General features: G+C 63.4%; 50 protein-coding genes, 2 pseudogenes and 2 riboswitches (1 of these 54 cut by a window edge). Of the genes and pseudogenes, 26 read left to right on the top strand and 26 right to left on the bottom strand.

Translation table 11 applies throughout. The features are described from left to right. Window positions 1-827: the 3' portion of a carbohydrate ABC transporter permease gene (locus tag LFT49_RS21665; protein WP_237430645.1), read on the top strand. The gene continues 85 nt to the left of window position 1, outside the view; only the last 827 of its 912 coding nucleotides appear in the window; its start codon lies beyond the left edge, outside the window; it ends in the stop codon at window positions 825-827. 847 nt (window positions 828-1,674) lie between these two features. On the opposite strand, the pseudogene LFT49_RS22770 reads toward LFT49_RS21665, so the two are convergent. The 13 genes and pseudogenes from LFT49_RS22770 to LFT49_RS21605 form a co-directional block, all read right to left on the bottom strand. Next, window positions 1,675-1,908 (bottom strand): annotated as a pseudogene (locus LFT49_RS22770) (hypothetical protein); the annotation flags it as partial. A 29-nt stretch (window positions 1,909-1,937) separates the two neighbouring features. Beyond that, a complete protein-coding gene (locus LFT49_RS21660) occupies window positions 1,938-4,649 on the bottom strand; it encodes a tyrosine-type recombinase/integrase (protein ID WP_237430644.1) in 2,712 nt (903 codons plus the stop codon). Next, entirely contained in the window at window positions 4,646-5,839 is a 1,194-nt protein-coding gene (locus tag LFT49_RS21655) for a tyrosine-type recombinase/integrase (protein WP_237430643.1), read from the bottom strand. The genes LFT49_RS21660 and LFT49_RS21655 overlap by 4 nt, the downstream gene beginning before the upstream one ends. A 49-nt stretch (window positions 5,840-5,888) precedes the next feature. After that, window positions 5,889-6,158 carry a hypothetical protein gene (locus LFT49_RS21650; protein WP_237430642.1) on the bottom strand — a complete coding sequence of 90 codons (270 nt, stop codon included), beginning with the start codon at window positions 6,156-6,158 and terminating at the stop codon, window positions 5,889-5,891. A 39-nt stretch (window positions 6,159-6,197) separates the two neighbouring features. Continuing rightward, window positions 6,198-7,496 (bottom strand): annotated as a pseudogene (locus LFT49_RS21645) (Y-family DNA polymerase). 8 nt (window positions 7,497-7,504) lie between these two features. Then, window positions 7,505-7,936 (bottom strand): LexA family protein, encoded by a 432-nt coding sequence (locus LFT49_RS21640; protein ID WP_237430641.1) that lies wholly within the window; start codon window positions 7,934-7,936, stop codon window positions 7,505-7,507. A gap of 411 nt (window positions 7,937-8,347) precedes the next feature. After that, window positions 8,348-8,698 carry a hypothetical protein gene (locus LFT49_RS21635; RefSeq protein ID WP_237430640.1) on the bottom strand — a complete coding sequence of 117 codons (351 nt, stop codon included), beginning with the start codon at window positions 8,696-8,698 and terminating at the stop codon, window positions 8,348-8,350. A gap of 15 nt (window positions 8,699-8,713) precedes the next feature. Beyond that, complete coding sequence (locus tag LFT49_RS21630; RefSeq protein WP_237430639.1) at window positions 8,714-9,208, bottom strand: hypothetical protein; 495 nt, start codon at window positions 9,206-9,208, stop codon at window positions 8,714-8,716. 660 nt (window positions 9,209-9,868) lie between these two features. Continuing rightward, the gene (locus tag LFT49_RS21625; protein ID WP_237430638.1) at window positions 9,869-11,047 is read right to left on the bottom strand and encodes an IS30 family transposase; all 1,179 of its coding nucleotides are present in this window, start codon (window positions 11,045-11,047) and stop codon (window positions 9,869-9,871) included. Window positions 11,048-11,319: 272 nt separating this feature from the next. Further along, a complete protein-coding gene (locus LFT49_RS21620) occupies window positions 11,320-11,463 on the bottom strand; it encodes a hypothetical protein (RefSeq protein WP_237430637.1) in 144 nt (47 codons plus the stop codon). Window positions 11,464-11,542: 79 nt separating this feature from the next. Then, window positions 11,543-12,211 (bottom strand): helicase associated domain-containing protein, encoded by a 669-nt coding sequence (locus LFT49_RS21615; RefSeq protein WP_237430636.1) that lies wholly within the window; start codon window positions 12,209-12,211, stop codon window positions 11,543-11,545. Further along, window positions 12,208-12,378, bottom strand: coding sequence for a hypothetical protein (locus tag LFT49_RS21610; RefSeq protein ID WP_237430635.1), 171 nt, complete (start codon window positions 12,376-12,378; stop codon window positions 12,208-12,210). Before LFT49_RS21610 ends, LFT49_RS21615 begins: the two co-directional genes overlap by 4 nt. Window positions 12,379-13,379: 1,001 nt before the next feature. Next, the gene (locus tag LFT49_RS21605) at window positions 13,380-14,594 is read right to left on the bottom strand and encodes an IS110 family transposase (RefSeq protein WP_237430669.1); all 1,215 of its coding nucleotides are present in this window, start codon (window positions 14,592-14,594) and stop codon (window positions 13,380-13,382) included. Window positions 14,595-14,960: 366 nt separating this feature from the next. Between LFT49_RS21605 and LFT49_RS21600 the strand changes: the two genes are divergently transcribed. From LFT49_RS21600 to LFT49_RS21585, 4 genes are all read left to right on the top strand, one after another. After that, on the top strand, window positions 14,961-15,995 hold the full coding sequence (locus LFT49_RS21600) for an IS110 family transposase (protein WP_237430634.1): 1,035 nt from the start codon (window positions 14,961-14,963) through the stop codon (window positions 15,993-15,995). Between the two features lie 436 nt (window positions 15,996-16,431). Continuing rightward, complete coding sequence (locus tag LFT49_RS21595; protein ID WP_237430633.1) at window positions 16,432-17,781, top strand: ParB/RepB/Spo0J family partition protein; 1,350 nt, start codon at window positions 16,432-16,434, stop codon at window positions 17,779-17,781. A gap of 305 nt (window positions 17,782-18,086) precedes the next feature. Further along, on the top strand, window positions 18,087-19,331 hold the full coding sequence (locus LFT49_RS21590; RefSeq protein WP_237430632.1) for a relaxase/mobilization nuclease domain-containing protein: 1,245 nt from the start codon (window positions 18,087-18,089) through the stop codon (window positions 19,329-19,331). Window positions 19,332-19,349: 18 nt separating this feature from the next. Continuing rightward, complete coding sequence (locus LFT49_RS21585; protein ID WP_237430631.1) at window positions 19,350-20,138, top strand: hypothetical protein; 789 nt, start codon at window positions 19,350-19,352, stop codon at window positions 20,136-20,138. A 70-nt stretch (window positions 20,139-20,208) separates the two neighbouring features. Here LFT49_RS21585 and LFT49_RS21580 read toward each other — a convergent pair whose 3' ends face one another. The 3 genes from LFT49_RS21580 to LFT49_RS21570 form a co-directional block, all read right to left on the bottom strand. After that, on the bottom strand, window positions 20,209-21,099 hold the full coding sequence (locus tag LFT49_RS21580) for a restriction endonuclease (protein ID WP_237430630.1): 891 nt from the start codon (window positions 21,097-21,099) through the stop codon (window positions 20,209-20,211). Between the two features lie 108 nt (window positions 21,100-21,207). Continuing rightward, window positions 21,208-22,341 (bottom strand): hypothetical protein, encoded by a 1,134-nt coding sequence (locus LFT49_RS21575; protein ID WP_237430629.1) that lies wholly within the window; start codon window positions 22,339-22,341, stop codon window positions 21,208-21,210. A 155-nt stretch (window positions 22,342-22,496) separates the two neighbouring features. Further along, window positions 22,497-22,982, bottom strand: a complete 486-nt coding sequence (locus LFT49_RS21570; protein ID WP_237430628.1) for a hypothetical protein — start codon at window positions 22,980-22,982, stop codon at window positions 22,497-22,499. A gap of 142 nt (window positions 22,983-23,124) precedes the next feature. Between LFT49_RS21570 and LFT49_RS21565 the strand changes: the two genes are divergently transcribed. Then, window positions 23,125-24,291 carry an ATP-binding protein gene (locus tag LFT49_RS21565; RefSeq protein ID WP_272912571.1) on the top strand — a complete coding sequence of 389 codons (1,167 nt, stop codon included), beginning with the start codon at window positions 23,125-23,127 and terminating at the stop codon, window positions 24,289-24,291. 67 nt (window positions 24,292-24,358) lie between these two features. Here the strand turns inward: LFT49_RS21565 and LFT49_RS21560 are convergent, their stop codons facing one another. The 4 genes from LFT49_RS21560 to LFT49_RS21545 all read right to left on the bottom strand — a co-directional run bounded on the left by LFT49_RS21560 (window position 24,359) and on the right by LFT49_RS21545 (window position 28,807). Then, window positions 24,359-25,297, bottom strand: coding sequence for a hypothetical protein (locus tag LFT49_RS21560; protein ID WP_237430626.1), 939 nt, complete (start codon window positions 25,295-25,297; stop codon window positions 24,359-24,361). A 127-nt stretch (window positions 25,298-25,424) separates the two neighbouring features. Continuing rightward, on the bottom strand, window positions 25,425-26,213 hold the full coding sequence (istB, locus tag LFT49_RS21555) for an IS21-like element helper ATPase IstB (protein WP_237428195.1): 789 nt from the start codon (window positions 26,211-26,213) through the stop codon (window positions 25,425-25,427). Continuing rightward, entirely contained in the window at window positions 26,210-27,739 is a 1,530-nt protein-coding gene (istA, locus tag LFT49_RS21550; protein ID WP_237428196.1) for an IS21 family transposase, read from the bottom strand. The genes istB and istA overlap by 4 nt, the downstream gene beginning before the upstream one ends. A gap of 474 nt (window positions 27,740-28,213) precedes the next feature. Further along, complete coding sequence (locus LFT49_RS21545; protein WP_237430625.1) at window positions 28,214-28,807, bottom strand: hypothetical protein; 594 nt, start codon at window positions 28,805-28,807, stop codon at window positions 28,214-28,216. A gap of 337 nt (window positions 28,808-29,144) precedes the next feature. Here LFT49_RS21545 and LFT49_RS21540 point away from each other — a divergent pair, with 337 nt between their 5' ends. Genes LFT49_RS21540 through LFT49_RS21530 form a run of 3 tightly spaced genes read left to right on the top strand, consistent with a single transcriptional unit; the run spans window position 29,145 to window position 32,047 of the window. Next, on the top strand, window positions 29,145-30,239 hold the full coding sequence (locus LFT49_RS21540) for a tyrosine-type recombinase/integrase (protein WP_237430624.1): 1,095 nt from the start codon (window positions 29,145-29,147) through the stop codon (window positions 30,237-30,239). After that, a complete protein-coding gene (locus LFT49_RS21535; protein WP_237430623.1) occupies window positions 30,232-30,585 on the top strand; it encodes a helix-turn-helix domain-containing protein in 354 nt (117 codons plus the stop codon). Before LFT49_RS21540 ends, LFT49_RS21535 begins: the two co-directional genes overlap by 8 nt. Next, complete coding sequence (locus tag LFT49_RS21530) at window positions 30,578-32,047, top strand: Fis family transcriptional regulator (protein WP_237430622.1); 1,470 nt, start codon at window positions 30,578-30,580, stop codon at window positions 32,045-32,047. The genes LFT49_RS21535 and LFT49_RS21530 overlap by 8 nt, the downstream gene beginning before the upstream one ends. Here the strand turns inward: LFT49_RS21530 and LFT49_RS21525 are convergent. Both LFT49_RS21525 and LFT49_RS21520 read right to left on the bottom strand, forming a co-directional pair. Then, window positions 32,031-32,444 (bottom strand): DUF6924 domain-containing protein, encoded by a 414-nt coding sequence (locus LFT49_RS21525; RefSeq protein WP_237430621.1) that lies wholly within the window; start codon window positions 32,442-32,444, stop codon window positions 32,031-32,033. The genes LFT49_RS21530 and LFT49_RS21525 overlap by 17 nt on opposite strands. Window positions 32,445-33,060: 616 nt before the next feature. Beyond that, window positions 33,061-35,658 (bottom strand): heavy metal translocating P-type ATPase, encoded by a 2,598-nt coding sequence (locus tag LFT49_RS21520; protein WP_237430620.1) that lies wholly within the window; start codon window positions 35,656-35,658, stop codon window positions 33,061-33,063. 268 nt (window positions 35,659-35,926) lie between these two features. Between LFT49_RS21520 and LFT49_RS21515 the strand changes: the two genes are divergently transcribed. The 3 genes from LFT49_RS21515 to LFT49_RS21505 are packed head-to-tail and all read left to right on the top strand — an operon-like array spanning window position 35,927 to window position 38,779. Then, complete coding sequence (locus LFT49_RS21515) at window positions 35,927-36,247, top strand: metal-sensitive transcriptional regulator (protein ID WP_237430619.1); 321 nt, start codon at window positions 35,927-35,929, stop codon at window positions 36,245-36,247. Next, window positions 36,186-36,494: a heavy-metal-associated domain-containing protein gene (locus tag LFT49_RS21510; protein ID WP_336886866.1), complete on the top strand. Its 309-nt coding sequence runs from the start codon at window positions 36,186-36,188 to the stop codon at window positions 36,492-36,494. Before LFT49_RS21515 ends, LFT49_RS21510 begins: the two co-directional genes overlap by 62 nt. Before the next feature lie 59 nt (window positions 36,495-36,553). After that, complete coding sequence (locus LFT49_RS21505) at window positions 36,554-38,779, top strand: heavy metal translocating P-type ATPase (RefSeq protein ID WP_237430668.1); 2,226 nt, start codon at window positions 36,554-36,556, stop codon at window positions 38,777-38,779. A 205-nt stretch (window positions 38,780-38,984) separates the two neighbouring features. Here LFT49_RS21505 and LFT49_RS22655 read toward each other — a convergent pair whose 3' ends face one another. Then, a complete protein-coding gene (locus LFT49_RS22655) occupies window positions 38,985-39,632 on the bottom strand; it encodes a M23 family metallopeptidase (protein WP_272912569.1) in 648 nt (215 codons plus the stop codon). Window positions 39,633-39,766: 134 nt separating this feature from the next. Next, window positions 39,767-39,931, bottom strand: a riboswitch (cyclic di-AMP (ydaO/yuaA leader). 502 nt (window positions 39,932-40,433) lie between these two features. Next, window positions 40,434-41,207 (bottom strand): NlpC/P60 family protein, encoded by a 774-nt coding sequence (locus tag LFT49_RS21495; RefSeq protein ID WP_237430617.1) that lies wholly within the window; start codon window positions 41,205-41,207, stop codon window positions 40,434-40,436. A 7-nt stretch (window positions 41,208-41,214) separates the two neighbouring features. Continuing rightward, a riboswitch (cyclic di-AMP (ydaO/yuaA leader) is annotated at window positions 41,215-41,396 on the bottom strand. 240 nt (window positions 41,397-41,636) lie between these two features. Between LFT49_RS21495 and LFT49_RS21490 the strand changes: the two genes are divergently transcribed. The 13 genes from LFT49_RS21490 (at window position 41,637) to LFT49_RS21430 (ending at window position 51,587) form a co-directional block, all read left to right on the top strand. Continuing rightward, on the top strand, window positions 41,637-41,966 hold the full coding sequence (locus LFT49_RS21490; protein ID WP_336886865.1) for a heavy-metal-associated domain-containing protein: 330 nt from the start codon (window positions 41,637-41,639) through the stop codon (window positions 41,964-41,966). Window positions 41,967-42,211: 245 nt separating this feature from the next. Then, complete coding sequence (locus LFT49_RS21485) at window positions 42,212-42,688, top strand: hypothetical protein (RefSeq protein WP_237430615.1); 477 nt, start codon at window positions 42,212-42,214, stop codon at window positions 42,686-42,688. 146 nt (window positions 42,689-42,834) lie between these two features. Beyond that, window positions 42,835-43,467, top strand: a complete 633-nt coding sequence (locus tag LFT49_RS21480; RefSeq protein WP_237430614.1) for a DUF305 domain-containing protein — start codon at window positions 42,835-42,837, stop codon at window positions 43,465-43,467. A 116-nt stretch (window positions 43,468-43,583) separates the two neighbouring features. Further along, window positions 43,584-44,462 (top strand): F510_1955 family glycosylhydrolase, encoded by an 879-nt coding sequence (locus LFT49_RS21475; RefSeq protein ID WP_237430613.1) that lies wholly within the window; start codon window positions 43,584-43,586, stop codon window positions 44,460-44,462. 5 nt (window positions 44,463-44,467) lie between these two features. After that, complete coding sequence (locus LFT49_RS21470; RefSeq protein WP_237430612.1) at window positions 44,468-45,217, top strand: cytochrome c biogenesis CcdA family protein; 750 nt, start codon at window positions 44,468-44,470, stop codon at window positions 45,215-45,217. 41 nt (window positions 45,218-45,258) lie between these two features. Further along, the gene (locus LFT49_RS21465) at window positions 45,259-46,818 is read left to right on the top strand and encodes a multicopper oxidase family protein (RefSeq protein ID WP_237430611.1); all 1,560 of its coding nucleotides are present in this window, start codon (window positions 45,259-45,261) and stop codon (window positions 46,816-46,818) included. Window positions 46,819-46,831: 13 nt separating this feature from the next. Further along, window positions 46,832-47,743: a prolipoprotein diacylglyceryl transferase gene (lgt, locus tag LFT49_RS21460; protein WP_237430610.1), complete on the top strand. Its 912-nt coding sequence runs from the start codon at window positions 46,832-46,834 to the stop codon at window positions 47,741-47,743. Next, window positions 47,740-48,375 carry a DUF3105 domain-containing protein gene (locus tag LFT49_RS21455; RefSeq protein ID WP_237430609.1) on the top strand — a complete coding sequence of 212 codons (636 nt, stop codon included), beginning with the start codon at window positions 47,740-47,742 and terminating at the stop codon, window positions 48,373-48,375. The genes lgt and LFT49_RS21455 overlap by 4 nt, the downstream gene beginning before the upstream one ends. 21 nt (window positions 48,376-48,396) lie before the next feature. Continuing rightward, on the top strand, window positions 48,397-48,648 hold the full coding sequence (locus tag LFT49_RS21450) for a hypothetical protein (protein ID WP_141160708.1): 252 nt from the start codon (window positions 48,397-48,399) through the stop codon (window positions 48,646-48,648). A 64-nt stretch (window positions 48,649-48,712) separates the two neighbouring features. Further along, complete coding sequence (locus LFT49_RS21445) at window positions 48,713-49,558, top strand: cytochrome c oxidase assembly protein (protein ID WP_237430608.1); 846 nt, start codon at window positions 48,713-48,715, stop codon at window positions 49,556-49,558. 214 nt (window positions 49,559-49,772) lie between these two features. Further along, window positions 49,773-50,417, top strand: a complete 645-nt coding sequence (locus tag LFT49_RS21440; protein WP_434738958.1) for a TlpA family protein disulfide reductase — start codon at window positions 49,773-49,775, stop codon at window positions 50,415-50,417. A gap of 153 nt (window positions 50,418-50,570) precedes the next feature. Beyond that, window positions 50,571-51,038, top strand: a complete 468-nt coding sequence (locus tag LFT49_RS21435; protein WP_237430607.1) for a hypothetical protein — start codon at window positions 50,571-50,573, stop codon at window positions 51,036-51,038. Window positions 51,039-51,173: 135 nt separating this feature from the next. Beyond that, complete coding sequence (locus tag LFT49_RS21430) at window positions 51,174-51,587, top strand: four-helix bundle copper-binding protein (RefSeq protein WP_237430606.1); 414 nt, start codon at window positions 51,174-51,176, stop codon at window positions 51,585-51,587. Window positions 51,588-51,679: 92 nt separating this feature from the next. Here the strand turns inward: LFT49_RS21430 and LFT49_RS21425 are convergent, their stop codons facing one another. After that, on the bottom strand, window positions 51,680-52,945 hold the full coding sequence (locus LFT49_RS21425) for a YibE/F family protein (RefSeq protein ID WP_434738957.1): 1,266 nt from the start codon (window positions 52,943-52,945) through the stop codon (window positions 51,680-51,682). Between the two features lie 1,235 nt (window positions 52,946-54,180). Between LFT49_RS21425 and LFT49_RS21420 the strand changes: the two genes are divergently transcribed. Next, the gene (locus LFT49_RS21420) at window positions 54,181-55,044 is read left to right on the top strand and encodes an SURF1 family cytochrome oxidase biogenesis protein (protein WP_237430604.1); all 864 of its coding nucleotides are present in this window, start codon (window positions 54,181-54,183) and stop codon (window positions 55,042-55,044) included. Between the two features lie 1,037 nt (window positions 55,045-56,081). Here the strand turns inward: LFT49_RS21420 and LFT49_RS21415 are convergent. Continuing rightward, window positions 56,082-56,573, bottom strand: a complete 492-nt coding sequence (locus tag LFT49_RS21415; RefSeq protein ID WP_237430603.1) for a DUF3515 domain-containing protein — start codon at window positions 56,571-56,573, stop codon at window positions 56,082-56,084. Between the last annotated feature and the right edge of the window lie 1,098 nt (window positions 56,574-57,671).

Genomic DNA, 57,671 nt, shown 5'->3' with positions numbered 1-57,671 from the left:
CACGGCACCGCCTGCCAGACTGGGTTGCCTGGTCCGTCGTCCCCAGCCACACTCTGTTGATCGTGCTGGCCCTGGCGTCGATCCTCCCGGTCTACTGGATGTTCGTCACCGCCTTCCGGCCCGCATCCGAAGCGCTCTCCACCAACCCGTTCCCCGGGCCGCTCAGCCTGGAGAACTTCCAGTACGTCCTGGGCACCATCCCCATTGCCGGCATGTTGGCGAACACCTTCGGTATGTCGCTGGCACTGGCAGTATCCCAGTTGCTGGTGGCCATCCTGGCCTCCTATGGCTTCGCGCGGTGGGACTTCATGGGCAAGAAGGTCCTGTACCTGTTGTTCGTCGGTTCATGGCTGGTGCCCTTCCAAGTCACCATGATCCCTAACTACCTGCTGGTCTCCCAGATGGGCCTGCTCAACACCGTCACCGGCGTGGTGCTGCCACAGCTTTGCTCGGCCTTTGCCGTGATGATGCTCCGGCAACACCTCGAGGCCTTCCCTAAAGACCTACTCGATGCCAGCCAAATGGACGGACGTTCCTCATGGCGGACCTTATGGGAAGTGGTGGTTCCCAACCTGCGGCCCGCACTGGCGGCCCTCGGTATCATGCTCTTCATCAGCGCCTGGAACGAGTACCTCTGGCCATCCCTCATCATGCAAAAATCGGACGCCCTCATCCAGGTGGGCATCCGTGGCTTCCTCGGCGCCGAAGGCAATAACTGGGGAGCGATCATGGCCGCATCCGCTTTGGCATGCCTGCCGATTTTCCTGATCTACATCTTCCTGCAGCGATATGTGGTGGACGCCTTTGTCCGATCCGGGCTCAAATAGGGCGACGCCGAGCATCAGGCTCCCCTGCCAGCCAGCTCTCGCCGACGATGTGAGTCTGCTGGGCGCCGGGGCCCGTTTTCGCTCGCGCAGCCGTCCTGGAACGGCACCTCGTCTGCGCGTTTGTGGACCCGGCAAGTTGGCTGCCGGAATGGGAGCCGGACCGCCAACGGACAGCTCTTTCGCTGGACCCGGCCATCAATAAAGAGGCCGACTTTCCGCCCATCCTTCTGCAACGAAGTTTGGAGATCCTGCTCGGGAAGCCCGGAGAGAGGTGATCCTTTCGCGCGCTGAACGCCGACGTTGCCAAGGCCCTCAGCCGCTTGGTGGACAACACGTGTGTATCGTTGCTCGTTGTGGGCGCTGACCGGACAGGATCCCTGGTATGGGCGGTCAGACTCCTTGAAGGGATTCGTTCCGCATCCCTGGCCCGCACTCAGCAGCGCCCCGTCCTCGTCGTCCCCGGCAACTGCCCGCCCGGCTCAAGGAGATCTGCGATCCCGAAGACCTGAGGGGCGGGGCGCTATGCAGGTCAGCCTGCTGGGCCCGGTTTAGCAGTGCGGTTGAGTTGAGCGATGAGCGATCGGTTGACACTGTGGGCGGCTTCAAGATCTGATGTCAGGCCCGCGAGCTCTTGTTGGAACCGATGGGTTTCCTGAGTCGCGTCGCTCGCTAGCCGGGAGAGCGCGGCGTTCTGGTCCGTCAATTCGTCAACACGGCGAGTTTGGGAGTGGGCATCCGTGCCATCGATCTGGTCCCCGAGCAGTTCAGAGATGCGCTGCTGACTTCTTCTGAGCTCGTGGCGGAGCCGCTGGTTCTCCTGGCGCAGGAGGTCACGTTCGACCTGTAGTGAAGTGGAGGAGGTGTTCCTCTCTCCTGGTGCGGAGCTCTGCCTGGCACCGCCGGTCTGGGCTTTCCTAACCGCTGTCATCAGGGGCTCCTGCCGCACAAGCCAAGTGCTGACACGGGCGCGGCGGGCAACCTCCGCGACTGTGATGGGCCTGCGCGCGCGTTCCATCGCCTCAATCGCGGCCAGCACTGCCTGTCTCTTAGCTTTGCTGTCCTTCCTTCGTTGTTGCACCATGGCCGCTGACTTGGGCGCTGACGCTGCGATCATGCGTCGTCCTCGTTCCGCTCCGGTCGGATCCGCAGGCTTCCGACCGGAATGAAGGGCTTTTCAATGGCAGTCGGTAGGGCTGTGCGGAGCCGGCGCAGCACGGCGGAGGCTTCCACAAGCGACTCGCGTTCGCTGTCGGGCAGGCCGGCCAGGCGCGATTCCTGTCCCCGGAGGAGGGTTGTGAAGGCTGCGATCTCGTTCTTGGTGTCCGTGATCAGTGACGGCCGTAGGTTTTGGGCGATCTGCCAAGCGAGGTCCTCTTTCATCCGTTCCAAATGTGCAATCAGGTCGGGCAGATGGGAGGGGTCAGACCGGAAGAACGTGCAGCTGCCGCACTGGAAGCGGGCAGGGCATGCCTTGCCAGCGGCTTTGATGTTGGTTGGTTCAGTGCAGTTGCCGAACGGCACGGCGACGGCGGCCATGGAGTACAGCTCTTCCGCGACTGGGGCGTGGGCGCCGTGAGTATCGAAGGAGAGCCTCTTTACGGACTCGATGGCTTTGCGCTTTCGTGCGTTGGTCACCGTGTAGTACTGCGCAGTTGTGTCGGCGGATCTGTGGTCCATGAGGCGGCGGAGGGTTTCCTGCGGGACTCCGGCGTCGGCCAGGCGTTGGCAGTAGGAGTGCCGGAACGCGTAGGCGAATACATCTGTTTTCCGGAAGGGGATGCCGGCTCCGGTTCCGTTCTTCGGGCCAGGCAGCTCGGGGAGCTGTTGATCGACCCAGTCGCGGAGCCGTTTGTTGAACCAGGCTGTCTTCAGGTGTTTGTCCCGGGCTCGGGGCCGGAACGTTGGAAAGAGCCATTCCTGCTGTCCGGCCGGTGCCCCCGCGGCGTGATGGTCCCGGATGGTGAACCAGGATTCCAGGGCCTGGGCGGTTTCCTCCCAGATGGGCAACCGCCGACCTCTGCGTCTTCCTTTGTCGTTGTGCCATAGCAGGGTGGCTTGGCCGGTGTTGTCGTAGCTGAGGCATTCACGGCGGAGGCCGGCCGTTTCGCCGGGCCGGCGTCCGGCATCACGAAGGAGGGTCATATAGCAGGTGAACGCTGCTTTGTATACTTCGTTGGGGGCAGCGGCTGATGCCGGGTTAGAGACCTGTGCTGTGGGCAACTGCTCGAAGAGGTACTCGATGACGGGTTCGGGAACTGCTCGGCCGGTCTCATCGTCGGAGTCTGCCCCTGGGCTGTCCCCGATGGGGATCCGCAGGTCGTAGTCGAGGGCGAAGGAGAGGCTGGTGTGTTCGAACAGGTCCGAGTTTTTTCGGGCGTAGTCGATCATGCCGGTCAGCGTCGATCCAAGGAACCGTTTGTAGCTGCTGGACAGGGGCTGCCCGTCGAGCCGGGTCATGCCCGCCAGGGCCTGTGCCAGCACTTTGCCGTGGTCCCGGGTCAGTTCGGAGGCGTTAGTTGGCGGGGGGAGGTTCCGCACCGTACATTGGACGACGAAATCGGTGCAGAGCCGTGCGACGTGAGTGATCAGGGTCGTCGGGGAGGTTTCCGTGGTGGATCGTTCCAGGATCCACAGCTTGGCCATTTGCCGCGCCCACTCCAGTCTGATGGGCCGGAAATCCAGGGCCGCCATGGAACGTGTGGATGCACGCCGGTTGGACGAGGTCGTCAGCAGCCCGAACGGGACGAGGTCGGATTGAAGAAGATCACCGTTGGTCGACCAGGGGACGTAGCGTTCCAGCAGCCTGGCACGCACGACCCTGAACATGGACCAGGCGTTGACGGAACGCAGGAGGCGGCCCTCTGTGAGGGCTCGGCTGTCGGCGTTCAGGAAGGATGTCGTGGCAGGCGGGAACTCCAGCGCCGAGGCCATGAGGGCCCTGGTCGTGACGATATTGATTGGGAAACCAAGGCCGTCCTGATGCTGCAGGGACCACAGCAGCTCCGTGGCCAGTCCCGCGTGCCGCCGTTGCAGCGGGCCAAGGTCGAGCCTGTACCCGCCAGGCCTGGGTACAGGGGCGTGGATTTCCCGGTAGCCGTCAGGTTCCAGGGAAACGACGGCTTCCCGTTCGAGGTGCAGGGCCAGTTCGCCCTGGTCTTTGATCAGTTGTGCGTGCAGCCTGCAGATGCCCAGCTGGTTGGCCGGGTGACGTTTGTACCCGCACCAAGGAACTGCGCAGTATTCCGGCGGTGCAACCGGCCTCGTGGCTTGTGATGCGATCCATGCCTCAATGTCCTCGACTGTCCCGTGGGGCTGGTGGCCCAGGCACAGCGGAGGAAGCCGGTCCTTCTGCTGGTGCCATCGCTTGGGATTCCCCTCCGTCGCGGCCATCAGAGGCACTCCGAGGCCCTTACTGCGGTTGGTGCAGTTCGTGACCGAGCACAGGATCGGGACGACACGGGATGCCCAATTCGTGGCCTGCAGCTCAACCGCCCCGTTGATCCAGGCCTCGGCACTCATGGCACCCATGCGTTTGGTGTGCCGACTGTGCCGGCCGGTGCAGACATTGCACAGCTCGCTGCGGCGTGTGAATGAGGGGCCATGGCAGCCGGGGAACCTGCAGCGGTTCACGAGTGTGCCCAGGTGGCCCGGGGTACCGGTGAAGACCCAGGCCGCACCGTCCCATTCACCGGGCCGCCAATCAGCCGGGATTTCCCGGGCAAGGATGTTCTGGAAAGCCGAAAGGTCCACGGCCGGGTCAACAGGCTCCGCCGGAGCCGGGACCGGATCAAGTTTGGAGGCGGTCGATGGTCCAATACTCATGAGGGCCTCGGCGTACCGAACCTGACGCCTTCGATGGCGTCGCGGAGGTCCTGGTCGGTGGCGTGCTCGTACATGAACTGGGAGGTGGCGCTGCGGTGCCCGAGCAGTTCCTGAACGTCCCGCGCCGGAACGCCGGCACGCTTCCAGCGGGTGGCCGCCGTGTGTCTTGTCATGTGCGGGTTCACACGGAGCCCCGTACGGCCCGAAGTCCGGTAGAACATTTTTACGGCGTTGGAGTACTTCAGCGCCTCCCCGGCGTAGGCCCGGGAATACAGATTAACGAAGACCATCGGGCTGGGATCATGGGTTAATCGGTCGATGCGGTCCTCCAAGTATAGGTAGTACAGAGTGCACACAGCCTCGGTGACCGGGACGGTGCGAGGCTTCGAGGATTTGGACAGGGCGGCATTGGGGTTCTGCCGCCGCCGAATGTGGATGTGCGGCCCGGCTGACGAGCACTTGAGGGCGCGGGAGTCATGAAACAGATGCAGATCCTCTGTCCTCAACCCCAACGCTTCACCGATTCGGACTCCTGTCTCGAGCATCAGCGCCACCAGGAAATGGTCACGACGGTTCGCGATGGACCCCAGCAATGACTCCACAGCGGGCTCATCGATCAGCTTCGGTGCTTCTTCGACTTCCTTCACCCGTACCGCTCGGGCCTTGGAAATCTGGCCAGGCAGGAGCCGGTCACCGGAAAAGCCGTAGGCGATCCTGGTCTCGTAGAAACCTCCGGCCGTCTTTTCGCTGATCAGATCACTGCGGGCCGCCCACATGTAGAACTGCGTTATTGCCGCGGCGTACTGGTTCACAGTCTTCCCGCTCCGGTAGCGCGGCTCACGGTACTCCCCGCTCCCGCTCGGAGCGGACAACGCTGAGACGGCGAGCTCCCGGATGAACCGGGAGACCACCGGAATCCCGTCCGTCCAGTCCAATCGGGCGGGGCCAAGCCAGGTGAAGAACGCGGCAAGACGCTGCGCGTACGCACGAATGGTATTGGTCGAGCGGGCAGAACCCAGCAGGTAATGCAGGTAGGGGCTGGCCTCAGGATGCAGCTCGTAGGTGGAGGAATCCACCACTGTCCACGACGGGCCACCAGTCTTGTGGATGACCCTGAAGGCAATCCAGTGCCGTGAAATCGGGAAGTTCGGGTGGTTAGTCGACGGAAGCGGAATCGGGGACTGGGCCATGCGAACGTACCTCGTCAAGGGTAGATAATCCGTGCGTTCCGAGACGACCCTAGTTCAGAACACACGTGGCTGGGAACCCCACCAGAGGGTAGATAAGGCGGACCTGTACGCGCCAGTGTTCAATGTCCACGACGTTGCCGACGCCCACGGACACGCTCCGGCGGGTTTCCCACCATGAGTCCCGAGTAAACCAGTGCATCGGCTCGGCCGCCACAGCCCAAATCTGGCCGTCGTAGCGGACGGCCAGTGGTGTGCCGGCGGTGGTGAACCGGACGTCCACCGGGGCGTTGAAGGTGGGAGCTTCTGGGGTGATGGTCATGTGCTTGTTGTCTTTCTGGGTGGTGCAGAGAGCAGCCGGTTAGGCGGCTTTGACGAGGGGGAGTTCGTCCCAGTGGGTGGTGTATCTGGGGGAGAGCATGTCGCGTTTCATGGTCCAGTCAGGCCCGCCCCGGATCCCGCCGTGACCAAGGCCAATGGACCCGCGGCCATACCGGCGCGTGACGTCTTCAAGCAGGGTTCCGATGTGGCGTTCCTCGTGAGGGTTCTCAAACAGTGACAGCGGTGCCTGGTTCCCGGTAGGACGCAGGTCGGTGACCATAATCCCGGCCCTGGCGTAGCGGACGCCCTCGACAATCCGGGGCAGGAGCGCGTGACCGGCTTTAGTCAGGATCACCGGGTCAGCGGTCGGCATCGGCATCGGCACACACACGGAGGGGTAGGAAGTGTCGTTGGGGTTGAAGTGCGAGGTACCGGCGAACGCGGTGAGGACCTTGGCTTGAAGCCCGTGCTTGGCCAGCCGCGCCGATGCCTGTTGCCCGTACACGCTCATGACCTGCCGGATCCCGGCGGCCGTGGTGATGGGTTTGGCGAAGGAGCGGGAAAAGATCAGCTGGTCCCGCCCAATCCGTTCCTCCTCCATGGGGATGCAGGGCGTGCCTTGCAGTTCCAGGACGGTGCGCATCATCACCACGTTGAACTTGTCCCGGATAGCGACCGGGTCGGCCCGGACCAGGTCGGCGATGGTGAAGATGCCCATCACGTTCAGCCGCCTGGTCAGCCGCCCGGCGATGCCCCATACTTCCTCCACGGACAGCCGGCCCAACAACGCCTCCCGCTCCGCGGCAGGCACGGAGTCCCAGTGGCACACCCCGGCGAAGGCCTTGTTGTTCTTCGCCCACTTGTTGGCCAGCTTCGCCAGGGTCTTCGTCGGCGCGATCCCGACACAGACCGGCACTCCGACGTTCCGCCGGACCGCCGCCTTCATGGACCTGCCCAATGCCAGCAGCTCGGCGGGGGTGCCTTTGACACCGAGGAAGGCCTCGTCGATGCTGTAGACCTCCAGCCAGGCCGAGTACCGGCCCAGCAGCTCCATCACCCGGGCGCTGATGTCCCCGTACAGCTCGTAGTTGCTGGACAACGCGACCAGGCCTCATTCCTTCGCCCGTGGGGCGAGCTTGAACCAGGGCTCACCCATGCCGATGCCCAAGGCTTTGGCTTCGGGGGAGCGGGTCACCGCGCACCCGTCATTGTTGGACAGCACGATCACCGGCCTGTCCTCCAGGGAAGGGTCGAACGCCCGCTCCGCGGAGGCGTAGAAGCAGTTCACGTCCACGTGCGCGATCTGCGGCATCCGCCGCATCAACGCCGGCTTAGACATCACCGGGCCTAAACGTGATGGAGGCATCGGATAGTAACGCCCCAGATCGTCAGGTCGGACAGGGCCGGCACTTCGATGTCAGGGTAGGCAGGGTTCTCTGCCTGCAGGACCACGCCCGTGGGAGTGATGCGCAGCCGCTTGATGGTCAGCTCCCCGTCCAAGACCGCGACGACCACACACCCGTCGTGCGGTTCCAGCGCCCGGTTGACGATCAGTTCGTCCCCGTCGCTGATGCCCGCACCTTCCATCGATTCCCCGGACACCCGCACGACGTAGGTGCTGGTGATGTCCTTGATCAGGTGTGCGTTCAGGTCAATCCGGCCGTCAAAGTAGTCCTGCGCCGGCGACGGAAAGCCCGCCGCCACCGACACCAGAGAGACCAGCACCGACAACAAAGAAACGCCCGCGTCTATCACACGGGGACCGACGATAACGCCCACGACACACCTTTTTTCGAATATATGTTCGAGTAGTTACTGAGTGTACTCCGGGGGCCGGACATTCGTGCATGAGCGGGTTTCGGGAGGCTAAGCCGGGGCGGGTTGTACACAATGGGGACAGGGCGGTTTCTCATGGACGTTGCAACAGGGGGTTGCCTTGAACATACCTGCTGATTCGGGGATCGAATACCAGTACTACTCTCGGGTGTGAGGGTGGCCCTTCGGGCGCCGTCACCGGGTAATTTTGCAGGCGAGTCTTGTGGGATGAGTAAGACTCATTGGCCTTCTCCAGGAATCCCTGCTCTGAAACGGCCCGTGGGGGACCGGCTTACGGGCTGGGTGGAGCGAACGAGGACAGCGCTCTGATGCAGGTACTAGCCTCTCGAAATCTCGGACATTAGGAATCGGAAGCTAGCTGGACTCATTGTTCCTCAGGATTTGCAAGACCTCGCTCGGAGGCTCAGGGATCCGGCGGTCCTTGGGAACGCCCACCCAGACAACCCCGTGTTGATCAGGACGGCTGGCGGCACGACCAATTGGCTCGGCCATGTTTATGGCCACATCACGTGCAAAGCCCTCAACGGTGCCATCCGCCGCCTCTGAGTGAAATGCGAGCCGACGTCCCAGCACCACCGTGGGGTCAATAGTGCGGCGATACACACCCCAGACCGTAGCCGGCCCGTCCTGCCAGTAACCGAGAATATTCACCTCATCCGCCCAGTAGCGATCAATTTCCCTAACGATGTGTCCAGCTAAATCCATAGATCCTCGTCCTAGTCAGACTTCAGCGCAAGCACCCCTAGGTACCGAGGGGTGTCCGAACAGGACGAAATTGGTGCCATCATCCTCAAGAACCGACACGTAGCTCGGACCGAAGAGAGAGACTACTGATTCGCAGATGGCGATCGCGCTCTTGGCCTCCTCGCCACCGTCAGCGCCGCGAGGATCCACGAGGCTGGTTTCGATGCGAATCCTGCCCGCTTCGGTTTCGGTTACGGATTTGATTTTGCCCAACCATGGCGCGTTCTTCTTTGCTGTCTTGAAGTCGGCAGTCTTGTCCCGGCCATTTGCGCTGGGAATGGAGTCAGGTGGTGCAGCAGCCTGACTGGCTCCCGTCCGAGCCGGCGAAGCAGCATTTGATGCCTTCTGCGGATCGGAAGTCGAGCAGCCACAGAGTAGTGTAATAACAGCAACTCCAACCAAACCGGAAACCGGGAGAAAAGTTCTCTTGGCATATGATGGCGCTGCATTCTTCGGATTGTTCCGTTGCATGTTTTTGTCCCCCAATTTTTGCAACCGCTATAAGCGGTGCTCGCGCCTTTAGCATCGCACCTGGACACCAGTCCGGGAAGGTTTCCAACACGCGGAAGCCACTTCTGCCCTCAACACACCGAAGATCTCACTTGCCCGACTCCCAGTGGCGGATCCTTTAGCCGACGTCCTCAGTTAAAGGTGACCTGAACGGGCTTGAACCTGAAAGGCCCCCCACATCCAACTCCGAAGGGATGTTCTCCGGTGGATTCAGTTTCTACTGGCAGTTCAACCGCGGTTTGGCCGCCAACCGCAGCTGCGGCCTCAACGTGGATCGAAGTCACGCTTACAGGCGCGATCAGGTAAGGCGCGGATTGGGGCACTAGCCACTTCCGCTCATCATTCTGTGCCACCGGCTCAGGCACGCACCCTTCCCCAAAACAAGCCGCAACCGACGCCGGCGCGGAGGAAAACACTAACTCCACGGGACCCGTATAGGCATAACCAATGGCTGGGCACACACGGGGAACACGGGACACGCCGCCAATCACAGCAATGACTGCCAAGACTGCGACAACGCTGTCGACTGCAAGGAGTAGTGCCCACCGACGCTTCATGGAGTGAGACTAGCGCTCGACGGGACAAGCTTCGAGCAGCGGGGCGTTTGGGTAAAGGATCTCCTTACGAGACGGAGGAACCGGATCCTGCCAACTTGGCCGCCGCGGCGTGATAAGTCGCGAACTTGGCGGATGCGCTGGACCAATTCAGCACAGATCTGGGGCGGCTGTTGATCTCCGCCGCGGCGAAGAGTACATCCGCCGGTTTGATGGTGCTTAGGTCATCTCCCTTCCGAAAGTACTGACGAAGTAGGCCGTTGGCGTTCTCGTTTGATGCGCGCTGCCAGGGACTGGCCGGATCGCAGAAGTAGACCAGCGTCCCCAGCGCAGCTGTGACCTCGGCGTGCTTGGCCATCTCTGATCCCCGGTCCCACGTCAACGTCCTCCGCAAGGTAGCCGGCATGACACCGAGCACTTCGATGAGCTGGTCCCGCATGTTGTCGGATCTGCTCCCTGGACGGAGAACGAAAGCGACGAGGAGTCGAGAAGAGCGTTCAACCAGCGTCACTATCGCTGATTTGTTTCCCTTCCCCATGATGAGGTCACCCTCCCAATGGCCAGCTTCCTCTCTGGTGGCAATGTGGGCTGGGCGGTCTCCGATCTTCAAAGCATCAGTAATGTACTGGCGTGGCTTCACCTTGGTCCTGGACCTGGGTCGCCTGCTGAACTTACCCGAACGCAGCAGGCGAGCAGACCCCGCCGGAACGGGGCGGATGCTCAGTTGGTAGAGCGCACGGTAGATCGTTTCATGAGCCAGGTGCCGGTGCTTTTCTCCAGGAAACCGTTCCCTCAGGGCCTGGGAGACCTGCTGAGGGCTCCACCGCTTCGATAGACAGGCCACGACGTAGTCCCTGAGCTCATCATCCCCAGCAAGCTTTGCCAGCCTGGGTCGTGGCCTTCTCTTCTGTGCCATTTGCTGGGCGCGGAACGGATGATAGCGACGAGAGTCCGGTCGGTTTCTGGCCAGCTCTCTGCTGATTGTGGAGGGTGGCCGGCCGAGATCGCGGGCGATAGATCGAAGGCTCGCTTTAGCCAGCAACCGGTCGGCAATGAAGATGCGTTCGTTCTCTGACAAATAGCGGCTGGAGACGGTTGAGGCCGGAACCGCTTTATCAGGTCTCGGGTCCAAGCCCTGCTGCACCAGACCCTCGACCCCGTTGCGTCCATGCAACCAACGCCTGCCCGTGTTTTTGTGGATTCCAAGAATCCTGCATGCTGCCGAGTTGGAGTGGCCTTCTTTCATGAGCTGAACGTACAAGGGCTTCTTCTCAACCAAGCCCTCTGGGCCCATTTTCCGCGATCGGCGCGTCGAACTGCGCATGATCCAACACCTCTTTCAGATTGGTGTTGCGACGTTCGTGAGAAGCTGCCCAGCTTTGAGGTGTGCGAAGGGCTCCACCTGCCCGCCAGTATGCACAACCCGCCGCACCGGACATGGAGTCTGGTCACCTGGGTGCCCGGTCTTATCCCCGAAGGGGGATTGCCTGCTGGTGTGCTCAGCAGCCGCGGGTGATGTCAGGAGAGGCGGCGGAATTCGCCGGGGCGGATCTGTACGAGGATGGGCAGGGCCATCTGGAGGGGTTCAGCTCCGATCGGCTCGTCGAGCAGGTCGTTGACCGATGTTTGCCCTTCCAGCTCTCCGGACGAATCCCGCTCCATGGTCATGACCCTAGGCGGATCTCACCGCCGGCATCCCGTTCGACACGCGCCCGGTCCCTGTCGCCGCGCCCTCGGGCATCTACGGCGAGGAATGGGTCTTGCGTCGGCCGCCGCGGTGGCCCCTGCCTTCCCGCCAGCCGGGCAGGAGGGTGTTCAGCTGCTGTTCTTTGGCCGGGTCCATCCTTCCGGCGCGGTAGTCGATCCGTTGCCCGTGCAGCCACACCCCAAGGGTCCGCTCTGCCTGATCGTCTGTTTTTTGATGCCGGGGCCAGTCACCGCCGGCGGCCCTTATCCTGTGGAGTTCTTTCAGCCGCTGGTGCCACCGTTTCTCGTCCTCGGCCTTGCGGGTTGAAGGCTTATCCCATCCAGGAATCACCGCGAGTGCATACCGGTAGGTGGGGGAGAGGGTCCCCTCGGCCGCGTCCCGGCGGCGGTTTGCCAGCCAAGAGGCCAAGGCACGCTCCCGTGCGGCCTTCGCGTGGCTGACCGGCAGCCGGCCATGCGATTCGAGGAAGGCAAGGACGTCGGCTAGGTTCCACAGGCCCGCCTCGGATTTCCGCCTGGCAGGGGGCTGGGCGGCTTTGTGTTCGTCCCTGATGCCCGGGTCTGCCTTCACGGCGATCTGCAGGTGGTACCGGACGGTGGTTTCGGCGACGCCGGCCGCGGCGGCGATCGTCGATGTCGGCGTACCTTGTCGGTACTGCCGGACAAAGTCGGGGTGGGGCGATGGGCGCCGGGCCTCGGTCATGGTCGTCCCGAGGGTCCCTTCGGCGGGACGGTCCGCTTCAATTCAGCGATCCGTAGCCGGAGAAAAGTGATCACCAGGATCAGGACGTAGATCGCCAGACCGATCAGTACTGCCATCACGACGATGTAGAGCACTGCGAGGATGCCGAAGCTTGGACCGACGTTCATTGATTCCCCCAAAATTTGTTTAGGCCGTAGCCTACGCCCGACCCCAACATTGCTGCGCAGGACACAGGGCCGGCTCGCGGGGCTCGCCCTGGTTTGCGCTGCGCTTCAACCAGTTGATGGGCGTCCGCTGGCGCGGCCGGCTGTTGGGTCCAGGGGGCGCCGTCGCAGAGCTCCGGACCCCCTGGCCCTGGTGTGTCTACGACGATGCTCCTATAGCCGTCAAATCGCCTCTTGGTGCGGCTGGTGGCGCTTGTTTTTGGCAGTGGATCCAGTGGAACCTCGACGTTTCCGGGGGCTGCTGGCAGGGGTGGCTGGGGGACGGCTGCAGAGGGTTGGCCGCGATGCCTACTCCGGGTCGTCAGTCTTGGTTTTCCAGCCTATGGCTGGTGTGTAGGCTGCCACGATGTATCCCGTACCAAAGGACGGTTCGGATTCGGTGGTTCGGCGTAAGGTCGCGCTGCTGCAGCGCAAATCGTGTATAGCGCCCTTGACCTTGGTGATGGCGTCGCTGATATCCGTGGCTTGGACCGTAAAGTACCCTGCCCCGCGCTCGGTTACGTATGTGAGGAAGAACGCCATAGAGGGAAGCTTGGCAGGACCTAGAAATTTTGCATACGGCCCAAAGACCCCTCATGGGCATGGGTTTTGGGACTCGGATGAGACGTTTAGTGGCCTCGTCCTCGGTGTCGCTTGGCCATTTCTTCCAGTGTCACTCTCAGAATTTCTACCTCTAGGCCATGCAGGAGGGGGATGTCATGAACGAAGGCGTCCAGTTCCAAGACGTCAGCGCTTCCTCCTCGTGATATGTACTGAAGCCAGAGGTCCTCAATGGAGAACTCACCTGTTTCGAGGAGACGCAGGGCTGCTGGGCGAGGATCGTATCTTGTCATCTCGACCTTCTAGATGCAGTTGGGCCGTGTGATGTCTTTGCTGGAACGGCATCATGATAGACGATGGACAGCCACTGCTTGACGTCCTTTAAGGCTACGCTCTGACCGGATCTAAGGCCCGGTTCGGTACCCCCCTCCTTTATCCTGGTTGGTCAGCCATTGCCGGTAGTCCGCGGCGAGGGCGTCGTTGCGAATGAGTCCGCGTTCCAGACGAGAAATGATGGATACCCATTGGCCCAGTTCGCCGGCTACGGTCGTGATGGTCATGCCGAGTTCGGTTCGCATGCGGCGGAGGTCGGAGATGTCCGGTGCAGGCCGGGGGTTGGTGATCTGCCGGTAGATTTCCCTGGCTGCGTAGCGTTTGAGGCAGCGCATGATTTCGCGTTTGCCCTTGCCCTCGGCCGTCCGTTTGACCACGTAATCCTTGGTCCGCTGACACGATCCCATGCGAACCAGCACCACCTGATGCAAAGCGTTATTGGCATTGCGGTCGCCGCCTCTACTGAGCCGGTGGCGCGTTGTCTTGCCGGACGATGCCGGTACCGGCGCGACCCCGACAAGCGAGGCGAATTGGGCTTCGTTGCCCATCCGTTCCGGGTTGTCCCCGAAGGTGATCAACAGCTGACTGGCTACCTCGGTCCCGACTCCTGGGAGATCACAAAGCATCGGAGCGTAGCTGTCGAGGATTTCCTTGAGCGCCGCGTCAGCAGCCTCAATTTCCGCTCCCAGTGCTTGGCAGCGTGCTGCCAACGCCTTGAGCGTCATAAGGGTCACGTACTCGGGGTCCGCCAGATGCCCCGAAGGTCTCGTGCGCTGCAGGGCAGGAATCAGCGCTGAGGTAGCCAGCGCCCGGTATTTGTCCCGGATCTTGTCCGGGGCCGAAACGAGGAGCGCCTTGATCTGGTTAATGGCCGCGGTCCGGGCCTTGATGGCTGACGCGCGCCCGGATCGTATGATCCGCAGGCATTCCACCGGGCCGTCCTTGGCCTTCGGGATCGCCTTCGTCCGCCCCTCAAGCACGGACTTGGCGGCCTGGTAGGCATCGAGCGGGTCGGACTTTCCGTTGAGTCGGCGGGCGGCGCGGTTCGGGCGGTTTACCTCCAGCACAGTAAGCCCGGCGGCCCGGAGAGTTCGGGCGAGTTCGGCGCCGTAGGAGCCTGTTCCTTCGACACCGACGGCGGTGACAGTGCCGTAATTGGTGATGAAGTCCACGATTTTCCTGTATCCGGATCCTACGGCCAGGAATTCCTTGTCCGCGAGGGGTTTGCCGTGTTCGTTGATGACGGCCACGTGGTGTGTGTCGGCGTGGGTGTCTATGCCCGCGATGACTTTTGTTGGTTTGCTCGTTTGCCAAGATGGAAATTGCCCCTCAGTCGCGTCGAATGCTGATTGATCGGGCGCGGGCCAGGTGGGCAGACAAAACGGTACTGGGACTGGTCGTATCAGGCTCCTGACTTGTTCCATTAGGGGTGGGACGCCGCAGGATCTGCAGTCTTGTAGCGTCCAGGGTGTCAGCCGGCACAGGTCCGCAAGCTCCTTGCCGCCCGTATCGTTCGGGTTGGCTCACTCATAGCGTGCCGCGCCGCTGACGCCCGCCCGGGGCGTGGCTCGACAGAGGCATGCAAACACTTCAAGTCAGGGTGCCCGCCACGGGTGATCCATCACCGAAATCGGCGAAAGGAAACCCTGGACATGATTGTTATCGGCATCGATCCACATAAATCCTCCGTTACTGCCTCAGCCATCGATTCCTTAGGTTGCCAACTCGCGGTGCGGCGCTTCGTGGTCAATGCCGGCACTGCCAAGCAACTGTTGGGTTGGGCCGAGCAATGGCCTGAACGGAGATTCGCGATTGAGGGCGCTAACGGGCTCGGACGCGGACTTGCCCAGATCCTTGTGGCCCGCGGGGAGTCCGTGGTCGATGTCCCCTCGACGTTGGCCATGAAGGTCAGAGTTCTTTCCACTGGCGGTGGCCGAAAGAGTGACCCGGCCGATGCCTTCGCCGTTGCCGTCACTGCACTTCGGCAGGAAAATCTGCGGACGGTTACGGCCGAAAACCAGAGCACGATTCTGCGATTGTTGGCCGAGCGCCGCGAAGACCTTGGCCACGAGCGCGCCCGGATACTGAACCGCCTGCACCGGCTCCTGCGTGAACTGGTACCCGGCGGCGTCGAGACCGGCCTCAATGCCGAGAAGGCGGCCGCCGCGCTGCGTACTGTCCGGCCGGCAACCGCCACCGATGCCGTCCGACGCGAACTCGCCCGGGACCTGCTGGCTGATCTGCGGCGCATCGACGCAGCCATCAAAGGCAACGAAGCACAAACCCGTGAAGCCCTGGCAGCATCCGCCACGACCTTGCAGGAGATCCCGGGAGTTGGCGTCGTTCTCGCGGCAAAGCTTCTCGGCCATGTCGGCGACATCACCAGGTTCCCGAGCGCCTCACACTTCGCCAGCTACACAGGAACGGCGCCCCTGCAAGCTTCAAGCGGCAATCAGAACCGCCACAGACTGAACACCGGCGGCAACCGGCAGCTCAACTCAGTGCTGCACACCATGGCAATCTGTCAAAGCCGCGACCCGGGACCAGGGCGGGATTACTACCTGAAGAAAACCGGCGAAGGAAAAACACCCCGCGAAGCCCGCAGGGCACTCAAACGACGCCTCTCCAACGTCCTCTACCGGCGAATTCTGCACGACCACCAGCAGGCCCTAAACACTGCTGCTTGACACACAGAGGCGCTATGAGGTCATGTCCGCCTGGCTCGACACCCCTTTTAACGGACCTTGAGCCGGCGGACAGATCGTCGGGAAGACAGTGCCGCCTGGTACGTCAGTTTTTGGCTGGGTCACGCCGGCTCAAGGACTGTTCCAGTATTACCGTTTTGGCTGCTGTCCTGACGGATTGTACGTGCCCGCTCCGGCCCGTCCAGCCCCTGTCGTTCCTCCCGGGGCCTGCGGTGCGCAATTCTTCGACGGCGCTCCTTCGTCGCTGATTTCCTTACGAAGATTTCCGCACCTTGCCCTCACGGGTGGACGGGCCTGCGTCGGGCACAGCTCCGCAAGCTTCGCCAGCAGCCAAAACAACGCGGGGGAGAAGGGGAGCTGGCCGGTCACCACGCACCGCCCCACCCACCCACTTCTCGGACAAGAAGGACAGATATTTATGAGCGCAACACCCGTACTGGAAATGCTCGACCCGGCCACTCTGACCGTGGACGTCAATGTCCGCAAGGATACCGCCCTGACCGCTGACTTCATCGCCAGCATCAAGGAACACGGCGTGATGGAACCGGTCATCGCCCACCGCAAGGACGACGGCACCGTGCACGTGCTGATGGGTCAGCGACGGACCCGCGCGGCCGTCGAAGCGGAGCGTCCGGTGATTCCGGTGATGATCATCGAGTCCCCGGAAGAGGCCGAGCGGATCGTGACGCAGGTGGTGGAGAACATTCAGCGCGCTGAACTGACCGAGGCGGATGAGGCCGAGGCTTATCACCAGCTGTCCTTGATCGGGGTTTCGGCGGCAGCGATTGCGAAGAAGACCGGACGGACCAGGACAACGGTCGAGTCCGCGTTGAAGGCCAAGTCCTCGGACGCGGGAGACTCCGCCCTGGGCAAAGGATGGACCCTTGAGGCGGCACTGATCATGGCCGAGTTTGAAGGGGACGTATCGGCGTCTGAGGAGCTCGAGTCGGTCATGGTGGACGAACCCGATCAGCTCTTGCACGTCGCCCAGCTCCTGCGCGATAAGCGTGAGAGCGCCGCCGCTCTCGCCGCCCTGCAGGGGGAACTCGTTGCCCAGGGCAAGACCATCGTGGAGGACGCCGGGCATTACGCCGACGACGAGAACCTCTACGTCACCGCCGCTAAAAGGGAGGACGGGGAACCTGCCACGGAGGAGGACGCCAACGCCGTCCTGATCACCACGGACTACCGGGGCCAGCACCGCACCCACCCGGTGATCGCGTCGTGGAAGGACACGGGCTTCGCCCCGAAGTACGAACGCTACGACGGCGGCCAGCAACAGAAGAAGGGCCCCATGACGGAGGAGGCGAAGGCCGAGCGTAAAACCCTGATCGAACGCAACAAGGCGATGTTGTCCGCGCAGGTGGTCCGCCGTGATTTTGTGACCGGCCTGTTGGCGAAGAAGCAGGCACCGAAGGGATGGCAGTACTTCACCGTCCGCGCGATCACCCACCACCCCGAGACGGCCAGCGGCTACGACGGGGCAGTGGCCGCAGGGATGATCGGGGTCAAGGTGGACGAGGAGAAGACTTGGGCGTGGAACCCGCTCCGCACTCACGTGGCGAAGTCCACGGTACGGCCGGAGTTTTCCCTGATCGCCCTGATCTGTGCCGGGTATGAGAAGACGATCGCGAAGGACTCATGGCGGTCGCCAAGCCAGACCCACAGGGACTATTTGAACCAGCTGGTGACGTGGGGATACACCGCAAGTGAGGTCGAGAAAATCATCCTCGACAGCGGTACCCCAACGAAGGACGAAGAAGCCTAAAACTCCCGTGCCGGGCGGACCTGAACATCCGCCCGGCACGGACCCCACGGGCTCATCGCCCGAGGGCCTGGAACCTTTCAAAAGTGGGGCGGTCCGCCGCCCGGTGCGAACCACGACAGCGACTCACCAGCGGCGGACCGCCGTTCGCGCACGAATCGCAACCCCTGCCACCGTGGCGCGCTGGACCTGCAGCGGCTGGTAACGTTGTCACCAGATTTCCTTTGTCCGAGGAGAACAAAAAGGGCCGGCTATGCCGACCCTTTTTGTGTGTTCATGAGCGCCCTACCAGGCGAAGGGATACCGAGATGGGGTTCACCGAGACAAGTGGACGGGCGCCGGCGCAGTGGGTGGCGATCCGTCACGGCCACAGCAAAGCCGGGAACGACCACATCCACATTGCCGCGTCCATGGTCCGTGAGGACGGCACGAAGTGGAGCAGCTGGCGGGACTTCCCCCGGGCACAACAAGCCGCCCGAGAGCTTGAGAAAAAGTACGGTCTGGAAGAACTTTCACCCACGCATTCCACCCGTGGCCTGCGGCCCGGTGAACGTGAAGCATCCGAGCGGCGGGGAGCGCCGGAGCCGGAACGCCGGTCTCTGGAACGCAAGGTCCGTGCCTGCGCGACGTCGGCCCAGGATGAGGCCGAATTCATTCGACGGCTCCGCCGTACCGGCGCCTTGGTTCGGCCGCGGTACGCGTCCGGGCGTGATGATGTGGTGGTGGGTTACAGCGTGGCAGAACGTCCCCCCAGAGGTGGCCGGCCTGTGTGGTTCGGCGGCGGTCACCTCGCCAAAGACCTTGCCCTGCCCAAGCTCTGCACCTCGTGGCCTGACAGCCCACGCGGTGCCGCCGAGGCGGTCGCGGAATGGCAGGCAGCGGCACGGGGACGGCGCCCGGTCACGACCGGCCGCGAGACCTGTGAACCGGACCCACAACTGTGGGAGCAGTACAGCGACGAAGTCGCCCGGCTCCGCGAAACGCTGCGCTCTGTCCCGTTGGATGATCACCCGACGTGGGCGCACGTTGCGCGCGAGACCTCCGGCGCCTTCGCGGCCTGGTCCACGGCGACCGAGGCAACGCCGGGACCACTCGCAGCAGCAGCCGATGAGCTGTCCAAGACAGCGCAGCTGCGCCGCTACCCGGTCCGCCCCCTCCGCAGCGCAGGGCCATCTGCCCGCGGAGCTTCGCTCATGCTCATGGCAGCGTCGATGGGCGGCACCGGAACCGCCGCGCAGGCAATTATGCTGCGCCAGTTACTCAACGTCGCAAAGGCCGTCCACGACATGCACAAGGCATCAAATGATCTGCGCCGCGCACGCCAGATCAGCCACATGGTCAAGCACCACCTGAGCCAGGTCGCGGCGGCACTGCCCAGCGTCCCAGCGACAACGCCGACAGTGGAGAGCGAAGCTGCCGCCGCGGTACGCGCCAGTGCAGCCGGGCAGGTTCCGGGTCGGTCCGCCGGTTCGGTGCTGCCGCCGAAATACGTGCAGGCACGCACCCACGTGAACACCCGAAGCGGGACAACCGGTCCGGACATCGAGAGATAACACCAACGAGGGGGAACCATGAGTGAATCTGACGGCATCGAGGAAGCAATCGAGGGAATGTCGCGCGTTGGGCTGACCGTCGCAGGCCGGCTCGGTGAACAACTGGCTAGGGCCCGCGAGCAAGAGCTGCGCCGCGCCCAAGCAGCAGAGGAACAACAGGCCCGTGCGTTGCAGGCACGCTTCGACGCGGAGCGGGCAGCGGCCCGCGCCCAGCTCGCCCCCGTCATGGACAACCGGTGGTGGGACACCGCCAGCGGCTGCGACGTCGAAAGGGTGCATGAGACGGCCACCGCGTGGAAGGACCAGGACCCGGCGGCGCGCGACGCGGCCGAGGTCATCCGTGACCAGGTACAGCGCCGCTACGGGTTGGACGTGGACAACCTCGGTGCCGATGAAGCGTCCGTGGCGGAAGCCCTGGCTAAAGCTGGACGTGACCGCGAACAGGCAGAACAGGAACGCCGCACGGGCCGTGAAGAGAACGCCCAGGCTGGGCAGCTGCTGGCCGAAGCTGACCGGGAGGACCGGGACCGTGAACGAGACGTCACCGAAGAGAACCAGCGCCCCGGGTCACTGGCAGGAGAGGCCGGCCTCAAGTTCGACTCGGCCGAGCGCCGGCAGGACTTAGCCGCCAGCCTGGAAGACGTTGCCGACCGTGAGGCCGTGCAGGCACGACTCAGCGCGGACCAGGACCAGGCAACCCCGCCCAGCGCCGCCGTCGCCAAGGCGCCAGAACGGAACCCGAAGACCCGCAAAACGCGCGGGGCAAACAGTCAGGCCAGGCTCCTGCGGAAAGGCATGAGCCGGTAGTTACTGGACCTTATATTGGTTGCTCAGGTAGGCGTCCAAGGAAACTCTGCGGCGCCTGGTTGGCCGGCTTTTAGATGGTGGCAAGGCGTAGATGAGGTTCGCCGTCAACGGAGGCAGCGTGTGTTTTTGCTCGAAGTGCGTCTGGGAGTTCTACCCGTCCCTCGAAGATGAGGGCGAGGTCCTCTCCATCTATGAGAATTAGTCGGGACTCGTGGGCAAGTCGGTATTGCGCGACGACCTCCGGTCGGAATCCAGCCATCGATATGAATATGGCGCGGGTCGCGTGGATGCGTCGGCTCGCTTTGTTGGAGAGCCCAGCCAGGTCAGCTTCCACTGCTGGTTGCTGGCGCCAGCGGGCTTCGACCAAGTATGTGAACCCGTCCAAAACCAAAGCACCGTCAACTTGGTCAATCTCGGTTTTATATGACCCTGTGAAATCGAATTCGTACGTTCTGAAAAGTTCTGCCAGTTGCTTTTCAAAGGCGTACCCGCGGGTCTGGGTGTTGGCTTCTTGATGGAGTGCCTGGAATTGATTTCGGAGGGTTGCGAGCTTCTGTGACCGGAAGGTTCTGGCTTCGACAGCGGCGGCAGCTTGTTCCTTGCGCTGACGCTGCTTGAGTTGTTCAGGATCGACTAGCAGCTGGGAGCGTTGGGCAAGACGGCGCAATTCCTCAATTGCTTTCATCCCAGAGGCCTGATCAGCCTTGGGGTCCGGTTTTTCGAGGTTGGCCAGGGCCTGAACTATATTTTTCTGGACGATTCGACCTTTGGAACCAACCCGCTCCAAGTCATCCCAAGCAGTTCTCATGGCTTGGTACTTGGACAGCTGCTCGTAGCGTGTGGCGGCGTTCTCACTCACACCAGACGTACGGAAAATGTGTCTAAGGGAGGATTTCCAATAGAGTGCATCACCAGCAACACGCACTGCGGCTTCAAAAACGTCCAGAGGGATCGAAGTCATTTTCTGATCATGCCACTTTTGCCCTGAAGTTCCGCCCGGAGGACGAGAAGCTTCGTCCCTCAATGCGAGGCTGGAACCGGGCTTCGACCTTCGAATTGCTTAGGACGTCTATACGCCCCCGGAAGCGCCCGCTGGGCAGGCCTCGGGTATCCGACGACCGGCGTCGGCCGCGCGACGCCGGCGAAGCTTTGTTTCGGCCAGTTTTGTCATTGCCTGGGATGTGGACGCGTTGACACGGCGTGCCACATGGATGCGGGTGACATTGCCTGGAAGCCAGCGTGTAAGCAACCAGGCACTCCGGTTCCTGGTGGTGCCCAGTGACGCCAAGGAGAGCCCCGCAGGGAGGACGATCAGTACGAGGATGTGCTGAATGCTTCGTGGCTGGTCTGCCTGGAAGATGGTTAATGCAGCGATAAGGAGCAGCAGCGCGGTTCCCAGTGTGGAATGCCAGCGGGCTGCGGTGTCCTGCATGAACCAAGTGGCAGCAGTGCGGCTTACAACCGTGAGGATCAACGCGGTCCACAGGGCGGAAAAAATGTAAGAGGCGAGCCAGGCTTGCCAGCGATACTGCCCGATGATGATCACTTCGACGGTGCCGATGATGACCATGATGGTTAGGGCATCGAGAAGGGCGGCCATGGCGGGATGGTTGGCTGGGAGTCCGGTAAGCAGTGGAAGCCGCTTTCTGCGGAAGTGCGAAACGCTATGGCGGGCGGCGAGCACCTTGATATCAACGTTGTTGCTTTCCGTCCGCTCAATCCGTCCGGCTGCATCTGATGCTATAAAACAGTTCATCGCTGCCAGTGTCGTAACGACGAGAAGATTTTCAAGACTTCCGAAGGATCCGACACCCACGCCGAGCCAGGAGGTGGCTGCCAGGATGAAGCTGACTGTTGATGCCATGAGAGCAAGGAGCATAACCATCTTCCGGTGGCTGTATTCCTCAAGGGTTGTCGATTTTCTTGAATAGGCGGTTTGGGCCATGACTTGCAGCGCGATGGTTGCTGTTGAAACGGCTGCAAGGGCACCTAGAATTTCCCCTGGTCCAAGCGGGGTCACGTCTTCAGGTAACAGACTCCAGCGCCCCGTTTGGGAAATATGCCTCGCGTACATTATCGCAATGATGTAGAGAGTCGTGCCTAGACTCAGGCGCAGTACCCGCCAGAACGTCAGGGATGCGGCCATATCCAAGCGCACTGCGACTCTCAGTCGGATCGGAATCGGCAGGTAACGGCGGCCCATAGATAGTCCTCATTCAGGCTTTAGTGCAGCGAAAGGTGATCAGGTTGCGAAAAAACTATTTGGACGCCGCACTCATCCAGCCGTCTTCGTTCAGCTTGAGCGGGAGGGTCCGGTAAGGCCTCGTGGGAATACTTAGTTCCTTCCAGTTCCCGTGTTCACCACCTGTAGTAGGACATTCCATTCTTCACTACCGGTTCCTTGACCGTTCCAGTATCAAGATCTCTAATTTCCCCTCCGGCAAGGTGAACACTTCCGCCGCGGACCCCTCGGTTCTCGACCTGCCCTGCCACGTGGAGCGACCCGGCGAGCTTGCCGCCTTTCTCGACCTTGAGGAAGCCACCGGAATCTATGTGCACCGACCCGCTTTGATCGCCGGCGACTTCGACTGTGGCCGTGGGCGCTACGTGCAGGGAACCGGAATGCTTGCCCAGGATGTAGCCCGCGCTTCCGGGACGAAATGTAAGCGAACCCGAGTGGCCAGCCCCGGCTGCGAGCGTGAACTCAGCCCCTTCGTGGACACAGATACTGCCGTCATAATGAGTGGTTAGCTCCTCATGCCCTTCGATGATCCGTGGCTCTCGAAGCTCTTCCACGCCATTGGTGATGAAAGTGTCTTGCCGGTGTTCATGATCTGCGTTCACGGTGCCCCTTTGCTGTCGGATCTGGTTGCTTGCGTGGCTGGCGTCGGCATAGGTGCTCAGGCCGACTGAACTAACCATATCTACTAATGTCTATTTTTTTGCTATATATTTATACACTTCCCTAGACTTTAGTAGAGGCTAAATGGATCCCGTAGCTAACCCGTACTCGCCCGGAGCTGGACGGAAACCGGCTGCCCTCGTTGGGCGGGACCAGCCGCGGCAGGACTGGCAGGTGGCCATCCAGCGAGTTGAGGCAGGACGTTCGGCGCAACCGTTCGTCCTCTATGGTTTGAGGGGCGTTGGGAAGACAGTCCTCCTTTCAGATTTTCGCCGTTCGGCCGCCGAACGGGACTGGCTCGTTGCCCAAGTCGAAGCCGGTGCCGGTAAGACGTTGCGCGAGACGTTGGGTGAAGCACTTCATGGTCCCCTCGCTGATCTGGCACGCCCCTCGGCTGGGAAACGGCTGCTTAAAGCATTGAAGACAGCGGTCAGTTTTAAGGCGTCCTACGACCAAAGCGGAACGTGGAACTTTGGGATGAACTTGGATGGTGCATCCGGTGGGGGAGCGGACACGGGTGTCCTTGAAACCGATCTTCGGAAACTCATTCACGATCTGGCCTTGGCGGCTGAAGAAGAGAATGTGGGCCTCGCGATTCTTATCGACGAAGCCCAGGACCTTGCCTCGGCCGAAGTCGTGGCTCTCTGCGCAATAGCCCACGCCGCTGCCCAAGATGACTGGCGGGTACTGTTCGCATTCGCCGGACTGCCGAGCCTCCCACGGGTCCTCGCTGAGGCAAAGTCTTACGCTGAACGGTTCAACTACGAGAAAATTGAAGAACTTCGGGGAAAAGTTGCTTCTGAAGCCTTGACCAAGCCAGCGGCAGAGGACGGCGTCGACTGGGACGAGTCTGCTGTCGCATTGATTGTTGACGAGAGTGCAGGATATCCGTACTTCTTGCAGCAGTTTGGACAGGACACTTGGAACGCAGCCATGGGCGACGTGATTACCTACGACGATGCTCGTGTGGGGGCCGCCAACGGTCGGGCAGCATTGGACAGTGGATTTTTCCGGGCGCGTTGGGATCGCGCGACAAGAGCCGAGCAAACCTACCTTAGAGCCATGGCAGAAGATGGCGACAACGGCAGTTCGTCCGGAGAGATAGCGGCGCGCTTGGGACGTGGGCCGGCAAGTTTTGGCCCCATCCGGGCAAACCTGATCGCCAAGGGACTCGTCTACGCTCCCGAACACGGTGTTATTGCCTTTACCGTCCCCGGGATGGCCGCCTTTATAAAGCGACAAGCCAGGTGAGTGTTACCTGTGGGTGGGTCTTCGCCTTAGCACCGACATGGCAAAGTCCCCGGCCCACGGGATGTTGTCAGTATTGATCCTTCGTCCAGTAGATGTACTGGCCTTGATCAGTGATCCTGAAGTCGACTCCGTTCGCGCGCAACCAGGCGTCCGCTAGGATGCACAAATTCGAGAGGACATCCGCTAGCTCGTCAGGCTCCATTGGTTCGTCGGCCGGTTTTAGGCGATGGAGTTCCAGTCCCCAGTCGCTCCAGTTTGCATCGATGTACTCCTCCCAGCCGTCAGGTAGAACTTCCGGCCGGACGGCTTTGCCATTCTCGATACCCAGCTCCGCGGAAAGGTAAAACATCACGCGGATAAGGCTATTAGCGGCGTCAAGGGCTCGGAAGCACGCGGTTTGGATATCGGTTTTCCAACTGCTCCGCGATTCGTTGAGCTCTCTGCGGAAGTGGGCAAGCGCATCCTGAAAATGATCAACCTGAGAAAGGGGAGATGGGGCCCGGCGTTTTGCGAGCTGTTCGATCCGGTGGTCCTCCATGTGGGCCGCCAAGTGTTTCCGCCAGGCGTGCGGCGTATGCGGGAGCTGCGGCAGGTCTTGGTAATCATCACTTCCCTCTCCGCGGTTATGGAGAACGGCATGCCCCGCTTCGTGGAGAGCTATGTGGGCGGCCGCCGCACGCGCGTATTTGATCAGCTGGGGGGCATCCATATCCTGTGATGACGCGAAGAAGGCGAAGTCGGAAATGACAATGTCCGCCGTACCGTCCTCGTGCATGATTGTGCGGGCGCCGACGTGCCCCGCGCCTCGGTCGGTTGTGTAGGTATTTTCGTGATCCCTCGCTTCAATCTCGTTAACTGCCCTGACCATGTCGCCGGTGATAGTAAGACGCCATGTTTGAGGGTCGGGCAACAGCGACAGGATTTGAGCGGCCAGGATGTCCCCGAGGCGCTCCTGCTCAATTAGATACATCAGCGCAGGTCGGTTCTCATCATGGATGTGTGTCAATGGCCATTACGTTCTGCCCATGGGCGGCCAGTTGATGTGCCCGCTGGTGGCCAGTAAAACTGCCCGGTTATGGCCAACAGATCTGCCCACTGATTCGTTTCGGCGGGGTCGGCCATCGTTGGGTTGGTCAGTTCAAGCGGGTCACTCCTTTTCCGGCGAGGGCCTGGGTAAGACGGACGGAATCGCCGCTGGTCTGGCAGACGTGGGCGTGGTGCAGCAGTCGGTCAACGGTGGCGGTGGCGAGGGTTTTGGGCATGAGCTCATCGAACCCGGCGGGGTGGAGGTTGGAGCTGATCGCGACGGAGCGTTTTTCGTAGGCTGCGTCCACGACCCGGTAGAGGCCTTCGGCGGCGTCCGTGGCCACGGGCAACAGACCAATATCATCGATGACCACGAGCTCGGCGCGCAGGATCCGGGCAACGGCCCGGGTGACGCTGTCATCGGTTCGGTGGGCGCGGATGAGGACGCCGAGGTCCTCGAGCCTGAACCAAGCGACCCGCATTCCGGCTTCGACGGCCTGCTGGCCGAGGGCTTCGAGGAAGAACGTCTTCCCCGTCCCCGAGGGCCCGCAGACGACCAAGTTTTCCCTGCGGGTGATCCATTCCAGGGTCCGCAGTGCCTGCTGGGTCGGGCCCGGGATGGAGGACGCTGCAGGGTCCCACGCCTCGAAGGTCTTCCCGGTCGGGAACCCGGCTGCTTTGCGGCGGGAAGCGAGCATGGACCGGGCCCGGCCGGCGGCTTCCTCCGTGAAGAGGGCCTTGATGACCTCGGCCGGTTCCCACCGCTGGGCGCGGGCGGTCGCGATCAGGTCCGGGGCCAGCGCCCGGGCGTGGGGCATTTTCAGGGACCGCATCAGGGCCTCCAGGTCCGCCGGTAGCGGCGGAGCCACGGTATTGGTCGTGGTGACGGGGCTCATCGGGCCTCCTCCGGCGTGGTGATGGTTGCGGGGTTGCCGATCGCGGCCCACGCCCCTGTTCCTTGGGTGAGGGAGGTGGCTTCGTTGGCGGCGTGGGTGGTAGTGCGGCGGATGTTGGCGTTCAAGATCGAGGCGAGGTCCGGGTGCGCGAACCGGCCGTGCAGGGCGGCGTCGCCCAGGGCCCGGTCGACCTGATCAGTGCCGGCGATTTTGGCCAGCGTAACGGCTTCGGCCATTTTCACGTTCATCCTTGCGGTCCCGGCCGCGGCGGCCTCGACGAGCCAGGTTCTGGCGCCTTCGCCGATGGCCAGGAACGCGGCCTCGTCCGCGCTGCGGGCCCTCACCTCGTAGTCGCCGGGGAGCTTCGCCCGGGTTCCGGGGAAGTGTTCGTCGTTGATGGCGGGGCTGCCGGGCCGTGCCCGTTCGTGGCGGGCGACTTCGACGGGCCCGGTCGTGCCGTGGTGGACGATGATGACCTGCTCGCCGGGCCCGGTGCCGTGGGTGCGGACGAACACCCGGGCTCCGAGCAGGTGGGCCGGGACGGAGTACTGGGCGTTTTCGAAGGTGACCATTGGGGTGTTCTCCGGAACGCCGCGGGCCAGGCCGAACGCGACCGTGTGGGCGGTGTCCGGGATCCGGTGCAGCCGCGGGGCTTCCTCGGCGAGCATGGCCGCGGGTTTCCGCCGCGTCGTCCGGTGCTCACGGTGATTGACCTCGTCCATGAACGCCGTGCAGGCGGCCTCGAGCTCGGCGAAGGTGCGGTAGTCATCGCGGAGGTTGGTGTCTTTGGGCACGAGGTCGGCCTTGGCGAGTTTCACGGACGCTTCGACTCCGCCTTTGGTGGCCGGGTCCGCCGGTTGGCAGGTCAGCACGGTCACCCCGTAGTGCCGGGCGAAGTCCAGGGTCTGCTGGTTGCGCACCGGGACCCCGGCGACGTGGGCGGTGGTGACGGTCTTCTCGTTGTCCGTGAGGACATAGGTCGGCGCCCCTCCGAGGATCCGGAAGCACCGGTCCAGGGCCGCGAACACGCTCGGCGCGGTCCTGTCCCTGAGCGGGATCACGATGCGGAAGCGTGAGAACGCCAGCCAGGCCACGAAAAGGATGGTCTTCACCCCGCCGATCCGGGGCCCGTCGCCGAAGTCGTACTGCAACCACATCCCCGGTTCTGTGATCCACGGCCGGTGGACGCGGGTGTGGCCCAGCCGCCACGCGGCTTTGACCTGCGCGATCGCCCGGCGGGTAGACCGTTCCGAACCGGTGTAGCCCAGAGCGAGGAGCTTTTCGTGGGCCTTGTCGGCCCGGATCCGGCCCTTGGAGGCTTCGATCCATTCCTCGATCTTGGGCAGGAACGCGTCGGTGACCCGGCCGCGGGCCGCGGGTTCCCCGATCGGCCGGCCCGCGTCACGGGCGGTGACGTGTTTAGCAACGGTGTGGTGCGAGCAGCCCGTGAGCTCCGCGGTGGCGCGCAACGATCCGGTCAGATCGTAGGCAGCAAGAATTTCCATGATTTCTCCGTCAGACTTCATACAGGGCCTCTTCCTGGTTCGCTTTTGGTGCGCTTAGACACCGTCATCAAACCGCAGGGAGAGGCCCCCACCGCTTAAAGACGCGGCAGGAACAAGTAAGGAAGTGGGCAGATCTCATGGCCACCGGCGGGCAGTTCTGCTGGCCGCCAGCGGGCACTTTCGTGGCCGCCTATGGGCAGTTTTTCATGGCCGCTAACAGATGTGCGTAAGCGACAGGGTTATCCGAGTTTGCGCGGGGTCGGTCATGAGGCGAGCATAACTGGCGTAACAGACAGCCTGAAGCGCCTTAGTTTGGTCGCCTTAGGAAGACCGTTTGCCTTCTGAGAAACCAGTGAACGCCTTTTGACGATCGAGAGCTTGCTCCGGAATTTCTATCTCAAGGGTGGAAAATCGCCAGAGACGGGCTGGCAGCCGCGAAACGCAGGGGAGGTGACCTCACCAGATAGACCCGCGCCGGGCGGCGGTCCGTGGCGCTTAGTTGTCTTTGGAGCCGATGGCCCTAGCGGCGGCCAATGTTTCCCAGCGCTTCTGCGCTCCCTGGCGGCTGATCCCGAACGCTCGTCCAATTTTGTCCCAGGAGACGCCCGCCGCCCTGGCGGTGGCTACGGCGTCGTCGAGCTGGGCTTCGAGGTCCTTCAGGCTCTGGCTCAAGGTCTGGATGGTGTGCAGCGACAGGTGCGGGGCGATATGTCGGTGCCAGACGTCCAGGAACACCGGCTCCAAATCCTCCCGGTCGTCGATGTCAGCGGCGTCCGCGCTGGCCGGCGGTCCGGCGTAAATGCGCCCCGCGGCGACGTCCTCGTCGGAAGGGTCCCAAACCCGCGTCCACAAGGGATCCAGGATGACGTGTTCCCTGAACGGAACACAGCTGCAGGCAACCCGCCAGCCGACCACCTGCGACGGCGGCCGCCACACCTCGCGGGTCGGATCCTCCTCATGCGCGACCGGCCGGCCGTCAGGCGTCATCAGGTTGATCTCCATATACCTGCCGCCGGACCCGAACATACCGTCCGCGAAGACGCAGACCACATAGCCTTCATGCTCGCTGCCTTCGGTAAACCAGCCCATCGCGCTTCCCTTCGCCGCCCGCCAATTGCTACAGTGACAGTATGAGCGCTAGCAACTATCGTTGACAAGCGGATTAGCTATAGCAACTTTAGTTGACATAATCACCATTATCGGCGTTTAAACCACGGGAGTGGAAGTAGCTGCGAGAACTCCCGTTCCATGACTAATTTGGCGTTTTCGCAGGTCAGGCTGCCGTTGCGGCAATGAGTGCGTTCGGACGTTTGAACCTGAATTTTGCCCCTGGATCGCCGACCGCTGTAGGTTTCCTGCATCTAATGCATGTTTCCATGGTTTAGGGGTTGCAGTGAGTGGTGCCGTTCCGGGTTTCGTCCCGCGGATGCTGGTGGATCCGGATGTTGGGCTGTTCAGGGCCGACGAGCGTGTTTTCACGGCCATGCTGGATGGCTGGCGTGCACAGATGCTGGCCCGTGGGCTCACGACGGGCACCATCAAGCAGCGCTGCCAGCTCCTGGAGCGGTTCCAGGCGTTCACCGGTGAGTTTCCGTGGCAATGGCGGCCGGCAGACGTCGATGATTTCCTGGCCGGCCTGCGTTCCGGTGAGAAGCCGATCAGCCTGAAGACGCTGCGCTCGTACAGCAATGCGGTGGCGATGTTCTGCTCTTACCTGACGCATCCTGGCTATGGATGGGGTGAGTTCTGCGAACGCACTTTCGGCGTTATTCCCAGCCAGATCTGCTTTGAATGGAACACGCCCAGGCACACGACCGATGACGCCGTCCCGGCACAGCGGCGGGCCTTCGCCAAGGCGGAACTGCAACGGATTTTCGACCACATCGACGACCTGGTCGACCGTGAATACGCGGCCGGCAGCAAGCGCTGGCTGCCCCTGTTCCGCGATTCGGTGGCGTTCAAGGTCTGTTATGCCTACGGGCTTCGCCGCCGCGAGATGACCATGCTGGATCTGGTGGACTTTGGCCCCAATCCACACGTGAGTGAGTACGGCCACTTCGGCGCCGTCCAGGTGCGGTTTGCCAAAGGCACCGCCGGTTCCGGGCCCAGGCGGCGCACTGTGCTGACCGTGCCGGAATTCGACTGGGTCGTTGATCAACTGAGGACGTGGACATCATCCGGAGGGATGCGGGCCCGGTTTCCAACCGCGGACCGGTCATTGGCTCTCTGGCCAAGCGAGCGGGGCGCCCGGATGTCGCTAGGTGCTTTCGGGGATGCCTTCGCAGCTGCACGGGACGCCGTTGGATTGCCCAAGGAACTGGGGCTGCACTGCCTTAGGCATTCCTATGTGACCCATTTGATCGAAGCCGGCTACGACCCTGCGTTCGTGCAGACGCAGGTGGGTCACTCGTACGCCTCGACCACCGGCCTCTACACATCGGTATCGTCGGACTTCAAACAGAAAACCGTGCAGCAGATGATCGCACGCCGCATCACGACTTTGGAGGACTCAGATGCCTGAACAGCGCCGGATCGGCTACCGCTGGAACTTGCGTGCCCTCATGGCCAAGCGCAACCTCTGGAAGACCACCGAGTTGATGCCCCTTCTGAGATCCCGCGGAATCAACCGCTCCGAGAGCCAGGTCTACCGGCTGGTCACAGCCACGCCGGAACGCATCCCGGCCAGGACGTTCGCCGCGCTCTGCGACATCCTGGACTGCACGCCGAACGACCTGTTCGAACCGTTCGTTGAGATGCGCGCCGCGGCAACAGCCAACGCACCGCAGCGCAGCGAAGACCTCGGAATCCAACCAGGTAACCCGATCGCCAAGCGCATCCGACTGGTCACACCCGAGGACGGTGAGTAGGCCACGTAAAGCAGAGGACCCGATCCGCTGGCCGGTCCCCTGCAACCGCTGCGGCCAGCACCACCAAACCGTCGCACGGTGGCCCGACGGCGGAGTCTGCGGCTACTGCTACCAACAGGCAAAACGCACCCGCGGCATCTGCGCCTGCGGGCACGAAGGGGTGCTCCCAGGCCTTATCAATGAACAGCCGGCATGCCGCCAGTGCTCGGGCGTTCGGCTCAACGTTGACTGCCGGACCTGCGGGGCCGAAGACGAACTCCACAGCGGTGGTCGCTGCTGGAGCTGCGTCCTCGGCAGTGTCGTAGATGACCTGTTCACAGACCCGGCCACGGGATCCATCGCCAACGATCTGGTCCCGCTGGCGGCAGCGCTGAAGTCGATGAAACGGGCCAACAGCGGCCTGACCTGGATCCGCCAAAAGCACGTGACCGCGTTCCTCCGCAACCTCGCGGTCGCACCCGAAATCACCCACGAAAGCCTCGACGAACTGCCCGACTCACGCACCCGCGAATACGTCCGCGGGCTCCTCACCGAACACGGGGTGCTCCCTCAACGCGACGAACTCCGGACGCGCTACGACACATGGGCCGCCCAAGCCCTCGAACGCATGAGGGATCCTCAGAACGTTGACGTGATCCGCCGCTACATCCGCTGGCACCACCAACGACGAATGAACCACATGGACGAAGTCACCCGCGGCACCTTCCTCCGCGCCAAACAGGAAGTCACCGTGGCCATCGACTTCCTCAGCTGGCTCGCAGGCCATGGCATCCAACTGACCGAGCTGCAGCAATCCCACCTCGACGTATGGCAAGCCGAAGGACCCACAACCCGGCGCATTGCCGAGCGCTTCCTCAAATGGGCCATCAAGACCAAAGCAGCCCCATCCGGGCTCACCATCGTTCCGCACCGCCGCGGCACCAGCCGAAGACTCGCTAAACCCGGACAGGACGAAGCACTCAAACAAGTCATCCACGACGACGGAATCGAAGCACGTGACAGGGGCGCCGCGATCCTCATCCTCGTCTTCGGACAAACGGCTGAAAACATCGCACGACTAACCTGGAACGACGTGACCATCACCGAAGAACTGGTCACCATCCAGCTCGGGACAATCCAGATCGCCCTGCCGGATCCACTGGACAATCCTTGGCGCGAACTCGCCGCAAACCCAAGGCACGACCTGACCGCCTCACACCCCAATACCGCCTGGGTATTCCGCGGAGCCTCTCCCGGACGACACATCCACCCCGGACACCTCACAACGCGGCTCAGCAAGCTGTTCAGCACCCGGGCCGCGCGACTTGGAACTCTCCACGAACTCACCAAACTCGCACCCGTTGCCATCATCGCCGAGACCTTGGGCTACTCCCCCACCACCATCGAACGCCACGCCACCGATTCGGCCGCCGCTTACGCCCAGTACGTAGCTGCAGCAAAAGCTGTCAGGCAAAACCCCTAAAAACCCCGTCGCTCTCGGCCATGTCGGCGAACTCCTCCCAGTCCATGTTGGCGATGTTCAAGTTGTTATCGACTCCCCAAAGTTCACTGGCGACGCAACGGAACGGTTCATGTGACAAGTCGCCCAAATCAACTACCAACACTGGATAGTCAGGTTCTAGAGCGGCGCTGTCCACAATGAAGAGGACGACTGCATGTCCTCCGGTTGCCAGAGCCGCACGACGGACCTGCTCCCAATCAGCGTCTTCCCAAGCATTATCGTCAACGACTTCCACGTAGGCGCGAAAACCGTCTTCATTTTCAGTCAGGACAACGGAAAGCGCATCGGCCCAAGCGTTGGCATCGACGAAGCTCGTGCGGACCAAAAGTGAATTCTCTGTGCTTGGAAGAACCGGCATGCGGCTATCCAACCATGCGAATCAGGGCGGGTCCGAGACACGACTCGATGTTGTTGGCTCCCGGAGTGCTACTCCCGTGCCACGAATACCCGCGCATGCCAGTTCACAACAGGTAGGGAAGTGCCCCCGAAAGGGCGGTTTTTAACATTTTTTCCCGCGTTTTCCCGGGACCGGATGATCGGACTTCCCCGTCCTTCCCGGGAAACGGGAACAGCCGGGGTCAGCACCCGAGCCGCTGGCCGCGCAGCAACAGCCCGAGGTCCGCTCCAGAGGACCAACAGCTTTTGGTGGGTATGGACTTATCCCTGGTCCAGCAACAGCTTTCGCCATGTCTCCGCTTCCGCGCCCGTGCCGGACGGACCGCGCTGGCAGCCGGGCCGAGGGTGGCCAGGGCTTGAGTCCTGGGCTCCACGCAGTCATCCGCCCGAACCCGACCAAAGCGTTGTCGGCGCGGGCGGATGACCAGGTTTGTGTCACGTGCCCCGAGACTCAGGGCTGCCCATCTCACCGAATGAGGCAACACCACTGAGGCAGGGGCGGTAACACCCTGAAGGCTTGAGCTTCGCCCGAACGGACAGAATGCGGGTGATCAGCCGAAGATCCATGGTGTGAGCCTCTAGCGGTTTCCTGCCGGTGCCAGCGGGCGGGTGCCGCGGGCGGTGGTGGCCTCGGGGGTTTCGGGCCGGGGCAGCCGGAGACGTTTGAGCAGCAAGGCATTGACGGCGACCAGGAAGCTGGAGCCGGACATCGACAGGGCGGCGATTTCGGGGCTGAGGACGATCCCGGCGAAGGCGAAGACCCCTGCCGCGATTGGCAGTGCGATCGCGTTGTACCCGACGGCCCAGCCCAGGTTCTGGCGCATTTTCCGCAGCGTGCCTTTACCGATCCGCAGGGCGATGGGCACGTCCAGCGGGTCGGAGCGCATCAGCACGACATCGGCGGTTTCGATGGCTACGTCGGTGCCGGCGCCGATCGCCATGCCGAGGTCGGCCTGGGCCAGGGCGGGGGCGTCGTTGACCCCGTCGCCGACCATCGCGACCTTCCCGCGGTGCTGCAGTTCGGCGATTTTCGCTGACTTCTCGCCCGGCAGGACTTCGGCGATGACGGTGTCGATGCCCAGCTGCCCGGCGATCCGCTGGGCCGTGGCCTCGTTGTCGCCGGTGAGCATGACCACTTCGATCCCCGCCTCATGCAGGGCCGCGACGGCCGGGGCGGCGGTTTCCCGGGCCGCGTCGGCCATGGCGATCACGGCGGCGCCGCGGCCGTCCACGGCGACGAGAACGGCGGTGCGTCCGCTGGCGGCCAGCTCGTCCCGGGCTTTGGCGAGCGTGCCCAGGTCGATGCCTTCGTCGGCCATGAGCTTGCGGTTGCCGACCAGGACCCGGCGCCCGTCCACGGTTGCCCCGGCCCCGTGGCCGGGGACGTTCAGGAATCCGGTTGCGGCCAGGGCGGGGGCGCGGTTGTCCTGGGCGTGCCGGACGACGGCTGCTGCCAGCGGGTGTTCTGATTCGCGTTCCACGGCAGCGGCCAGTGCCAGCAGTTCTTCCCGGCCCATGCCCTCGACGACGACGTCGGTCACTTCGGGTTCGCCCTTGGTCAGGGTGCCGGTTTTATCCATCACGACGATGTTGATCCGGGCGGAGGCCTCCAATGCGGTGGCGTTCTTGAACAGGACACCGCGCTTGGCGCCGAGCCCGGTGCCGACCATGATGGCCGTCGGGGTGGCCAGGCCGAGCGCGTCCGGGCAGGTGATGACGACGACGGTGATGGCGAACAGCAGGGCCGTCTGGACGCCGGCGCCCACGGCGAGCCAGGAGGCGAAGGTCAGGGTCCCGCCGATCAGGGCGACCAGGACGAGCCAGAACGCGGCCCGGTCCGCGAGGCGCTGGCCCGGGGCTTTGGAGTTCTGGGCTTCCTGGACGAGGGCGACGATCTGGGCCAGGGCGGTCTCCGTCCCGACTTTGGTGGCCTTCACCCGCATGGTGCCGGTGGTGTTGATGGACGCGCCGATGACCTCGGAGCCCACCGTCTTGGTCACGGGAAGGCTCTCACCGGTGACCATTGACTCATCGACTTCTGACTGGCCGTCGACGACTTGGCCGTCGACGGGGATTTTGGAGCCGGGACGGATCAGGAGCATGTCCCCGGTCTGCACTTCGGAGGTGGGGATCTCAACGCTCTCCCCGTCCCGGATGACGACCGCTACCGGAGGGGCGAGCTCGAGCAGGGTGCGGATGGCTTCGTTCGCCCCGCCGCGGGCGCGCATCTCGAACCAGTGACCCAGCAGGACGAAGGAGGTCAGCACGGTCGCGGCCTCGTAGAACACTTCCCCGCCGCCGGTCAGGGTGACCCACACGCTGTACAGCCAGCCGGTTCCCACGGCGATCGCGACCAGGACCATCATGTCCAGGGTCCGGGCTTTCAGCGCACGGTAGGCGCCGTCGAAAAAGATCCAGGCCGAGTAGAAGATGACCGGCAAGGACAGGATCAGGGCCATCACGTCGTCCCGGAGACCGAACGGGGCCGGTGCCGTGAAGCCGAACATGTCCCGTCCCATGGGTGACCACAGGGTCACGCCGATTGACAGGACGGCGGCGACCAGGAACCGGTTGCGCATGTCCTTGACCATGTCCTCCATCGACATCCCGGCATGGTGACCGCCGTGGCCCATCACGTCCTGGGCCGTCCGGGCCATCCCGCCATGGCCGCCCGGCGCATGGTCCATGTGCCCGTGTGCAGGCACAGTGGCATGCCCTGCATGGGGTTCGGCCGGGTCGGGTTCCGGATGATACATGCCATGGGCTGCCGGGGGCCGTTCCTGCTCCGCTGTCTGATGCGCGGTGCCGTGGCGGGCGTGGCCGGCATGCTTGTCCGCAGAACTCCGGTGATGTCCTGCACCAGGGTCGGTGTCCGTATTTCTGTTGCTGGGGTAGCAGACGTGCTCGGGGACGGATTCCCCCCGGCAGTGATATCCGCAGTCCCGCACCCAGGCGGAAATCTCCTCCACGGAGGTCACGGACGGGTCAAAGGTTACCGTGGCGGTCTGGGCGACGGCGTTCGCCTCGACCGCCGATACGCCAGGACGTTGCAGCAGGATCCGCTCCACGACCGCCTTGGACGTTGCCCAGTGCAGGCCCTGGACTTCAACAATGGTGCTTTTCAGGCGCGCCGCTTCACGTGCTTCACCGGGGACAGGATGGGTGTGGCTGGTCATCGCGCGTCCTTTCACAAGATGGGGCCGAGGGAAAGCAGCGGCCCGGGTTCCCGCTGGTCGGACCTTCACTGCGTGCGGACACTTGGTGCCTGTGACGTCGGTTTCCGGTAACAGCGAACCTATACCCCCTAGGGGTATCGGGTCAAGGGTAATGAGGGCTCTAATCCCCAGAAGGCGCGGGGCCGGCCTGCTGCTCACATACCCCCGTGGGGTACTTGACCTGTTACCCCCGGGGGGTATATAAAATGATGTAGTGGAAGGGGCCGCCATGACTCAGGGAATTGACAGCTTTCCGTCCTCCGCAGTTGCGGACCACGGGTACAGCGACGGCAAAGAGGCTTACCTGCGGCGTTTGAAACTCATTGAAGGGCAGGTGCGCGGTATCGCGCGCATGGTCGGTGAGGATGCCTACTGCATAGACATCCTGACCCAGGTCGCGGCGGTGAACAAAGCCCTTCACGCCGTGAGCATGGGCCTGCTCGAGGAACACATTGGACATTGCGTGGTGAACGCGGCCGCGACCTCGGATGAGGCCGGCGAGGCGAAGGTCAAGGAAGCAACGGCAGCCATCGGGCGCCTATTGCGCTAGAAGAATTCAGGGAGAAACTGCGATGAGCGTGAGGACAACAATCAATATTTCAGGGATGCACTGCGGCCACTGCGTTGCATCGGTGACCGAAGAACTGCAGGAGCTCGAGGGCGTCGCCGCGGTGGACGTTGCCCTGAACAAGGACGGCCTCTCCGTGGCCACCATAACGTCCGCGCAGGAACTGGACCCGGCCCGGATCGACGCGGCGATAGCTGAAGCTGGCTACGCCGTGGTGGCCGGGGGTTAGGCGTGGGCATCGAAACCCTCGCTCCCGGCACCAGGATTCTTGAACTCGATATCCAGGGCATGACCTGTGCCTCCTGCGTTGCCCGGGTAGAGCGGAAACTGGGCAAGCTTGACGGGGTTGACGCCACGGTGAACCTGCCGCTGGAATCGGCGCGGGTCATCGTCCCTGACACTGTGTCGGACCAGCAGATCATCGACACGGTGACGGCCACCGGCTACACCGCCTCGCTCAAGGCTGACCGGCCCGCCCCTGACAGGCAACACATCCAATATGCACTGCAGTCGGCACAGCCGGGCGGCGATGACCTGGCAGCGGCAGGGCAGGCTGCAGCCGCGGGCAGCGTCCTGCGGCCGCGTCTCCTCGCAGCGGCCGCCCTGACCCTGCCGGTGCTGGTGATCTCGATGGTCCCGGCGGCCCAGTTCCCGCACTGGGGTTGGGCTGCGCTCGTTCTGAGCGCGCCGGTGGTCAGCTGGGCCGCGTGGCCGTTCCACCGGGCGGCAGCCATTAACGCCCGGCACCTGGCCTCCACGATGGACACCCTGGTATCCATCGGGGTCAGTGCAGCGTTCCTGTTTTCGGCGTGGCAGCTTCTGGCCGATCCGTTCATGACCGCACATCCGGGCATGAACATGAGCGACCACGCCCTGTACTTCGAAGTGGCCGCCGTGGTGACCACGTTCCTGCTGCTGGGCCGCTATCTGGAAGCCAACGCCAAACAGCGCGCCGGCAACGCCCTGCGCGCGCTGCTGAACCTCGGCGCCAAGGAAGCCAGCGTGGTCCGGGACGGGGCCGAGTCACGGGTGCCGGTTGATCTGCTCGTTCCGGGGGACGTCTTTATCGTCCGTCCCGGGGAAAAGATCGCCACGGACGGGTTTGTGGTGGAGGGCCAGTCGGCGGTGGACACCTCACTGATCACCGGCGAACCGGTGCCGGTCGAGGTCGGCGTGGACGATTCCGTGATCGGGGCGACCATCAACACCAACGGCCGGCTGCTGGTCAAGGCCACGCGGGTCGGCAGTGAAACCACCCTTGCCCAGATGGGGCGACTGGTCAGCCAGGCCCAAAGCGGTAAGGCGGCGGTCGCGCGATTGGCCGACCGGATCAGCGCGGTCTTTGTCCCGGTCGTCCTGGCCATCTCCGCGCTCACCTTTGGAGCATGGCTGATTGCCGCCGGGGACCCGCAGCCGGCATTCACCGCCGCCGTCGCCGTGCTGGTGATCGCATGCCCCTGTGCGCTGGGTCTGGCAACCCCCACGGCACTGCTCACCGGGACCGGCCGCGGGGCCCAGCTGGGCATCCTGATCAAAGGCCCGCAGGTCCTGGAAGACACCCGAACCGTGGACACCATCGTGCTGGACAAGACCGGGACCGTCACCAGCGGCAAACTTTCCGTCGCGGCTGTGCAGAGCCTGACCGCGGCCGACGGGGACGAGCTGCTCGCCCTGGCCGGGGCAGCCGAAGCCGCCAGCGAACACCCCGTGGCCCATGCCATCGCACGGGCCGCACGCGAACACGCTCCCCTGGCGGCGGTGGCCGACTTCGTCAGCGCCCCGGGCGGGGGCGTGCGCGGCACCGTCAACGGACGCTCAATCGTCGTCGGACGCGCCGGATGGCTCAAGGACAACGGCATCGACACCCCCGCCGAAAGCCTGGAGCATCTGCACGCGCTGGAGGACTCCGGAGCGACCGTGATCTGGGTCGGCGTGAACGGGCAGGCCGCGGGCCTGATCAGCCTCACCGACACCATCAAACCGGGCTCGGCTGCCGCGATCGGCAGGTTGAAGGAACTCGGACTGCGTCCGATCCTGCTGACCGGCGACAACGCCTCCGCGGCGCTGGCCGTTGCCGCGAAGGTGGGCATCCCGGCCGCGGATGTGCTGGCAGGGGTCCTGCCCGAAGGCAAGGTCGAGGCCGTGCGCCGGCTGCAGAAATCCGGCGCGACCGTGGCGATGGCAGGGGATGGCGTTAATGACGCCGCGGCCCTGGCCCAGGCTGACCTGGGCATCGCCATGGGCAGCGGGACCGACGTGGCCATCGCCGCCGCAGACCTGACGGTCATGGGAAGCGATCTGGGGCAGGTCGCGGAAGCCATCGGGCTGTCCCGAAAGACGTTGGCCACGATCAAGACGAACCTGTTCTGGGCGTTCTTCTACAACGCCGTGGGCATCCCGGTCGCCGCGCTGGGCCTGCTGAACCCGATGATCGCCGGCGCCGCGATGGCCGCCAGCTCGGTCCTGGTGGTGACCAACTCGCTGCGGTTGCGCCGCTTCGGACGGACGCAATGAGGTGAAACGCCGCCCACCTGCGGCAGACATGCTGAAGGCCGGTGATGCACAGCCCCCAAGGCAGCACATCACCGGCCTTCAGTAGTTTATTTACCCGCGCGGACGAACGTGACGGCGCCCTTGGAGGCCATCCAGGTCAGCGGGCGGTCTGAGTTTCCGCAACCAGGAACAGCTGACGGATCATAGCCGGAATCCTCGTGTCTCGTTAAATGTAGGCCGAGGGATTGACGGTGGCACCGTTGACTACGACTTCGAAATGAAGATGGCAACCAGTTGACGCCCCGGTCGTACCAACGCCCGCAATCTCTTGGCCCTGCGTTACTGGTTGCCCGATAGAAACACCGATGCTGGCCAAGTGGTTGTATGTGGTCTTCATCCCGTTGCCATGATCCACAACGATCCGGTTGCCACCGCCATATGGGCTCCAGCCCGCCTCGACGACTTTCCCTGAGCCCGCAGCGAACACCGGAGTCGAGCATGCTCCTGTCAGGTCGACGCCAGTGTGCAGTTCGCCGGCAGCTCCGGTGATGGGGCTGACACGGAATCCGTAGGGGGAGCTCACATTCATGGCGGCCAGTGGTGCCCTCAGGCCGCTGGACTGCTCAGTGGGGGCCACCGCATCCGGTGCCACTGGGGTCGATCCTGAAACCGTTCCGGCAGCCTCCACGGGCGACGCCGGTTCAGGAGCCGGCTGGGAGGTCACTGCGGGGCTGTCAAAGGTCAGGATGGCGGTCGGCACTGCGGTAACGGCAGCCTCAACGGCAGGAACTGTGGACGCGGCGGTCCGGTCCGGGGCTCCGGCGCGGCCACCCGGGTCGGCCTGCGCAGCCGAAAGGGCCGTCAGGGCGATCATTCCCGTGACGGCAGCTGTAACGCCCCACTGTTGGCTCCGCAGCAGAATGGCAGCGTCACGCATAAGGGGGCGGCGTGGCCTGGGAGCAGGAAGGGCACGGCGACGGCCGTGTTTGGGCTGGGCAGACAAGATAGTGGTCCTCTCGGCGCCGGCGAAGTTAGCTGTCGGATTCGGACGAGTGGACTGTCCGGCTGCTGGAGGACGCGCGGCAGCGCAGCCGCCAAGTAGCTTCGCCCCAAGGCGCGCTCCGCGCGCGCCGTAAGTGGATCCTCCGCCCCCGCCTTGAGAAATTCATAGTTATAGGCCGCCGGCGGGGTTTGGCGTAGCGGGCAACACATACCCGCCAGGGGTATGCCTCCCTAGAGTAGCGAACCGTTCGCATAAGTTACAAATCCGTTATTCACTCCACTCGCGGCTGCCTGACCCAAGCAGCGCGCATTGCCCGCACGGTGGCGGGCGGACATCGTGATCGGGCGATCCGGTGGTTACGGGCACTGACCCGGCCGGATCGCGCAACCGATTGGCTGCCCCGCCGTACGCTGGCGCGCATAGAGACCAACCTGTTTTGGGCGTTCTTCTCTAACGCCGTCGGCATCCCGGTCGCCGCGCTGGGCCTGCGCAACCCGATGATCGCCGGCGCTGCGATGGCCGCCAGCTCGGTCCTGGTGGCTACCAACCATGTGCGGTCGCGCCGCTTTGGACCGCCGTTACGGGATGAATCTGCGTCCAACCGGGGCAGAAGTGCTGAAGGGCCGGTGATGCACAGCCCCCAAGGCAGTGCATCACCGGCCCTTCAGTGGCTTACTTACCGGCGCGGACGAACGTGACGCTGCCCTTGGAGGTCATCCAGGTCAGCGGGTGCACTGCGGTTTCGTTCTTCCCGTTCAGGCCCGAGCTGAGGACCTGGCCGTTGCCGACGTAGATTCCTACGTGGCCGGGCTGCATGACCATGTCGCCGGGCTGCGGGTCGGTGACCACGGTGCCGTAGTTCATGAACTGCATGGGACCCAGGTCCCCGACACGGATACCGGCAGCGTTGAGGGCGTTTTCGACCAGTCGGGTGCAGTCCTGGATCATGCCGATCTGGGCGTAGGCGGAGGAAACCATGATGGCGTTGATACCGCCGGCCACGGGCGCGGCTACAGGAGCGGCAGCAGCAGGGGCAACCGTCACCCGCGCCTTCACGGGCGCAGCCGCTGCAGCCACCACGGGTGCGGCGGACGCCTTGGGCGCCTCGACGGCGGCTGGCTTGGGTGCTTCCACCACCGGCGCCGGGGTGGTCTCCACCGCGGGGCGCTCGAAGGAAATCCGGACCGTTGCGTCCGCACTGAGCGGGGCCTGGACCTGGCTGGCGACTTCCAGTGCCTGAGCCGGCTCCGCCTCACGCTGGGCCGGGGCATCGGCTGCCTGGGCGGCAATGCCACTGGTCAGGACAAGGCCGGACGCCGCGGCGATAACGGCCGCCTGCCGGCCGGCGGCACCGGCGTTTCCGGCGACCGATTTGGACAACACCGCAAGGGCGCTGGTCTGGACAGGGACCGCGCGGTGGCGGCCGTGAGCTTTGCGCATGGGCATGAAAGGGCCTCTCCCACTGCCTGCGAGGTTAGCTGTCGGATTCGGATGGGAGACACCCGGCCGGACCGGCGCCAAAAGCACCAGGCACGGCTTCACCCCAAGACCTGCCCGCAGCAGGCCACTGTTGGTTTCCCCGTCTCTGCCGGACGAAAGTTGCGAACGGATCCCGGGCAGCGGCAGAGTTAGGCAAGTCCGCTCGGGAGTGCCGCATTCGGAGAAACCGGCACGGCTTCGACCGTACTTCACGCAGGCCTCATTTGTCACATTTGAATAACATGAGATGCTTATCACAGGACATCTCCTTTCTTCCCGATACCCCCACCCGGTATAGTTTCTGTTGTTGTCAGTGAAGTGGTATGTCCCGGCCGGCCCCTGCGCCCGGCTTTCACAGCCGTTCAATCCCAGCGCCCATTAGTCCTTCGTCAAGGAATGGAAACTGACATGTGTGGAACCGAAAACCGTACCCAGCTGCCGCTTGCTTCCTCCGCGTCCGGGTGCAGCTGCTGCTCGACTGAAGCCGCCCCTGCCCCCACCGCAGCCGCCGGTGCCACTACCGTTGAATTCGCTGTGGACGGCTTGACCTGCGGGCACTGCGTTCAGACGGTCGAGAAGGCCGTCTCTGCCGTTGATGGGGTGGAGTCTGCCTCCGTTGATCTCGTCCCTGGCGGCCGTTCCCGTCTGTGGGTGCAAGGTACGGTTGACGCGGCAGCGACGCGGGAGGCTGTGACTGCCGCCGGGTATACCTTCGTCGGAATCTAATGTCTGCACGTCCCCGGAGCCTCTCCTCGCGCGGGGCATTGTGCTTTCCGGGGAGGAGGGCCGTTCCACAATGACAGCACCCGCAGGTGCCCCCGGGCGGCTTGTGCCGGAAAGCCACCATCCCGACGCCGACGCCGGTAGACGGACATGCAGGCCCGCGCGTTTGAACTAGAAGGAGCGGGCCGGCAGGCACATTCTGCAGGTTTACCCTTGTAGTGAGAACTCTACGGAAAGGAGGAAGAGTCGTGACTCCAGCGCATCGTCGCCTTCTCACGGCCCTCCTCCTGCGGGGAGGGTTCCTGACCGCGGCCCTGGCCATCATTGCCGGCATCTTTGGCATGCACGTCATGAGCGGCGCCCACGACATGCCCCCGGGTTCCTCCATGTCAATGGCAGGCCCAGGGGGGTCGACGCAGCTGCAGACCATGACGGCCAGCCACGTCCACGCCATGGGGACGTCAAGAGGTGTGGCCTCAAATGATCCGGCGGCCGCGGGTTCCTTCTCCTTGTCGTCCTGTGACCCGGCGGGGTCGTGCACCGAGATGTCTGCCGGTGACGCCGCCTGTGTCCTTGCCCCGGGACATACGACTCTCGCAGCTCCACTGCCGGGAACAGCGCCCTACGATCTGCCCGATTTTGGTGCCGCCGCTGCGCTCGGCAGCACCTATGCCTACTCACCGGGCAGCCCCTCCCCCGGTGACCTCTGTATCAGCCGGACGTAAACCACTCCACCGCGCCGTGCCTTCAACCGGCGCCATCGTCCAGCCAGTTAGCCAGCAGCAAATACACCAAACCCTTGGGGTTTGCCGTTGCATGCCCCCTTCCAGGCGGATCCGCCGCCGCTGATACTTTGAGGACCCTGATTTTCATGAAGAAAGCCCTGACCATTTCCGCTGCCGCCATCGCCGCAGCCATCGCCCTCGCCGGATGCTCGGCCGGCTCCGGAACGGGAAGCACCAACGGAAGCAGCATGCCAGGCATGGACCACGGCAGTTCCGGAATGATGACATCCACTGCAGCCCCGTCAGCTTCGGCCACCTTCAACGACGCGGACACGATGTTCGCGCAGATGATGATTCCCCACCACGCCCAGGCCGTGGAAATGAGCGACGTCATGCTGAAGAAGGAAGGCATCCCGGCCGCAGTGACCGACCTGGCCACCAAAATCAAAGCCGCCCAGGGACCGGAAATCGAAAAGATGACCGGCTGGCTTCAGAGCTGGGGCCAGCCCACCGCCGCAGCGACTGACATGGGATCGAACCACGCCATGCCCGGAATGATGGGCGGAGACGACATGGCCAAGCTCGAGGCCGCGCAGGGCGTTGAGGCGGCCAAACTGTTCCTGACCCAGATGATCGCCCACCACGAAGGCGCTGTCACGATGGCCAGGACGGAAACCACCGACGGCAAGAACACTGACGCGGTCCAGCTCAGCAAGGACATCGTCAACGCCCAGGAAGCCGAGATCCAGGAAATGAAGGACCTGCTGGCCACCCTGTAGCCAGCGCCTCAACGGGTGCCGGCTCTCTTCCCCCTGAGGGGGCCGGCACCTCCCCTGTCACCCTTTCCGGTTACCCTGGTCCGCCCGGTTGGCCGGTCCATCCTCTGGAGTTTCCCGTGCCTCTGCACTTTTTTCGCCACCGCCGGCCTGCCGCGGCTCTCGCCGCTGCAGGTGCCCTGCTGTTGACCCTGTCCGCCTGCTCCCCTGGCACAGCCAGCGGGCCCGACGCCGCGTCCCCGGCCGCATCAGGGCTGCCCAGCTCCCATGTCCACGGCCTGAGCGTGAACTCCGAAACCGGGCAGATTCTGCTGGCCACCCATGAAGGGCTCTTCGACATCTCAAAAAACACGGGTGTCAAAATCGGACCCAGCAACGACCTGATGGGTTTCACGACCGCTATGGACGAGGGCGTGTTTTACGCCTCCGGCCATCCAGGCAAAGACTCAACACTGCCCAACCCTCTGGGACTCCTCAAGAGCAGTGACGGGGGAAAGACCTGGGACCAGGTCTCCCGGCAAGGGGAGTCGGACTTCCATGCGCTGACCACGACCAAGTCCGGAATTGTCGGCTTTGACGGGACCATGCGCACCAGCACCGATGGCGCGACGTGGAAGACCTCATCTGCCGGGTTCGCCCCTGCCGTCCTGGCCGGCAGCCCCTACAGCGATACCGTGCTGGCAACGACTCCTGAGGGCCTCCGACGGTCCTCCGATGCCGGGACCTCGTGGACCATGATTCAGGGGGCGCCGGTGATTCAGTTCGCCGCTTTCGCCAGCGCCGCGGAAGCGGCCGGGGTCGCCCCGGACGGCAGCGTCTATCTCTCCGTTGACGGGGGCCTTACCTGGAGGAACACCGGAAAGATTGACGGCAGTGTCCAGGCCGTCGCTGCATCCGAGGGATCCGGGGGTACTCCGTGGATTTGGGCCGCCACGATGAGCGGGCTCGTCGTATCCACCGACGGCGGGGCTACCTTCCGCCCTGCAGACGCCGCCTGACGCTGATGGATATCGGCGGGTTTTTTGCCTCCACCGTTACCTCCGGTGCGCTGCTGATCGCCATCCCCCTGGCAATGACAGCAGGGCTCGTATCGTTCCTGTCACCCTGCATTCTGCCCTTGGTCCCCGGCTACCTCGGCTTCGTCTCAGGCCTGACCGACCCCACCCAGCCGAAAAACCGGCGCCGGGTCCTGACAGGAGTTGGACTCTTCGTCCTCGGATTCGCAGCCGTCTTCACCCTGTACGGTGCCGCGTTCGGTGCGATCGGCTCCTGGCTGCTGCGCTGGCAGGACACACTGATGCGCGGCATGGGCCTGGTCGTGATTCTGATGGGGCTGGCGCTGCTGGGGCTGGTGCCCTGGCTGCAGCAAACCCGCAAAATCAACCTCGAAAGGCGGACCGGCCTGGCCGGAGCGCCGCTGCTCGGCGTCGTCTTCGGGCTTGGCTGGACCCCCTGCATGGGACCGACCCTGAGTGCTGTCCTGTCGCTCAGTGTCACCACCGGCAGCGCCGGGCGCGGCGCGCTGCTGGCTTTTGCCTACTGCCTGGGACTGGGCATTCCCTTTGCCCTTACCGCACTGGGATTGGGCTGGGTCAGCAACGCGCTGACCTTCGTCCGTAAACACATCCGGGCCGTCAACATCGCCGGCGCCGCCCTGCTCATCATTCTGGGCATCCTCATGGTCACCGGAGTCTGGGTCCGCTGGATCTACCAGCTGCAAAACCTCTCCGGGACCTTCCTCACCCCCATCTGACACAGGCGGGGCTTCAAGCACCGCTTTAGCAAGGAGTCGCTATGAATCACCATCTGGACCGTCGCCGCTTCCTGGGCCTATCGGTCGCCACCGCCGCGGCCGCAGCCCTGGCCGCGTGCACTGCGAGCACCAAACCCGCCACCGCGGCGGCGCAACGCATGACGGCCACCGACCCCGCCGTCGCCGACCATGAAGCCGCGCGCCCCTCTTCCGGGAACACCGTCACCCAACCCCTGCAAGCGGCTGCCCTCACTGCCGCGGTGGCAGCCAAGACGATCACCACCTGGGGGTACAACGGCGCACTGGCCGGACCCGCCATCCGCGCGAAGGCCGGGGACCAGTTACAGGTCCACCTGGCCAACGGGCTCAAGGATCCCACCAGCATCCACTGGCATGGACTTGCCTTGCGCAATGACATGGACGGGGTCGCGGGCCTGACCCAGGACCCTGTGGCCGCAGGGGGCACGTTCACCTACGATTTCCGGCTCGCCCACCCCGGCACCTACTGGTACCACTCCCACGTGGAGATGCAGCGCGAACGCGCCCTGTACGGTGCCCTGGTCATCGAAGACCCGGCCGAGGAGCTTGTCTATGACCGGGACTGGGTCATCCTGCTCGATGACTGGCTGGACGGCATCACCGGCACACCTGATGAAGTTGTGCAGGAACTCTCCGGCGGGATGTCCATGTCCGGGTCCATGCCCGGAATGGACCACGGATCCATGGGATCGACTTCCTCCCCCTCGCAAGGATCATCCGGCATGAAACACATGCTGATGGGGTCCCGCAGCGACTTCCTCGGCGGCGACGCCGGTGACGTCAGCTACCCGTACCACCTGTTCAACTCCAAAGCACCGGATGAGGCCGAGACCCTGAAGGCGACAGCAGGAGAAGTCATCCGGTTAAGGATCATCAACGCCGCCGGTGACACCGCCTACCGCGTCGGCATCCCAGGCCAAAAGCTCACCCTCACCCACACCGACGGGTTCCCGGTCCAACACCAGGACGTGGACGCCGTGGTCCTCGCCATGGGTGAACGCATCGACGCGCTCCTCACCGTCCGGGAAGGCTACACCCCGGTCATGGCGCTGGCCGAGGGCAAGACCAGTCAGGCGCTCGGGTTCATCAGCACCGGCACCGGCAAGAAACCACTGCCGGCTGTACTCCCGAACAAACTGGACGGCACCGTCGTCGACGGAGGACAACTGAAAGCCGATCCGAAAGTCACGCTGACAGAAAAAACCCCCGACCGGACCCACGACGTCCACCTCACCGGAAGCATGATGAACTACGACTGGGGCATCAACGGAAAACGCTTCGACATGAACAACCCGTACGGCAACACCTTCGATATCAAGGCAGGCGAACGGGTTGAAGTGAAATTCATCAACGACACTGACATGTGGCACCCCATGCACCTGCACGGCCACACCTTCCAGGTCGCCGGCGGAGGCGCCCGCAAAGACACCATCATCGTCCGGCCCCGACAGACCGTCACGGTGATCTTCGACGCCGACAACCCGGGACAGTGGCTCACCCATTGCCATAACGCCTATCACGCAGAACGCGGCATGATGGCCGTCTTCTCCTACATCAAGTAAGGGCGCCTGGGCCATGAACACCCGTGCCATGACGGAACTGTTTTTCCCCTCCCCCACGGTCAGCGCCTTCCAACTTGGGCCTTTGACGATACGCTTCTACGCCCTGGCCATCCTGGCAGGCATTGTCTTCGGGGTTTGGCTGACCGCACGGCGCCTGCGGGCCCGGGGCGGCACCACGGCCCAGACCCTGGACGTCGTGGCCTGGGCGGTGCCGTTCGGCATTATCGGAGGAAGGCTGTACCACGTCATCACCGACAACCAGCTCTACTTCGCTCCAGGAAGAGACCCTTGGGGTGCGCTCAGGATCTGGGAGGGTGGCCTGGGCATTTGGGGAGCGGTCGCTCTTGGACTGGTCGGCGCGGCGATCGGTGCCCGCCGTGCCGGGGTTCCCTTCACGGCGTTCGTCGACGCTGCTGCCCCGGGGCTGCTGATCGCCCAGGCGCTGGGACGCTGGGGCAACTGGTTCAACAATGAACTCTACGGCCAGGCCACCGACCTGCCGTGGAAACTGCAGATTCATGCCATGAACCAGGCCGCAGGGCAGGCGCTGACCGGACCCGACGGCAGCCCCGACATCATCGGTTACTTCCAGCCGACCTTCCTCTACGAATCGCTGTGGTGCCTGGCCGCGGCGTCGTTGCTGATGTTCCTGGACAGGAAGTATTCACTCGGCGCTGGGTCGGTATTCGCGCTCTACATCATGCTCTACACCGCCGGCAGGTTCGTTTTCGAACTGCTCCGTTCCGATCCTGCCAACACCATCCTGGGGCTGCGGGTCAACACCTGGGTGGCGGCCTTGGTGTTCCTCGCCGGGCTGGTGCTCTTTCAGGTCCGCAGGCGACAGCCGCGCTCGGCAGTCGAGCACGACCAGGGCAGCGCCGCCCAGCCCACTTCCGACATTCAAGGCAAAGGAACACCGCTATGAGCAACGCGGCCAAGCGACGCAGTGAACACCAGGCTATCGTCGCTTCGATCCGGGCACAGCAGACGGCAAAGCAACGCAGATGGAACCTTCTGGTCTACGGCGGCTTTGGCCTCCTGCTGACCGCCATCATCACCGTTGTCGCCATGACGGTGACGGGTTCCGTCCAGGAACGCAACCGGGCCGCCGAAGAAGCCCGCAAACCCATCGAAGGCATCCAGACGTTCACCGACCTGTCCCGCAACCACGTCCAAACAGCTGTGGATTATCCGCAGGAACCCGGCGTGGGAGGAGACCACGCAGGTATCTGGACGAACTGCGGCATCTACACCACCCCCATCAACGAACAAAACGCCGTCCATTCACTTGAACACGGTGCCGTGTGGCTGACCTACAAGCCCGACCTTGCCGCCGGCGACATCGCAACACTCACAGGCCTCGTCCGGGACAAACCGTACGTACTCCTCAGCCCCAACCCGAACCAAACAGCCTCGGTAAAGGCAACGGCATGGGGAACACAGCTCGAACTCACGGCAGCCGACGACACCCGTATCCCCGTATTCCTCCGCGCCTACGCGCAATCCAGGAACGCACCCGAACCCGGCGCCGCCTGCACCGGCGGAACCAACGGCTGAGCCGCCCCACAAAGGACCATCATGAAAAACTACCGCAAACCAAAACAGCAGAACGATTACCAGTCACGCTATCGGCGGCACCGGCGGCTGGTCCGCACCGGGCAGGTCCTCATGGCCCTCGGCGCCCTCGTGGCCATCGCCCACTGGATAGCACACCTCGCACCCACAGGGCAGGGACCGAGCACCATGGAGGACATCTTCATCGGCTACCCCACCGGCGCCTTACTGCTGCTTGCCGGTGCTGTCATGGCCGGACGCGCCGAGACGAAATAGCACCGGCATGCCGCCCCTGGATGTAGTCCTGACCTCCTGGACGATAAACTGGCCAGCTCTGGCCATGCTGACCACGGCCGCACTGCTTTACGCCCGCGGCCTCCGGGCCGCCCGGCAACGATTGGTCCGCTGGCCGTTGCGGCGCACCGCAACCTTCTACGCCCTGGGCCTGGGCAGCTTTGCGGTGCTGAGCTTCGGATTCACCGGCGTGTACAGCCACGATCTGCGCTGGGTCTTCACCCTGAAAATCACCTCATACCTGTTCATCGTTCCGCTGCTGGTCACGGCCGGCAAACCCCTCACCCTGGCCCGGGCAACCCTGGGGCCCGACGGCGCGGCCAGGCTGGACCGGTTCCTGGCGCATCCGGTGATGCGGGCACTGGCAAACACTGTGGTCGCCGCGCTGCTGGGCCTTGGCATTTTCACCCTCTTCCTGACCCCCCTGTTCTTCCCCTTGCGGACCGACCCGTTCTGGGACATGGCCCTCACCGTTCTCGTGCCGCTCACCGGGATGCTGATGGTCGTGCCCATCATCGAAGATGCCTCCTCCAAAACCGTCAGCGCGATGATCATCGTCGAATTCATCTACGTCTTTATTGAACTGGTCGCCGATGCCGTGCCCGGGATCATGATGCGGATCAGCCCCCAGATCCTGGACGGTGCCACGCAGGGCCTCACCGGGCATGCGGGCTGGCTCCCGGGACCGCTGCGCGACCAACAACTCGCAGGTGACCTGCTGTGGTTCCTGGCAGAAGCGGTCGACGTGCCACTGATCATTCTGATGTTCGTCCGCTTCGCCCGCAGCGACCGGAATGAGGCACGTTCGTACGACATCCTCACCGATGACCAGCTTGAGGCTCTGAACCGCGAACACCTGAACGGCCCCCACCGCCCCCAGGGCCCGCCCTGATGCCCGCGGCCATGCTGCCTTTACACAGTTCCCGAACGCGCGGGAACTCCACCGCCTGCCATGGTGAGCCACCAGCCACGTTATCCAGGCGGCCTCGCGAAGGAACACTCCCAAACTTTCCGGCCCCAACACAAGGGCAGCCCGGAGGGCTGTTCCCCTCCCAAAGTGACTGCGAACCGGGCCCCACTCAAAACAGCAAGGGACGATCGTGCACATAGTCAAACCCCCTCTCCTCATTCGGCCTGACCAGAGGACGGCCGCTGCTGTCCTGACACGGCGAAGGCTGATCGCCACCGCCCTCCTGGGCGCGGCGGGCATCACAGCCCTGGCAGGATGCGGCTCCAATGACGCCCTGGCCGAACAAGCGAAGGTGGGCGATAACAAGAACTACATCGCCGGGGACGGGTCCGTCACCGAATATGCGCCCGCCCAGCGGACCCCACCGGTCAAATTAACCGGCAAACTCTACGACGCGACGGTGATCAGCTCAGCGGAGTGGGCAGGCAGAGTTGTCGTACTCAACTTCTGGTACGCCGCCTGCGCCCCCTGCCGCCTCGAGGCCCCCCGCCTCGAGGCCCTCTGGGAGCAGTTTCAACCCGACGGAGTCCGGTTCTACGGCGTCAACATCCGGGACGAGGAACAGGCAGCGACCGCTTTCGAGCGGACGTTCGGGATCACGTATCCGAGCATGCAGGATAAGGATGGCGGGATTTTACTGGCCATGGCAGAGTACGTCCCACCCCAGGCAGTACCTTCCACCCTTGTCCTGGACAAGCAGGGACGGGTTGCCAGCAGGATCCTCGGCCTGGCTGACCAGGGCACCCTCAAAGCCCTGATCCTCAGCGCACAGGCTGAATGAGAGCAGACGGGGAAACAGTCAGTGCTGAGGAAGGCCGGCACGGGAAGGAGCATCTCATGACACGGTCCCACAACCTGGGCTCGGCCGCCCCTTGCAGGAAGCCGCTTTAGGAGAGCCCGGATGTCCAGACGGTGATGGAAGCTGAGGAAGAACATGTGGCGCACGGATGAGGGGTCCCTGCTGGACGTCGTTGTGGACCGGGCCGCGATGGAGGCGCGGCTCGCGGACTGCACAGCAGTGGAGCGGGTCTGGGTCCTCACCCTGCTGGGTAATGGGCATGAAGCGATCAGGGAAGGCCGCGCGCTCGTTCAAACCGAGGCGGATCCTTTCCACGCTTTACTTGTCCTGGCCCATGCCTACCAAAGGACGTACCAGTGGAGGGAGGCCGCGAGGCTGCACGAAGAAGCCCTCCGGCTGGCCCGTACCAGAACCAGGGAAGCACTCGTGCGCCATCAAATAGGCAGGCGCCTCTTCGACGAAGGTCTTTACACAGCCGCCGCAGCGGAATTTGACTGGGCCCAGGACCTGTACCGCCATGCCGGAAGGACACGCCAAGCCGAAACAAGTGGACAAGCCAGGAACCGCGCCTTGGATGTTCATGCACAGGCTATGTCCCTATAAGTCCAGCCTCGCTGACCCCACGGCGAGCCTTCACGGCCTAGAGAAAGGAGAAGCCACCGCCAAAACACTGCAGGCCGGCAAACACAGGCGCTGCGGCAACATGACAGTCAGCATAACCAATCAAAGGAGAAAGAAATGACACACGGCACAACCCACAAGCTCCTGGATGCCTACCCCAAGGACCTGGGCGGCATCGACCCACACAAACTCGCCGAATGCATTGCAGCCTGTTACGACTGCGCCCAAGCCTGCACTGCATGCGCAGATGCCTGCCTCAGTGAGGACATGATCGCAGAACTGGCCAAGTGCATCCGCACCGACCTGGACTGCGCCGACCTCTGCGCCACAACAGGAAACATCCTCTCCCGCCACACCGGCTACGACGCCAACATCACCCGCGCCGTGCTCCAGGCCTGCGCTACCACATGCAAAGCCTGCGCCGACGAATGCGAACACCACGCCAGCATGCACGAACACTGCCGGATCTGCGCCGACGCCTGCCGACGCTGCGAGACAGCCTGCAACGAACTCCTCGCCTCACTCGGCTAAGTCATACCCGCAGCGGCGGGGCGGGCTGTCACGCCGCCCCGCCGCTCACACGACGCTGCCCGGGCAGCGGTTGACTGGTCCCTGGTGACCGCTCATGTCCGAGATGCGGCCGGGCTGGGCAGAGCTTGCGCGTCGTTTACCTTGACCACCAGTACTGCGATGAGGGTGGTGACCGGGATCGCCAGCACCAGACCCACAGAGCCAACCAGGGTGCGAACCACCTCCTCTGACATCTCGGCACTGGTCAGCGTCTCCCCCAGAGGACGGCCGCTAAGCATCACAATAATCAGGATGGGCAAGGCGGCTCCAGCGTAGGCGAAAGCAATGGTGTACACCGTCGAGGCGATATGGTCGCGGCCGATGCGCATGGCTGATGAGAAGAGGTCGCGCGCCGTCGTTTCCGGGGCAAGCTCGTGAAGTTCCCACACGGCCGATGACTGCGCGATCGTGACGTCGTTCAGCACCCCGAGCCCGGAGATGATCAGCCCGCACAGGATGACCGCGGAGATCGAGATGCTGCTGGAGATGCCGGACAGGGTGGAAGTTTCATAACCTGTTTTCCCCCATAGGTTCGCCGCATCCGTAGACCATGCGGCCAGCAGCGCTGTGATTCCGAGGCCGGACATAGTGCCAAGCAGAGCCGTGGACGTGCGCGCGGAAAACCCGTGGGCGAAGTACAGCATGCCCATCATGATCACCGTCGATCCCACAAGGGCAAGCAGCACAGGGGGTTTGCCCTCTGCCAGGCCCGGCAGCATGAACGTTGCCAGAACCGCGAACGCCCCGACGAGCCCCATGAGTGCACGCAGCCCGCGCCAGCGCGCCACGATAACCACCACGACGGCATAGAGCATGGCCAGCAGCAGGATAGGAACCGTGCGGACAAAATCCACAAAAATGTAGCGTGGAGCCGCCGGGCTGGAAGCCACACCAGGGGAAGCCGACAGGTCCACATAGGCGATGTTGTCCCCCGCTTTGACTCCATGGGACTTTGCCACATCAGGATTAATGATCACTTTCACAGGTGTGCCGCCCTTGTCCGGTTCGGTGAACGCAAAAACGCACTCCGTGCCTGCCTGAACCTGACTGCCCTGGTCGACTTCCTGAACGCAACCTTCCTGCACCACCCGCTGAATTCTGCCGCTCTCGAACATGGCCCCGGGGGCACTGGAATAAGGGTTGTTGAGGGTGATGCCTTCCCTGCTGCCTGATGGCCACATCCAGATCATGGCCACTAATGTCAGCAGCGCCAGCGGAACCAGGATCGCCAGAAGTAACCGGTTGGCCTTCCAACGGGAGCCCGTCACACCAGACGATGAGCCGTGCCCGGCACGAGGGCCCGCTTGTCCCCCCGCCATCAGGAGCTAACCCCGCATGGGAAATCTTTCGCGGCCCGCTTCGGGCGACGTCCTTGGCATTCGTCCGATACGTCAACCGCCGGCTCGTCGACGCAACTCCTCCACAACAAGGATGCCAACGCCCGGATCACGAAAGCTTCCGTCCCCTCACTGTCCGTAGAACAGCGGCAGTCACTACTCCTCCGGCCATGATGACGAGACTGGCCGTGCCAGTGTAAAACAGCGGCGACGCAATAGCAGGAACCTCCCGTCCAGCGTCCGCAGCTGTACTCAATGACAGCCAGTACCCGGCAGTCGCTGCAGTCCACACAGCACCGGCCACGCAAACAACCCACGTCACCGGCGAGAGCCGGCGGCGGCCAGTTCCATACGACAGAGCGACCGCGAGTACAGCCACTCCCGCTGCTGCCAAAATCAGTCCCGCGAACAGAAACCGGCCCGCCAGGATACCGACGAGGATGCATGCCGCAGAGACCAGGACCGACCGCCTGGACCACAGTGGCATGCCCCCCTGAGGGCCGGGAACGGGAGAACCATGAGCTCGCTGCTGGAGGCTTTCATCCCGATTAGTCATGTTTTCCTTGCTTGCCACTGCTGCAACGTCCCAAAAGACCAACGGCTAGAGCGGGCGCGTGCAATCCATAATTCTCCATGACGCATAACACCGGCGTCACGAAGAACTCTACCGCCGCTGGTTAACGACGCCCAATAAGGGTGCTTCCAAGGCCAGACAGGACCCGAACCGTTGGCTGTGACAGGGAAGGCCGGTCTGGCTGTTGTTCACGCGGATCCCATGCGAGGACTTGCCGCCTCGGGCACTGACGGACTGACACTGGTGCACTGCAGGACGTTAACGCAGGCCCTGGAACCAGCCGTTTCGCAGGATTGCAAGCCGAGGCAGGGGCTGTCTTGGCGGCTGGAGGCGTTCACACCGATGCTCGATGCCACGCCGGAGGATACGAAGGCACTACGGAATCAACGCCATGCCCCCGTGCTATCCGAAGCCTTAACCCCTCCAGCGGCGGCGGCCCACTAATCACCTCGATTCGGAGCGCAGTCCTGTCTGAGCCGTGACCGGGAAAGGATTTCCTTCAGCACGGTTACGCTGGATGGGTGTTCTCGGCATTCCTGCGCCTCACCCCAAACCAGCCACTCCCGGCACGGCCAATGCCGTTTCTCAAACGGCCCACACCCCAGGGACCGCTAGGGCCACCACGTTTCCAGAGGAGCTGGCCTTGAATTACCGGTTCCTGCTGACAAGGCGCTGGCTGGGCTTCCTGGTCCTTGCCGTTGTTGTCGCGGCGGCCTGCGCAGGGTTGAGCAAATGGCAGATGGATCGGCGGAACCAGGCCGTTGCCGAAATCCGGCGGGTCCAGCAGAACTATGAAAAACCTCCCGTGCCGTTCGAGCAGGTGAGGCAGTACTTTTCGGTGTCTGATCCGGAAATGAAATGGACAACGGTGGCCCTTAGTGGTCGTTATCTGCCCCAGGATCAGCGGGTTGTCAGGAACCGGCCAAACAATTCCGCGCCCGGTTATGAGGTTCTTGTTCCCTTCCGACTCGGGACAGGCGAAACGGTGATAGTGGACAGGGGGTGGCTCCCCATTGGGAATCTGAGGTCCGGGTACCCGGATGTTGTCCCACCTCCACCGGAGGGAAATGTTGAGGTTGTGGTCCGGATCAAACCGTCCGAGCAGGCGCTTGAGGGCAGGACGGCGCCTGAGGGTCAATTGCCGAGTATCGCCCTGCCTGTCTATGCCCAGCAGTTGGAGTACCCGGTGTTGACCGGCAGTTACGGGGTGATGGCTTCCGAGTCGCCCGCGCCCGATGTATCGCCGCAGCAGCTCTCCATGCCCGTTGTTCAGGAAGGATCGAACCTTTCGTACGCGATGCAATGGCTTACTTTTGGAATACTTGCCTTCGTCGGCTTCGCGCACGCGGCCCGCCAACAGGCCCGGATTGCCAAGGAGGAACACGAGGACCAGAGGCAGAGCGACTCCCGCGGCCCGGCTTTGCAGCTCCGCCGGGAGGACAAAGCCCGCAATCGCAACACTTCCGATGACGAAGAGGACGCCCTGCTGGACCGGATGGGCCTATGAAGGACACCGCGGGGGTTCCCGGGGCGGGACACTCTCCACCGCCGGCCTCAAGCGGGCGACCGACGGCGGCTCGTCGGCGCGGACGAACCTGGCGACCTTGACGGTCATTAAAGTGGCGGCAGGACCGCCGTTCGTTATTCCCGGTCAGGCCCGCTGAGGACCCGGCTGTCACCGACGTAGATCCCGAGGTGGCCAGCTGCATGATGATGTTACCCAGTGGAAATCAAGATGGCGTTTCCGAACTTCATCGGGCTCATGTCTTCGACAGTGGATGCCGGCAGACATTCAGGGTGGTTCCCACCATCCGGTTGCAGTCCGGGATCATTCCGATCTGGGCGCGGGTGACAACGTATGCCGCGCAGCTTCGAGCCAGCGGCGGATCCCTTCGAGGTGGTGGTGGATGAAGCGTATGGCGCTTCTGGCCGTCAACCGGGCCGTATGTTGTTGGGGACGCAATACGATCTGTGCAAGGCGGGGCACTTGTCGCCCTCATCCGGTATGGTCTTGGTGGCCCGAGTTCCGGGACCGACGCTGCACCAAGTAAAAGATTCCTCCGGCCACACTGAGCAGCGCCCCGGCGATGCCCACCGTCAGTGGGGCATTGTCATTATTTGGCGGTCTGAACCGGTCCCCCTCGACATCGGCCGGGCGCGTTGCGGGAGGGGAGCTGGCAGCCGCCGGGGAAGTTGTTGACGGCACGGGAGCGCCACCGCCGTGGTTCATCCCGGGCATGCTGCTGCCTGAGTCAGCTGAGCAACCGGTCAGGGCGATAGCGGCGGCAACGGCGACCGATGGGATGGTCATGTGCTTCTTGTTCATGGGTGTTGTCCTGACAGATCAACGACGCAGGAGCCGCGCCGTTAGGCATGTAGCTGAAAAGGGATGGAAAAGCTGAGGCTTTCGGCGATGCCGTTTGCTTGCGGCAGCTCAAGATACAGGTCGCTCCCTGAAGGGGTTTCCCGGCCAGCGCGGCGGTTTCCGGTCATCATCCGTGGACCCGGTGCGGCATAAGTTCACCCGTGGAGACCTTCCTTGGTTCACCTGCTGTCTTCCTGCCCGAGGCACTTTCTTGTTGCCGGGATCTTTCCTACCGGAGCGGAAAGATCCGCCAAGACCGTTGCCGAGGGGATCTGGTCTGGATTCATGAGAATTTCGGTGGCAGGATCACGGCCAAAGGTCGTCAGTGTCCACACCGTATCCCCTTCCTTAATCAGCCAATCGATCCCGTTGACGCTCACGCACCTGTCCGTGGTAGGGCCGGGAACGTTGACGCCGCAGCGGAGGATCACCCGGGAGGGATCTCCCCATGCGGCTGTGGCTTGACTGTTGGTCTTGCGCGATGTCGCGTCCCCGACAGTATTGGGCAGAGCCACCATCATCGGCGCGCAGGCCGGGTTTGCCGCGTCCTTCGCAGAGTTTACGTCCACTATCTGGGAGCACGCCGTAAGGACAACACCCGCGGCCGCCGCCCAGATGCCGAACCTGCCGAAGCGCCCGGCCTGGGAGGTAATTGTGTGCAGCAGGCGCATCTCTACACTCTAGAGGATGCCGGGGGCACGCGCGTTTCAGGTCTTGCCGCTCTCAGAGGCAGGGCTTTGGTCTGGCCGCAACTGAACCGGGGCAGGGCGGGCTGCCGGAAGTGCACCGGGACCCCGCCAGCGGCAAAAGTGAGCAGACCCCAGCGTGAAAAGGGTTCCCGGGAGCCGGCCTTCCCAGCCTCCGACATCGCGGAGCAGCCCGTTGAGCCACCTAGTACCGGCAGGTGCCCGAAGTGCACGGTACTTTCGGCGCCTGCCGCTACTCTTATACGTGCCAGTGCTTTTAGCGAAAGGAGGACTCCATGACTGTGGCCCGATTCGGCCCTGTCCTGTCGTCTCTCCGGCGGGCGGGCTTGGTGACCGTTCTTCTGTCCCTTGCTGCCGCTATGCTGGCTCTGCACACATTGGCCGGCGCTCATGCCACGGCGGCCGATACCCCCGTGTTGGGGGGCCCAAGCATCGCATCCATCGCCGATAGCGCTCACTCCCCCGTTTCGGTTTCTGGTGGGAATGAAGCCGGCGGCCGGTCTTCCTGCTTCATTGCGGCCGATTGCCCCGATATGTCACACAGGGGCTCGAGCTGTGTCCTCTCCGCAGCCAAAGCTTCCATGTCGGCGCAGCCACCGGTTGCAGCGTTTGACACCAGGTCCGTGCCCAGGACCGATGCCGCGCGCCTCCACTATGTGTATCTGGGTGCTGCGCCGTCGCCCGGTGACTTCTGTATCAGCCGGACATAAAAACACTTAGCCGGAGATAAAACGCTGTCCCGACGCGGCCTCGGGACAGCTGCGGCACACCCACGGCCGCGCCCGCACTGCTCAGACTTCGAAACCGGGCCCAACCCCCATACAATCAGGCCCACTCCAGACCGGGATCGCAGGTTCCTAGGGCACTTAGTGCATCATCACTCTTCACCACGCCCGGGGCCGCTGTCGCACCCCATGCGCGGGCTTCAGCGTCCGGCAAGCCCGGGGAGTGGCATCGTCTCTACCGCTTGGTCCCGCTGGGGTGCGGCTTTCCGGGTCGCAGGCAGGGAAGAGACCTTCTCGGCGCGGCACAGGAGGCCCCGCGCCGTCCGGACCCTATCCG

Source organism: Arthrobacter sp. FW306-06-A, assembly GCF_021870055.1.
GTDB lineage: Bacteria > Actinomycetota > Actinomycetes > Actinomycetales > Micrococcaceae > Arthrobacter.
Note: the sequence above shows the minus strand (reverse complement) of the source record. Positions and strands in the feature narration are given on the sequence as shown.

Coding starts and splice junctions, on each gene's coding strand:
- LFT49_RS21660 (WP_237430644.1), bottom strand. CDS start 4,649: ATGAGTATTGGACCATCGACCGCCTCCAAACTTGATCCGGTCCCGGCT.
- LFT49_RS21655 (WP_237430643.1), bottom strand. CDS start 5,839: ATGGCCCAGTCCCCGATTCCGCTTCCGTCGACTAACCACCCGAACTTC.
- LFT49_RS21650 (WP_237430642.1), bottom strand. CDS start 6,158: ATGACCATCACCCCAGAAGCTCCCACCTTCAACGCCCCGGTGGACGTC.
- LFT49_RS21635 (WP_237430640.1), bottom strand. CDS start 8,698: ATGGATTTAGCTGGACACATCGTTAGGGAAATTGATCGCTACTGGGCG.
- LFT49_RS21630 (WP_237430639.1), bottom strand. CDS start 9,208: ATGCAACGGAACAATCCGAAGAATGCAGCGCCATCATATGCCAAGAGA.
- LFT49_RS21625 (WP_237430638.1), bottom strand. CDS start 11,047: ATGAAAGAAGGCCACTCCAACTCGGCAGCATGCAGGATTCTTGGAATC.
- LFT49_RS21620 (WP_237430637.1), bottom strand. CDS start 11,463: ATGGAGCGGGATTCGTCCGGAGAGCTGGAAGGGCAAACATCGGTCAAC.
- LFT49_RS21615 (WP_237430636.1), bottom strand. CDS start 12,211: ATGACCGAGGCCCGGCGCCCATCGCCCCACCCCGACTTTGTCCGGCAG.
- LFT49_RS21610 (WP_237430635.1), bottom strand. CDS start 12,378: ATGAACGTCGGTCCAAGCTTCGGCATCCTCGCAGTGCTCTACATCGTC.
- LFT49_RS21600 (WP_237430634.1), top strand. CDS start 14,961: ATGATTGTTATCGGCATCGATCCACATAAATCCTCCGTTACTGCCTCA.
- LFT49_RS21595 (WP_237430633.1), top strand. CDS start 16,432: ATGAGCGCAACACCCGTACTGGAAATGCTCGACCCGGCCACTCTGACC.
- LFT49_RS21590 (WP_237430632.1), top strand. CDS start 18,087: ATGGGGTTCACCGAGACAAGTGGACGGGCGCCGGCGCAGTGGGTGGCG.
- LFT49_RS21585 (WP_237430631.1), top strand. CDS start 19,350: ATGAGTGAATCTGACGGCATCGAGGAAGCAATCGAGGGAATGTCGCGC.
- LFT49_RS21580 (WP_237430630.1), bottom strand. CDS start 21,099: ATGACTTCGATCCCTCTGGACGTTTTTGAAGCCGCAGTGCGTGTTGCT.
- LFT49_RS21575 (WP_237430629.1), bottom strand. CDS start 22,341: ATGGGCCGCCGTTACCTGCCGATTCCGATCCGACTGAGAGTCGCAGTG.
- LFT49_RS21565 (WP_272912571.1), top strand. CDS start 23,125: ATGGATCCCGTAGCTAACCCGTACTCGCCCGGAGCTGGACGGAAACCG.
- istB (WP_237428195.1), bottom strand. CDS start 26,213: ATGAGCCCCGTCACCACGACCAATACCGTGGCTCCGCCGCTACCGGCG.
- istA (WP_237428196.1), bottom strand. CDS start 27,739: ATGAAGTCTGACGGAGAAATCATGGAAATTCTTGCTGCCTACGATCTG.
- LFT49_RS21545 (WP_237430625.1), bottom strand. CDS start 28,807: ATGGGCTGGTTTACCGAAGGCAGCGAGCATGAAGGCTATGTGGTCTGC.
- LFT49_RS21540 (WP_237430624.1), top strand. CDS start 29,145: ATGCTGGTGGATCCGGATGTTGGGCTGTTCAGGGCCGACGAGCGTGTT.
- LFT49_RS21535 (WP_237430623.1), top strand. CDS start 30,232: ATGCCTGAACAGCGCCGGATCGGCTACCGCTGGAACTTGCGTGCCCTC.
- LFT49_RS21525 (WP_237430621.1), bottom strand. CDS start 32,444: ATGCCGGTTCTTCCAAGCACAGAGAATTCACTTTTGGTCCGCACGAGC.
- LFT49_RS21520 (WP_237430620.1), bottom strand. CDS start 35,658: ATGACCAGCCACACCCATCCTGTCCCCGGTGAAGCACGTGAAGCGGCG.
- LFT49_RS21515 (WP_237430619.1), top strand. CDS start 35,927: ATGACTCAGGGAATTGACAGCTTTCCGTCCTCCGCAGTTGCGGACCAC.
- LFT49_RS21510 (WP_336886866.1), top strand. CDS start 36,186: ATGAGGCCGGCGAGGCGAAGGTCAAGGAAGCAACGGCAGCCATCGGGC.
- LFT49_RS21505 (WP_237430668.1), top strand. CDS start 36,554: ATGACCTGTGCCTCCTGCGTTGCCCGGGTAGAGCGGAAACTGGGCAAG.
- LFT49_RS22655 (WP_272912569.1), bottom strand. CDS start 39,632: ATGATCGCCCTGACGGCCCTTTCGGCTGCGCAGGCCGACCCGGGTGGC.
- LFT49_RS21495 (WP_237430617.1), bottom strand. CDS start 41,207: ATGCCCATGCGCAAAGCTCACGGCCGCCACCGCGCGGTCCCTGTCCAG.
- LFT49_RS21490 (WP_336886865.1), top strand. CDS start 41,637: ATGGAAACTGACATGTGTGGAACCGAAAACCGTACCCAGCTGCCGCTT.
- LFT49_RS21480 (WP_237430614.1), top strand. CDS start 42,835: ATGAAGAAAGCCCTGACCATTTCCGCTGCCGCCATCGCCGCAGCCATC.
- LFT49_RS21470 (WP_237430612.1), top strand. CDS start 44,468: ATGGATATCGGCGGGTTTTTTGCCTCCACCGTTACCTCCGGTGCGCTG.
- LFT49_RS21465 (WP_237430611.1), top strand. CDS start 45,259: ATGAATCACCATCTGGACCGTCGCCGCTTCCTGGGCCTATCGGTCGCC.
- lgt (WP_237430610.1), top strand. CDS start 46,832: ATGAACACCCGTGCCATGACGGAACTGTTTTTCCCCTCCCCCACGGTC.
- LFT49_RS21455 (WP_237430609.1), top strand. CDS start 47,740: ATGAGCAACGCGGCCAAGCGACGCAGTGAACACCAGGCTATCGTCGCT.
- LFT49_RS21450 (WP_141160708.1), top strand. CDS start 48,397: ATGAAAAACTACCGCAAACCAAAACAGCAGAACGATTACCAGTCACGC.
- LFT49_RS21445 (WP_237430608.1), top strand. CDS start 48,713: ATGCTGACCACGGCCGCACTGCTTTACGCCCGCGGCCTCCGGGCCGCC.
- LFT49_RS21435 (WP_237430607.1), top strand. CDS start 50,571: ATGTGGCGCACGGATGAGGGGTCCCTGCTGGACGTCGTTGTGGACCGG.
- LFT49_RS21430 (WP_237430606.1), top strand. CDS start 51,174: ATGACACACGGCACAACCCACAAGCTCCTGGATGCCTACCCCAAGGAC.
- LFT49_RS21425 (WP_434738957.1), bottom strand. CDS start 52,945: ATGGCGGGGGGACAAGCGGGCCCTCGTGCCGGGCACGGCTCATCGTCT.
- LFT49_RS21415 (WP_237430603.1), bottom strand. CDS start 56,573: ATGCGCCTGCTGCACACAATTACCTCCCAGGCCGGGCGCTTCGGCAGG.